56 protein-coding genes, 1 tRNA gene and 1 pseudogene (1 of these 58 cut by a window edge) are annotated in these 57,671 nt (G+C 35.6%); 49 read left to right on the top strand and 9 right to left on the bottom strand.

All coding sequences use genetic code 11. The features are described from left to right. Positions 1 to 1,281, bottom strand: the 5' portion of a protein-coding gene (locus HCJ45_RS05605) for a sugar phosphorylase (RefSeq protein WP_185380427.1). Its footprint begins 420 nt before the window's first position; only the first 1,281 of its 1,701 coding nucleotides appear in the window; it begins with the start codon at positions 1,279 to 1,281; its stop codon lies beyond the left edge, outside the window. Between the two features lie 225 nt (positions 1,282 to 1,506). Here HCJ45_RS05605 and HCJ45_RS05610 point away from each other — a divergent pair, with 225 nt between their 5' ends. Together HCJ45_RS05610 and HCJ45_RS05615 are read left to right on the top strand one after the other, a co-directional pair. Continuing rightward, entirely contained in the window at positions 1,507 to 2,532 is a 1,026-nt protein-coding gene (locus tag HCJ45_RS05610; protein WP_185380491.1) for a LacI family DNA-binding transcriptional regulator, read from the top strand. 24 nt (positions 2,533 to 2,556) lie between these two features. After that, positions 2,557 to 2,629: transfer RNA gene (locus tag HCJ45_RS05615), tRNA-Val, on the top strand. Between the two features lie 55 nt (positions 2,630 to 2,684). On the opposite strand, the gene HCJ45_RS05620 is transcribed toward HCJ45_RS05615, so the two are convergent. The 8 genes and pseudogenes from HCJ45_RS05620 to HCJ45_RS05655 all read right to left on the bottom strand — a co-directional run bounded on the left by HCJ45_RS05620 (position 2,685) and on the right by HCJ45_RS05655 (position 8,741). Then, the gene (locus HCJ45_RS05620; RefSeq protein ID WP_185380428.1) at positions 2,685 to 4,679 is read right to left on the bottom strand and encodes a transglutaminase family protein; all 1,995 of its coding nucleotides are present in this window, start codon (positions 4,677 to 4,679) and stop codon (positions 2,685 to 2,687) included. Between the two features lie 182 nt (positions 4,680 to 4,861). Next, positions 4,862 to 5,397, bottom strand: a pseudogene (locus HCJ45_RS05625) (GNAT family N-acetyltransferase). Between the two features lie 77 nt (positions 5,398 to 5,474). Beyond that, positions 5,475 to 5,936 (bottom strand): ASCH domain-containing protein, encoded by a 462-nt coding sequence (locus HCJ45_RS05630; RefSeq protein WP_185344296.1) that lies wholly within the window; start codon positions 5,934 to 5,936, stop codon positions 5,475 to 5,477. Positions 5,937 to 5,990: 54 nt separating this feature from the next. Further along, the gene (gene jag, locus HCJ45_RS05635) at positions 5,991 to 6,611 is read right to left on the bottom strand and encodes an RNA-binding cell elongation regulator Jag/EloR (RefSeq protein WP_185344298.1); all 621 of its coding nucleotides are present in this window, start codon (positions 6,609 to 6,611) and stop codon (positions 5,991 to 5,993) included. Beyond that, the gene (gene yidC, locus HCJ45_RS05640) at positions 6,608 to 7,471 is read right to left on the bottom strand and encodes a membrane protein insertase YidC (RefSeq protein ID WP_185344300.1); all 864 of its coding nucleotides are present in this window, start codon (positions 7,469 to 7,471) and stop codon (positions 6,608 to 6,610) included. Before yidC ends, jag begins: the two co-directional genes overlap by 4 nt. Positions 7,472 to 7,511: 40 nt before the next feature. Further along, positions 7,512 to 7,871, bottom strand: a complete 360-nt coding sequence (gene rnpA, locus HCJ45_RS05645) for a ribonuclease P protein component (protein WP_185344302.1) — start codon at positions 7,869 to 7,871, stop codon at positions 7,512 to 7,514. Between the two features lie 97 nt (positions 7,872 to 7,968). Next, positions 7,969 to 8,103: a 50S ribosomal protein L34 gene (rpmH, locus tag HCJ45_RS05650; RefSeq protein WP_003718062.1), complete on the bottom strand. Its 135-nt coding sequence runs from the start codon at positions 8,101 to 8,103 to the stop codon at positions 7,969 to 7,971. A 167-nt stretch (positions 8,104 to 8,270) separates the two neighbouring features. Then, the gene (locus tag HCJ45_RS05655; RefSeq protein WP_185344304.1) at positions 8,271 to 8,741 is read right to left on the bottom strand and encodes a hypothetical protein; all 471 of its coding nucleotides are present in this window, start codon (positions 8,739 to 8,741) and stop codon (positions 8,271 to 8,273) included. A gap of 506 nt (positions 8,742 to 9,247) precedes the next feature. Here HCJ45_RS05655 and dnaA point away from each other — a divergent pair. From dnaA to dnaB, 47 genes are all read left to right on the top strand, one after another. Next, positions 9,248 to 10,603 (top strand): chromosomal replication initiator protein DnaA, encoded by a 1,356-nt coding sequence (gene dnaA / locus HCJ45_RS05660; protein WP_012984572.1) that lies wholly within the window; start codon positions 9,248 to 9,250, stop codon positions 10,601 to 10,603. Positions 10,604 to 10,796: 193 nt separating this feature from the next. Beyond that, on the top strand, positions 10,797 to 11,942 hold the full coding sequence (gene dnaN, locus HCJ45_RS05665) for a DNA polymerase III subunit beta (protein ID WP_185344306.1): 1,146 nt from the start codon (positions 10,797 to 10,799) through the stop codon (positions 11,940 to 11,942). Between the two features lie 107 nt (positions 11,943 to 12,049). Further along, positions 12,050 to 13,393: an MATE family efflux transporter gene (locus HCJ45_RS05670; RefSeq protein WP_185344308.1), complete on the top strand. Its 1,344-nt coding sequence runs from the start codon at positions 12,050 to 12,052 to the stop codon at positions 13,391 to 13,393. 179 nt (positions 13,394 to 13,572) lie between these two features. Further along, positions 13,573 to 13,794: a S4 domain-containing protein YaaA gene (yaaA, locus tag HCJ45_RS05675; protein WP_185380429.1), complete on the top strand. Its 222-nt coding sequence runs from the start codon at positions 13,573 to 13,575 to the stop codon at positions 13,792 to 13,794. Between the two features lie 3 nt (positions 13,795 to 13,797). Next, positions 13,798 to 14,910: a DNA replication/repair protein RecF gene (gene recF, locus HCJ45_RS05680; RefSeq protein ID WP_185344310.1), complete on the top strand. Its 1,113-nt coding sequence runs from the start codon at positions 13,798 to 13,800 to the stop codon at positions 14,908 to 14,910. A 48-nt stretch (positions 14,911 to 14,958) separates the two neighbouring features. Further along, the gene (gyrB, locus tag HCJ45_RS05685; RefSeq protein ID WP_185344312.1) at positions 14,959 to 16,899 is read left to right on the top strand and encodes a DNA topoisomerase (ATP-hydrolyzing) subunit B; all 1,941 of its coding nucleotides are present in this window, start codon (positions 14,959 to 14,961) and stop codon (positions 16,897 to 16,899) included. Positions 16,900 to 16,994: 95 nt separating this feature from the next. After that, positions 16,995 to 19,520, top strand: coding sequence for a DNA gyrase subunit A (gyrA, locus tag HCJ45_RS05690; RefSeq protein ID WP_185344314.1), 2,526 nt, complete (start codon positions 16,995 to 16,997; stop codon positions 19,518 to 19,520). Positions 19,521 to 19,652: 132 nt separating this feature from the next. Beyond that, positions 19,653 to 21,167: a cardiolipin synthase gene (gene cls, locus HCJ45_RS05695; RefSeq protein WP_185380430.1), complete on the top strand. Its 1,515-nt coding sequence runs from the start codon at positions 19,653 to 19,655 to the stop codon at positions 21,165 to 21,167. Between the two features lie 15 nt (positions 21,168 to 21,182). Next, a complete protein-coding gene (gene speG, locus HCJ45_RS05700) occupies positions 21,183 to 21,701 on the top strand; it encodes a spermidine N1-acetyltransferase (protein WP_185344318.1) in 519 nt (172 codons plus the stop codon). A 143-nt stretch (positions 21,702 to 21,844) separates the two neighbouring features. Further along, a complete protein-coding gene (gene mvk, locus HCJ45_RS05705; RefSeq protein WP_185380492.1) occupies positions 21,845 to 22,813 on the top strand; it encodes a mevalonate kinase in 969 nt (322 codons plus the stop codon). Then, complete coding sequence (mvaD, locus tag HCJ45_RS05710) at positions 22,770 to 23,741, top strand: diphosphomevalonate decarboxylase (protein ID WP_185344320.1); 972 nt, start codon at positions 22,770 to 22,772, stop codon at positions 23,739 to 23,741. Before mvk ends, mvaD begins: the two co-directional genes overlap by 44 nt. Next, on the top strand, positions 23,722 to 24,801 hold the full coding sequence (locus HCJ45_RS05715) for a phosphomevalonate kinase (RefSeq protein ID WP_185380431.1): 1,080 nt from the start codon (positions 23,722 to 23,724) through the stop codon (positions 24,799 to 24,801). Before mvaD ends, HCJ45_RS05715 begins: the two co-directional genes overlap by 20 nt. 342 nt (positions 24,802 to 25,143) lie before the next feature. After that, on the top strand, positions 25,144 to 26,250 hold the full coding sequence (gene qoxA / locus HCJ45_RS05720) for a cytochrome aa3 quinol oxidase subunit II (RefSeq protein WP_185344324.1): 1,107 nt from the start codon (positions 25,144 to 25,146) through the stop codon (positions 26,248 to 26,250). Positions 26,251 to 26,267: 17 nt separating this feature from the next. Further along, positions 26,268 to 28,247, top strand: a complete 1,980-nt coding sequence (gene qoxB / locus HCJ45_RS05725) for a cytochrome aa3 quinol oxidase subunit I (RefSeq protein ID WP_185380432.1) — start codon at positions 26,268 to 26,270, stop codon at positions 28,245 to 28,247. Then, positions 28,235 to 28,846 carry a cytochrome aa3 quinol oxidase subunit III gene (gene qoxC, locus HCJ45_RS05730; protein WP_185344328.1) on the top strand — a complete coding sequence of 204 codons (612 nt, stop codon included), beginning with the start codon at positions 28,235 to 28,237 and terminating at the stop codon, positions 28,844 to 28,846. Before qoxB ends, qoxC begins: the two co-directional genes overlap by 13 nt. Before the next feature lies 1 nt (position 28,847). Beyond that, positions 28,848 to 29,180, top strand: a complete 333-nt coding sequence (gene qoxD, locus HCJ45_RS05735) for a cytochrome aa3 quinol oxidase subunit IV (protein ID WP_014091592.1) — start codon at positions 28,848 to 28,850, stop codon at positions 29,178 to 29,180. A gap of 87 nt (positions 29,181 to 29,267) precedes the next feature. After that, on the top strand, positions 29,268 to 29,648 hold the full coding sequence (locus HCJ45_RS15125; RefSeq protein ID WP_425489895.1) for a helix-turn-helix domain-containing protein: 381 nt from the start codon (positions 29,268 to 29,270) through the stop codon (positions 29,646 to 29,648). Positions 29,649 to 29,666: 18 nt separating this feature from the next. After that, complete coding sequence (locus HCJ45_RS15130; protein ID WP_425489896.1) at positions 29,667 to 29,822, top strand: hypothetical protein; 156 nt, start codon at positions 29,667 to 29,669, stop codon at positions 29,820 to 29,822. 41 nt (positions 29,823 to 29,863) lie between these two features. Next, positions 29,864 to 30,118, top strand: a complete 255-nt coding sequence (locus tag HCJ45_RS15135) for an IS3 family transposase (protein ID WP_425489897.1) — start codon at positions 29,864 to 29,866, stop codon at positions 30,116 to 30,118. A 333-nt stretch (positions 30,119 to 30,451) separates the two neighbouring features. Next, positions 30,452 to 30,661, top strand: coding sequence for an IS3 family transposase (locus HCJ45_RS15140; RefSeq protein ID WP_176941761.1), 210 nt, complete (start codon positions 30,452 to 30,454; stop codon positions 30,659 to 30,661). 136 nt (positions 30,662 to 30,797) lie between these two features. Beyond that, complete coding sequence (locus HCJ45_RS15145) at positions 30,798 to 30,908, top strand: LPXTG cell wall anchor domain-containing protein (RefSeq protein ID WP_143211484.1); 111 nt, start codon at positions 30,798 to 30,800, stop codon at positions 30,906 to 30,908. A 580-nt stretch (positions 30,909 to 31,488) separates the two neighbouring features. Then, a complete protein-coding gene (locus HCJ45_RS05750) occupies positions 31,489 to 32,154 on the top strand; it encodes a CPBP family intramembrane glutamic endopeptidase (protein ID WP_185380433.1) in 666 nt (221 codons plus the stop codon). 40 nt (positions 32,155 to 32,194) lie between these two features. Next, complete coding sequence (locus tag HCJ45_RS05755) at positions 32,195 to 32,680, top strand: LMxysn_1693 family intestinal colonization protein (protein ID WP_185380434.1); 486 nt, start codon at positions 32,195 to 32,197, stop codon at positions 32,678 to 32,680. 740 nt (positions 32,681 to 33,420) lie between these two features. After that, complete coding sequence (locus HCJ45_RS05760; protein WP_143211483.1) at positions 33,421 to 33,819, top strand: hypothetical protein; 399 nt, start codon at positions 33,421 to 33,423, stop codon at positions 33,817 to 33,819. Positions 33,820 to 34,082: 263 nt separating this feature from the next. Next, positions 34,083 to 35,516 (top strand): 6-phospho-beta-glucosidase, encoded by a 1,434-nt coding sequence (locus tag HCJ45_RS05765; protein WP_185380435.1) that lies wholly within the window; start codon positions 34,083 to 34,085, stop codon positions 35,514 to 35,516. 401 nt (positions 35,517 to 35,917) lie between these two features. Next, positions 35,918 to 37,822 (top strand): beta-glucoside-specific PTS transporter subunit IIABC, encoded by a 1,905-nt coding sequence (locus HCJ45_RS05770; RefSeq protein ID WP_185380436.1) that lies wholly within the window; start codon positions 35,918 to 35,920, stop codon positions 37,820 to 37,822. A gap of 81 nt (positions 37,823 to 37,903) precedes the next feature. Next, entirely contained in the window at positions 37,904 to 38,779 is an 876-nt protein-coding gene (locus HCJ45_RS05775) for a S66 family peptidase (RefSeq protein WP_185380437.1), read from the top strand. A gap of 232 nt (positions 38,780 to 39,011) precedes the next feature. Next, a complete protein-coding gene (locus HCJ45_RS05780; protein ID WP_185344336.1) occupies positions 39,012 to 39,350 on the top strand; it encodes a DUF4064 domain-containing protein in 339 nt (112 codons plus the stop codon). Between the two features lie 376 nt (positions 39,351 to 39,726). After that, entirely contained in the window at positions 39,727 to 40,752 is a 1,026-nt protein-coding gene (ptcA, locus tag HCJ45_RS05785; RefSeq protein ID WP_038406361.1) for a putrescine carbamoyltransferase, read from the top strand. Between the two features lie 69 nt (positions 40,753 to 40,821). Further along, complete coding sequence (locus HCJ45_RS05790) at positions 40,822 to 42,207, top strand: APC family permease (RefSeq protein ID WP_185380493.1); 1,386 nt, start codon at positions 40,822 to 40,824, stop codon at positions 42,205 to 42,207. After that, a complete protein-coding gene (gene aguA, locus HCJ45_RS05795) occupies positions 42,194 to 43,288 on the top strand; it encodes an agmatine deiminase (RefSeq protein ID WP_185344338.1) in 1,095 nt (364 codons plus the stop codon). Before HCJ45_RS05790 ends, aguA (HCJ45_RS05795) begins: the two co-directional genes overlap by 14 nt. 13 nt (positions 43,289 to 43,301) lie before the next feature. Beyond that, complete coding sequence (arcC, locus tag HCJ45_RS05800) at positions 43,302 to 44,243, top strand: carbamate kinase (protein ID WP_187124222.1); 942 nt, start codon at positions 43,302 to 43,304, stop codon at positions 44,241 to 44,243. 102 nt (positions 44,244 to 44,345) lie between these two features. Beyond that, positions 44,346 to 45,455 carry an agmatine deiminase gene (gene aguA, locus HCJ45_RS05805; RefSeq protein WP_187124223.1) on the top strand — a complete coding sequence of 370 codons (1,110 nt, stop codon included), beginning with the start codon at positions 44,346 to 44,348 and terminating at the stop codon, positions 45,453 to 45,455. A gap of 17 nt (positions 45,456 to 45,472) precedes the next feature. Beyond that, complete coding sequence (locus tag HCJ45_RS05810; RefSeq protein ID WP_187124224.1) at positions 45,473 to 46,252, top strand: MurR/RpiR family transcriptional regulator; 780 nt, start codon at positions 45,473 to 45,475, stop codon at positions 46,250 to 46,252. A gap of 100 nt (positions 46,253 to 46,352) precedes the next feature. Beyond that, positions 46,353 to 47,012 carry a DedA family protein gene (locus HCJ45_RS05815; RefSeq protein ID WP_185344346.1) on the top strand — a complete coding sequence of 220 codons (660 nt, stop codon included), beginning with the start codon at positions 46,353 to 46,355 and terminating at the stop codon, positions 47,010 to 47,012. A gap of 77 nt (positions 47,013 to 47,089) precedes the next feature. Continuing rightward, complete coding sequence (gene arcA / locus HCJ45_RS05820) at positions 47,090 to 48,319, top strand: arginine deiminase (RefSeq protein ID WP_187124278.1); 1,230 nt, start codon at positions 47,090 to 47,092, stop codon at positions 48,317 to 48,319. 282 nt (positions 48,320 to 48,601) lie between these two features. Next, a complete protein-coding gene (gene rpsF, locus HCJ45_RS05825; protein ID WP_003718123.1) occupies positions 48,602 to 48,895 on the top strand; it encodes a 30S ribosomal protein S6 in 294 nt (97 codons plus the stop codon). A 56-nt stretch (positions 48,896 to 48,951) separates the two neighbouring features. Beyond that, positions 48,952 to 49,491 (top strand): single-stranded DNA-binding protein, encoded by a 540-nt coding sequence (ssb, locus tag HCJ45_RS05830; RefSeq protein ID WP_185344350.1) that lies wholly within the window; start codon positions 48,952 to 48,954, stop codon positions 49,489 to 49,491. A 43-nt stretch (positions 49,492 to 49,534) separates the two neighbouring features. After that, positions 49,535 to 49,774 (top strand): 30S ribosomal protein S18, encoded by a 240-nt coding sequence (gene rpsR, locus HCJ45_RS05835; protein ID WP_003721669.1) that lies wholly within the window; start codon positions 49,535 to 49,537, stop codon positions 49,772 to 49,774. Between the two features lie 154 nt (positions 49,775 to 49,928). Next, positions 49,929 to 50,543 carry a PepSY domain-containing protein gene (locus HCJ45_RS05840; protein WP_185395699.1) on the top strand — a complete coding sequence of 205 codons (615 nt, stop codon included), beginning with the start codon at positions 49,929 to 49,931 and terminating at the stop codon, positions 50,541 to 50,543. 254 nt (positions 50,544 to 50,797) lie between these two features. Beyond that, the gene (locus HCJ45_RS05845) at positions 50,798 to 51,412 is read left to right on the top strand and encodes an accessory gene regulator ArgB-like protein (RefSeq protein ID WP_185344354.1); all 615 of its coding nucleotides are present in this window, start codon (positions 50,798 to 50,800) and stop codon (positions 51,410 to 51,412) included. Next, positions 51,396 to 51,557 (top strand): cyclic lactone autoinducer peptide, encoded by a 162-nt coding sequence (locus tag HCJ45_RS05850; protein WP_185344355.1) that lies wholly within the window; start codon positions 51,396 to 51,398, stop codon positions 51,555 to 51,557. Before HCJ45_RS05845 ends, HCJ45_RS05850 begins: the two co-directional genes overlap by 17 nt. Positions 51,558 to 51,652: 95 nt before the next feature. Then, entirely contained in the window at positions 51,653 to 52,948 is a 1,296-nt protein-coding gene (locus HCJ45_RS05855; RefSeq protein ID WP_185344357.1) for a sensor histidine kinase, read from the top strand. 18 nt (positions 52,949 to 52,966) lie between these two features. Then, complete coding sequence (locus HCJ45_RS05860) at positions 52,967 to 53,695, top strand: LytR/AlgR family response regulator transcription factor (protein ID WP_185380441.1); 729 nt, start codon at positions 52,967 to 52,969, stop codon at positions 53,693 to 53,695. A gap of 166 nt (positions 53,696 to 53,861) precedes the next feature. Next, entirely contained in the window at positions 53,862 to 55,835 is a 1,974-nt protein-coding gene (gene pdeA, locus HCJ45_RS05865) for a cyclic-di-AMP phosphodiesterase PdeA (RefSeq protein ID WP_185344361.1), read from the top strand. Between the two features lie 2 nt (positions 55,836 to 55,837). Further along, complete coding sequence (gene rplI, locus HCJ45_RS05870) at positions 55,838 to 56,284, top strand: 50S ribosomal protein L9 (RefSeq protein WP_185344363.1); 447 nt, start codon at positions 55,838 to 55,840, stop codon at positions 56,282 to 56,284. A gap of 25 nt (positions 56,285 to 56,309) precedes the next feature. Beyond that, a complete protein-coding gene (gene dnaB / locus HCJ45_RS05875; protein WP_185344365.1) occupies positions 56,310 to 57,662 on the top strand; it encodes a replicative DNA helicase in 1,353 nt (450 codons plus the stop codon). Positions 57,663 to 57,671: the final 9 nt, after the last annotated feature.

Raw genomic sequence — 57,671 nt, forward strand, 5'->3', positions numbered from 1 at the left:
ACTACCTAAAATACTTTGAATATAAACAGCTGGAACACCTGGTATTGCCATTAATATTGCATGTGCCACTACAAAACGATGTAATCTAGTTGCATCACTATCAGTTTGTTTACTTAGCGCATCCATATATGTCACATTTATTTCATAAGGACTTTTAGAACCATCCGGATTCTGTTTATATGAAACTAATGCACCTTCTTGTTCAAGATCATTCACTAATGCCAAAATTTCTGCTTCTGGTATAATTCCGCGAACTGGATTTAGACCAATACCATCATGAGAAGCAAGGAAATTAAAGAATGTTCGCTTACCCTCTGGCAATTCCAATTCTCTAGCCCAATTACTTAAAAATTCTGCATTGCCATGATGAATCCCATGTAATACTAGTGGCGGAAGTGGAAATTGGTAAACCATGTGCGCTTCTTTTTCTTCGTTTCCAAAATAGCTAATATTATCTACATGTGGCACATTGGTTTCCGTAATAATAATTGTCCCGGGAGCCGCCATATCTACCAAATCTCTAAATAATTTCACAATTTCATGCGTTTCTTCTAAATGAATCGAGCTAGTTCCAGGCACTTTCCACATAAAACCAACTGCATCAAGCCGCACATATTCTGCTCCCTGCTCCAAATAAAACAACAACACATCAACCATCTTATAAAGTACTTCTGGATTTGCAAAATTTAAATCAATCTGATCTTCACTAAAAGTCGTCCAAATGTACTTCTCTTCCCCAGATGCAAACTTAAATGGAGTAAGTACAGGCGTGGCACGTGGCCGAGTTACCGAACTAAGGTCTGTTTTTGGATCCATCTCCACGAAAAAGTTCGCAAATTCAGGATCATCTGCCAAATATCGCTTAAACCAGTCGCTTTTCGCTGACATGTGATTACAAACAAAATCAAACATTAATCGCGCTGATTTTTCCATTTCACGAATATCCGACCAATCACCAAGTTTAGGATTTACCTGCTTATAATCAATCACTGAAAATCCATCATCCGACGAGTATGGGTAAAATGGCAAAAAATGAACTAACTCAAAAACAGATTTTAAATAACCATCATACATTTTCTTAAAACTTGTTAATGTTTTTTTTGATTCTTCCTGAAACTGGTCTCCATATGTAATTAAAACAATATCTTTCTCATCCCACTTGTTTTTACGTGTTAACTTTTGTTCTTTCGTTTCATTTACTCGCGCTTCGATTCTTACTGCTAAACTGTCCACCACATCTTCCGGATATAATCGCGAAAGGCGTTTTCTTAAATTTGTCATTATATACCTCCTAACCGGGAGCGCTCCCACAAAAAGAATTATAGTATGGAAAGCGCTTTCTGTCAAACACAATTTTAAATTGTTTTTTTGATATGTTGATATAGAAGTGTTTTGAAAGCACTATAGCCTCTAGTTGGACTTTTTCTTAAAAATTGAGTAAGATAAACAGGGATAATAATGACCGGAACCGATACCGGAACGATAAATAGAGAAAGGAAGATGACCTTGGCAGCAACCATTTATGATATAGCAAAACACGCGGGAGTTTCAAAATCAACGGTATCAAGAGTACTAAATAATCAAGCGAACATTTCCAAAGAATCACGAAGAAAAGTACTAGAAGCTATTGATGAACTTAATTATCAACCAAGTAAATTGGCACGTGCCCTTACTTCTTCTGGATTTGATGCTATTATGGTTATTTCAAATCGCTCTACTACTACAACTACTGGGAATCCTTTCTTTTCAGAAATAATTCAATCCATTTCCACTCAAGCTGAGTTGGAAAATTTTGATTTAATCCTTCAAACAGCTAAAAATAGCGAAGATGAACTTAAAAAATGCCTTTCTAAAATCCAAGAAAAAATGATTAAAGGTATCATAATGCTTAGTTCCCCCGCTGACGAAGATTTTTTTCATCAATTAGATCCTTATAACATTCCTATCGTTGTTACTGGAAAAGTAGAAGGGAGTTATAAAAATATCTACTCTGTTGATACCGACAATTTTGGTGACAGCTATGCACTAACCAAACATTTAATTAATCAAGGACATAAAAAAATTGCTTGTATTCATGCACCGCTCAACTATCATGTTTCTATTGATCGCCTTGCTGGTTTCCGCAGTTGTCTTTTTGATCATCAATTAGATCTTCGTAATGACTGGATTATTGATAGTGGTTATAGTATTGAAGACAGTTACAGCGCCGCACTACGCTTAATGGAAGGGTCTGATAAACCAACCGCCGTTTTTGCAACAGATGATTTAAAAGTGCTTAGTATTTACAAAATGGCTGCAGACAGAGACTTACAAATTCCTACAAATCTCTCTGTTATCGGTTATAATGATAAAGTAGCGTCATCATTTCTATCACCGCCACTTACATCAATTGATATACCCATAAATAAATTAGGAAAAAAAGCGACTACATTACTATTCCGCCTTATTCATCAGGATAAAAACGTACCAAAAACAACGATTATTAAAACAGAAATGATAGAACGTGACTCTATTCAGAAAATAAATAGCTAATGTTATTTTCTGAATTTACTTTGTGGTCCTGTAGCTCAGTTGGGAGAGTATCACCTTGACATGGTGGGGGTCGCTGGTTCGAGACCAGTCGGGACCATTTTATAACAGCAAAAAACCCGCATGATAAAAATTCAATTATCATGCGGGTTTTTTTATTTAAATAACTTACCAATTTTCTTAAAAATGCTATCCTCAATAATATCAATTCCAATACCCCAATTGCTATTAAGAATCTCTTTATTCACTTTCACATAGTCTTTCAAAACTTCTCCTGAAATAGTGAGGTTATGATATGGTTTATACTCCAAATAAGTAGAAGCACCATTTTTCATGATTTTCTTCGTAACGCGATGTTGCAGATACTTAGAATTAATATCACATTCTTGCCGCGTAAATGATTCTTGCTGATCAATAGACTTATCTGTTGTCAAATGAATCTCCATTTTAATAACATTGCGATCCACCCAGTACGGGAAATCTTTGTGGAAATGTTTTTCAGCTCCATCATCAATGAAATTACCCCAATTCCAGTAGTGTAAGAAACGGTTTTTATTTTCTACAATATAAGGATCAGAAATAGTCGCTTTATATATGATTGAAAGCTCATTTAATTCTTTATTATCTTCCACTATTTTAATTGATTCATCGCTAAAATATTTATCAATCTCATTTTCTTCATATTTTTTGTATAAAGTCATATTGCTATATGTGGCAAAATTATAACGATTGATAATATCTTTAATTGAGTCATTTTTAAACATTTCACGCGAGCCATTAGCCATTCTGCCGCGTAACTTTCTTTCAAAAGTAACATACCCTTTGTTTTCTTTGACATCACATCGAACAATTTCTTCCACAGATGGCACTTGATCTTGAAATGGCTCTTGTTTTTGTAATTCCGTACCTTCTTTAATTTCTAAATAATACATAAAGCTATTTTTCTGACGGTTTTCTAAAAATCCCTGGTCATTATTGATTGTCGCATCCACAAAATAAACTTGATTTTCATAATTAATTTTTAAAATCGCGTGGTTAAAATTGAACGGGGACGGCGCATAGACAGGTAAAAAGATATCTCTATCATAACTAACCAAAATAAACTCTGAATCTACTCCCAAATAATCTAATAATACTTTTAATAAGAGGGTTTTCGCCTTACAATCACCTTGTTTCGTATTGTAAGTAACTTCTGCCGGTTGAGGTTCATGCCCATCCATTTCCGCTTCATTATATAAATAGTAAACTTCCTTTTGAACAAAATCGATAGCATGTCGGATTTTATGTTGTAAAGAAGGTAATTCATCTAATTCAGCAATGAAATCAGCTGCAAAATCAGTTACATCCACTTGATAGAATTTTTGATATAAATCACTAACAGTTTTCGTTATTTCTGGATACGTTTTTTGTGTCGTAAAATCAATAAATGGTAAAAGTTCCAATTCATTTGGATCTTTTCCAATATAAGAATTTTTTTCAATAACATATGACTTTTGATTTTCAACTATTTCTCGCTCTTTTTCTATAATTTTTCCTTCATCATCACGGAAATAATTGTAATTTACCTCTAATTGTTGCCCAGTTTCATTTTTTAACTCAAAACGGTATTTCCCATACGCCCAGTACGAGTTTGGATACGTATAAATCCAACGGAAAAATTGATTACGAATGCTATCTTCTTGATATTTCAGCTCGGTTGATGTTTCAATAATAAAAATATCATTTAAATGCAAATCGCGAATTAAAACGGTCACTTTCTTTTCATCATTAAAACTAGCTTGATTTTCATCGCGTACATAATCTAACACTTTCACATTTATATCATTTAATTTATCAATTACTTTCCCATCACGAACAACAGATAAAGTATGAATATAAAGCACTTCATCTTCCGCTAAAATAAAATTAGATTTTGCTGCCGAATTTAACATATTGGGATCATTTAAAGTATAAGCCATTGATGTATAGCTAGTTCGTGAATTTGGTTTTGCTGTTTCCACCATATCACACCAAAAACAATAATCTCGTTCTTGTGCAATTTGAGCTTGATAAAAATCTGTTTGTTGCGTCTTTAACCAAGCATCAATATTTTCTTGTTTGGTTTTATCAGAACTTAAATCCGAATTCACAAAATAATAATTTTTTTCCATAGTAGGACTCCTCATATGATATTTTTTCTTTTGACCTTCTTATTTTAACAATAATTAAGGGGCATAAACAAGGACATAACGACAAATTTATAGTTTTCTTACTTGAATTATTGATATTTTAGTGAATATTTCGCCACATTTTAAAAAAGCAATCCCTTTCAACTAGGATTACTTTTTTCAGGCTATTTATTTAACCAAGAAAATAATTTTACATCTTGGTATTCAGTCCCAATTTTCTCATAATCTTGAAGTAGCCCTTCTTCTTGAAAACCCAGTTTTTCAAGCAAACTAATGGATGCTTCATTTCGGGGGTCCACTTTTGCTTCCATTCGATGCAAATTAAATGATTCTATTCCCCATTTCATCAAGGATTGTACCGCTTCTGTTGCATAACCATGCTTCCAAAAACGCATTCCCAAATCATAAGCAATTTCTGCACGCTGGTTCTCATGATCAATATAATTAAAACCACAAGTACCAATAATTTCTCCCGTTGCTTGTAAAATAATAAACAACGGAGTGCTTTACCTTCTATTTCTAACTGTCTAAGCATCCGTATCATTTCTTCCACTGGCTGTAAACTTTGGAAAGGCTCAATATTCATATATCTAGTCACTGAATCATCGGACCAATAACCAAATAAAATTTCCGTATCTGCTAAAGTCATTTCACTTAAAAAAAGTCGTTCTGTTTTTACCATTTGCTTTCGATTTTCCATAGGATAACCTCCGACCAATTAATAAAAAGAGCTTATCAAATCCCATCGCTAAAGTAAAATGTTTCACGTGAAACATTTTATTTATAAACAACCTCAAACTCTTCACAAACAACAAGAACATCTTCGTTAAAATCTATTCCAAGTTCAACCGACTCATTTGTGAAAAAATCAGTATGTACTTTTCGCCAATATTCAAGTGTTCTGTCCCCTTCACCTTCTAAATAAGCAAATCTCTCAGAAACTTCATTAAATGGCATAATTGTTACATCCACTAGTTTTATTATCCCCATCGCCTCTTCTTCGCCATCTAAAATAACAACATAAGAACCAACAGATGGCATTGTTTCTCCACCTTGGTCATACCAATAAAACAAGCTGCTAGTTCCTGTTTTTGTGCCCGCCATTACAAGTTCCCCAAGTTCATTTGCCATTTCAGCTGAATCTCCAAATGCCCATGCCTCAAATTTATTTGAAACTTCCCGATTTTTTGCTCGATAGTCTTGCCACATTTTATTTACTGAATCTTTATACTTTTCCACCTAAATTTCCTCCTAAAAAAAGACCGAGGTTCCTGAAAACCCCAGTCTAAAACTTTATTTTCTTACGGGTTTAATCACAATATAACGATAAGGATCTCGACCTTCAGAATGTGTTTCAATTTGTTCATTTTCACTTAAAATAGCATGAATTATTTTTCTTTCAAAAGAAGGCATTGGCTCCAAATGAACCGCACGCTTCGTTTTAACAGCTTTATCTGCCATTTTATTAGCTAAAAGTGCTAAAGTTTCATGACGTCGTTCTCGGTAATCACCAACATTAACAATAATATTTTTGTATTGACTAGTAGTTTTATTTGCAATTAATTGGGTTAAATATTGAAGCGCATTAAGTGTTTGACCGTGTTTCCCAATCAACATACCTAAGCTTTCTCCTTTAATTTGTAACTTCACATCTTTACCAGCTTCTTCTACATCAATGGTAATTTCAGCGCCCATTTTTGTTGCAACATCTAAAAGATAATCAATTGCTACTTGAATTCCATCTTCTTTTTCAATTACTTTTACCATGGCTAATCTGGAGCCAATTCCGAAAATACCTTTTTTACCTTCATCAAGAATCTCTACTTCCACTTTATCACGTGTCGTTTCTAGACTAGTAAGGGCATTTTGAATGGCTTCTTCGACCGTTGAACCTTGTGCTGTTAAATCTCTCACTTTCTTTTCTTACCTCCTTTTTTGGAAGCTTTCATGTTCGCCGCTTTTTTCTTTAAACGTTCTTCTTCTAGTTGAGCAGCAGCAAGTGCCTCCTGTTCGCGTTTATTTTTAAAAGGATTATTAATTAAAAGTGTTTGGAATACGGTGAATATGTTACCGATAATCCAGTAAAGTGCAAGTGCAGATGGTAAAGTGATACCCATAAATAGAATCATTACTGGCATAATGTAAATAATCATTGCCATTGATTTATTTTGCTGTGTTTGTCCCATCATTGAAATTTTTGATGATGCAAAGGTTGTTAATGCTGCGATAATTGGTAAAATATAGTACGGATCCGGGCTACCTAATTGCATCCATAAGAAGGTATCTGTCTTAATTTCTGCTGTTCTACTAATTGCTTGATAAAAACCTAATAAAATAGGCATTTGAATTAGTAATGGTAAACAACCCATCATTGGATTTACGCTATTTTCTTGATATAGACGCATTGTTTCTTGTTGTAATTTTTGTTTTGTTTCATTATCTTTAGATGCATATTTCGTTTGTAACTCTTTGATTTTTGGTTGTAAGTTGGTCATGGCTTTTTGGCTCTTCAGTTGTTTCACCATTAAAGGCATGATTAGTAGTCGAATTAAAATCGTAACAACGATAATTCCGACAGCATAACTTCCCCCAAATAAATCAGAGAACCAAGTAATAACCCAAGATAATGGAAAGACAATATAATGACTCCAAAATCCTGTTGAATCTTTTGTAATAGGATCCGTTGAATAGCCACAACCCGAAAGTACAGCCATTAATCCAATTACCAGACTTGCGATGAGCAATTTCTGTTTGAATCGCTTTTTCTTCTTCAAATTGATGTAACCTCCCATTTCGCCTTTTTCAAATTTCCACTCATTTTGAATTGTTTGTTTTTTGTTTTAAAACACGTCCTACTTTTAAAACATGTATCAAACTTTTCTTTACTTCATGAAAATCCATATTGGCCGCCGGTTTTCTGGCGATGATAATATATTCATTTTCAGGGTTAATCTGCTCTTCTAGTTCATGAAAAGATTGTCTTATGTAACGTTTTATTCTATTGCGACAGACAGCGTTTCCAATTTTTTTACTAACCGATAGACCAATCCGAAAATGATCCTTGCCTTCTTGCTTTAAAGTATAAACAACAAATTGACGGTTAGCAAAAGATTTTCCTCTTCGGAATACTTTTTGAAAATCGTCATTTTTTTTAATTCTATATTTTTTTTTCATATATTCTCCATCTTCTAACATATCTTAATATCAGGCTGTTTGACTCAGTCGTTTCTTACTATCTCAAAAAAAAAACCACTGAGTCGTTTTCAGTGGTCTACGCAGATAAAACTTTTCTTCCTTTACGACGACGACTTGCTAAAACTCTACGTCCGTTTTTAGTACTCATACGCGTACGGAAACCATGTACTTTTTTTCTTTTACGTTTACTTGGTTGATATGTTCTTTTCATTAATTACACCTCCCATAAAAGGGTCCAATCGAATTTATCTATTAGACAGTCTTAGATATTGTACGTGAACTAGTCTTTTTTGTCAATACTACTTAGACGAATTGCTATTTAGACTCCGCTCATTATCATATCATATTTTTAAAGCGAGAAACACTATTTTTCAAAATTTATTGTGTTAAATAAAGATATTTTTCTCTACTAGTATCCGGAATAACAATTTTTCTTCCGGAAACCTCTACTAAATACCTTGCAAACTCCCCTATTTTCTCAAACTCAGCTGGATATTCAAATTTTAACTTTTTATCAATTAAATAGTTATCTACATAATGACTTGTTTCTGGTTGAAAAGATAATAACCCTTCTATAAAACGAATTACTTTGGTGAATTTCGGAATCTCACTTTCTTCTTCCAGATCTGTAAAATGAAAAAACATTGTATGAATATGATTTTTCTTAATATTTACTGCAAAAGCTTCTTTATCAATATTACTTCTTGCAAATACTGTAAAATCATCAATTTTGGCTGGCCCGCGTTTATCATAAATTAACAAATAACCAAATACATCTTCAATATTGTCGTTTTGAATGACACGATAAAATTCTATATCTCTTGTTTTCAAAAGTCGTTGAAATATCATTTTACACAACCTCATCTTTTTCTCATTTTTTTCTTTTCTGTTACATAGTTTAACACATTGTCACAATGAAATCTTTTCCTAGAAGGTGTGGATAACTACCTGTTTTAGGCTTTTTATTGTGGATAACACTATATTTGAGTGCTACTTTATACACAATAAGTGGTAACTTACACACAATGACTTGTGGATAATTAAATCTAACAATTTCGTTACAGTTTTCTTTACACACAAGTTATACACAAGTTAACTGGCTGTGGACAACCGTTTTTCACATCTGGACAATTTTGTGGATAAATTTGGTAAGTCCTTGCTATCAGAGTGATTTTCTGATATTATAATTCCTGTCGAATAGAAATTTAGCTGGGGAAAAATAAAGTTATCCACAATACATTTTCGCTTTGTGGATAATTTTTTAACAGTCATTGGATAACCTTATCCACGGCTTTTTCTATCTGTGGATAACTTTAAAACATCCATTTACATTACATAACAAAGGGGGGATACTGGTGCAATCAATTGAAGACATCTGGCAGGAAACACTGCAAATTGTCAAAAAAAATATGAGTAAACCAAGTTACGATACATGGATGAAATCAACAACGGCTCATTCATTAGAAGGTAACACGTTTATTATTTCAGCGCCCAATAATTTTGTTCGCGATTGGCTAGAAAAAAGCTATACACAATTTATCGCTAACATTTTACAAGAAATAACTGGTCGCTTATTTGATGTCCGCTTTATTGATGGGGAGCAGGAAGAGAACTTTGAATACACTGTGATAAAACCGAGTCCAGCACTTGATGAAGATGGTATTGAAATTGGTAAACATATGCTTAATCCGCGTTATGTTTTTGATACTTTTGTCATTGGTTCTGGAAATAGGTTTGCACATGCAGCATCACTTGCCGTAGCCGAAGCACCAGCAAAAGCATATAATCCACTCTTCATTTATGGAGGAGTAGGTCTTGGAAAAACACATTTAATGCACGCAGTTGGTCACTATGTTCAACAACATAAAGATAATGCTAAAGTAATGTACCTTTCTAGTGAAAAATTTACCAATGAGTTTATTAGCTCAATTCGAGATAATAAAACCGAAGAATTTCGTACAAAATATCGTAATGTCGATGTTTTACTTATTGATGATATTCAATTTTTAGCTGGTAAAGAAGGAACACAGGAAGAATTTTTCCATACTTTTAATACACTTTATGATGAACAAAAACAAATTATTATCTCCAGTGATCGACCACCAAAAGAAATTCCAACATTGGAAGATCGACTTAGATCTCGCTTTGAATGGGGCTTAATCACTGATATTACGCCACCAGACTTAGAAACGCGGATTGCTATTTTGCGTAAAAAAGCAAAAGCAGATGGCCTTGATATTCCAAATGAAGTCATGCTTTACATTGCAAACCAAATTGATTCAAATATTCGCGAGCTAGAAGGCGCACTTATTCGAGTAGTTGCTTATTCTTCACTTGTTAATAAAGACATCACTGCTGGTCTTGCAGCGGAAGCACTAAAAGATATTATTCCCTCTTCTAAATCACAAGTTATTACAATTAGTGGTATACAAGAAACAGTGGGCGAATATTTCCATGTTCGTTTGGAAGATTTTAAAGCAAAAAAACGGACGAAAAGTATTGCTTTCCCGCGCCAAATTGCTATGTATCTTTCCAGAGAGCTTACCGATGCTTCTTTACCAAAAATTGGTGATGAATTTGGAGGGCGCGATCATACAACCGTCATCCATGCACACGAAAAAATATCACAACTACTAAAAACCGACCAAGTGTTGAAAAATGACCTTGCTGAAATTGAAAAAAATTTAAGAAAAGCACAAAATATGTTTTAATAGACCTGTGTACAATGTGGATAACTGAAACATACTTACCCACAAGTTATCAACATGTGGAAAACTTTATGTTGCATGGCTTAAAACCTACTTATCCACAAATCCACAGCGCCTATTACTATTACTACGATTTTTTATTAATTAATTAAAGGTTTTTGAGGATTTACAAAATATATAAAAATGGGGGATACTCATGAAATTTGTTATTGAGCGTGATCGTCTTGTCCAAGCAGTCAATGAAGTTACTCGTGCCATCTCTGCAAGAACAACGATTCCAATTCTAACGGGGATAAAAATAGTTGTAAATGATGAAGGAGTTACATTAACAGGTAGTGATTCCGATATTTCCATCGAAGCATTTATTCCATTAATTGAAAATGATGAAGTAATTGTAGAAGTAGAAAGTTTTGGAGGAATTGTTCTTCAATCCAAATACTTTGGTGATATTGTTCGTCGTTTGCCAGAAGAAAATGTAGAAATTGAAGTTACAACAAATTATCAAACCAACATTAGTTCTGGTCAAGCATCCTTTACACTAAATGGTTTGGATCCAATGGAATATCCTAAGTTACCAGAAGTAACAGATGGTAAAAATATTAAAATTCCAATTAATGTACTTAAAAATATTATTAGACAAACTGTATTTGCAGTTTCTGCTATTGAAGTTCGCCCTGTTCTTACTGGTGTGAACTGGATTATTAAAGAAAATAAACTTAGTGCAGTTGCAACAGATAGTCACCGCCTTGCATTACGTGAAATTCCTCTAGAAACAGACATTGATGAAGAATATAACATTGTTATTCCAGGAAAAAGCTTAGCAGAACTAAATAAAATTTTAGATGATGCAAGTGAATCTATTGAAATGACACTAGCTAATAATCAAATCCTTTTTAAATTAAAAGATTTATTATTCTATTCTCGTTTACTTGAAGGTAGTTATCCAGATACATCGCGTTTAATTCCTACAGATACGAAATCTGAATTAGTTATTAATTCCAAAGCATTTTTACAAGCGATTGATCGTGCTTCCCTACTTGCTCGCGAAAATCGTAATAATGTAATCAAATTAATGACCCTTGAAAATGGTCAAGTGGAAGTTTCTTCTAATTCCCCTGAAGTTGGAAATGTTTCAGAAAATGTTTTCAGTCAAAGTTTCACAGGAGAAGAAATTAAAATATCTTTTAACGGTAAATATATGATGGATGCTTTACGTGCTTTCGAAGGTGATGATATTCAAATTTCCTTCTCAGGTACAATGAGACCATTTGTACTTCGACCGAAAGATGCTACTAATCCAAATGAAATTTTACAACTAATCACGCCGGTTAGAACTTACTAATCTTGCAAAAAGAAGCAAATCCGTCTTGGTTTCAAGGCGGATTTTTTTGTTATAGTACAGGTTTTGAATAACAATGTATATTTATGCAAATGGAGGTAGTACTTAACATGATGAAGGATATGACAACAGGTAATCCAACAAAATTAATCTTTTTATTTGCGATGCCCATGTTGATTGGAAACTTATTCCAACAATTTTATACGATGATTGATGCGGTTATTGTTGGTAAATTTGTTAGTGTTGATGCACTAGCAGCTGTTGGAGCGACAAACTCAGTCAATTTTTTTATGGTTTCTTTGATAATTGGACTTATGAGCGGAATTTCTGTTGTAGTTGCTCAATATTTTGGTTTTAAAGATTACAATCGCTTAAAAGATGTTATAGCTACTGCAACCTATGCGGTGGTTTTTTCGGCAATTATTTTAACGATTGCGGGTGTTTTTTTAGCAAAACCACTACTTATTTTACTTAGAACACCAGCAAATATTTTGGATGATTCTTCTATATTTTTGACTACATTATTTATCGGCATTTTACCAATGAGCTTATATAACGGAATGGCAGCAATTCTTCGGGCACTTGGAAATTCGATTACCCCACTGCTTTTTTTGATTTTATCTTCTTTAATGAATATTGCACTTGATTTTCTTTTTGTAGTACATATGCATATGGGTGTTCAGGGAGCTGCTATTGCTACTGTTCTATCCCAATCCGTTGCCGCAGTTTTAGTTATTTATTACGCCTATCGTCATGTGCCGTTTATGCGAATAGAACGAGAAAAATTCAAACTTTCTCCGCCACTTTTAAAAGAGATGGTTCGAATTGGACTTCCTTCTGGCTTGCAAGGATCATTTATATCTATTGGAAATATGGCACTTCAAAGCTTAATTAATGGTTTTGGTTCTTCTGTTGTAGCAGCCTATACTGCAGCAAGTCGAATTGATTCTCTTACATATCAACCTGGAATTGCTTTTGGCGCGGCTTCCTCTACTTTTGCTGGTCAAAATATTGGAGCAGGAAAAATAGACCGAGTTCGTGAAGGTTTTTGGTCAGGAATTAAGGTTGTAACGATAATTAGTGTGGTAATTACTATTTTAGTTCAACTTTTTGCACGGCAGTTTTTATTGTTGTTTGTGGATGCAGGAGAAACAGAAGTAATTGATATTGGTGTGAGTTATCTGTTAATAGTCTCCCTTTTCTATGTGGTTGTGGGTGTATTATTTGTTGTGCGGGAAACTTTACGCGGTACTGGAGATGCTATGGTTCCTTTAGCCATGGGGATTTTTGAACTTGTTTCTAGATTGGTCATTGGTTTTATATTATCCCTTTATATTGGTTATATTGGTCTTTGGTGGGCTACACCAGTTGCGTGGATTACAGCAACAATGCTTGGTGTTTGGAGATATAGAACAGGTGCTTGGAAGAAAAAAGCAGTTATTCGGCGAAAATAGCTGATTTTAGTCAAAAACGTCTCAGAAGCTCATATTTTATTTTTTTTAATAAATAATATCCCCCTATTAGTTTTATTAAAAAAAGCTGAAAAACGAATATATGAAAATATTCTTTGTATTATTGGCAAAACTTTAGTAAAATAAAAGGTAGTGATAAAAAAAGATTGGGCGTGAAATTTTTGGCTGAAACAGTAAAGATAAATAGTGAGTTCGTAACGCTTGGTCAACTTTTACAAATGATTGATGTAGTTTCAACTGGCGGAATGGCGAAAGTGTACCTAAGTGAAAATACAATTTATGTCAATGGAGAGCAAGATAATCGTCGGGGGAAAAAGCTTCGTAATGGCGATGTAGTCCTGGTTCCTGGAATTGGCAAAGTAAAAATTGAACAAGGGAAATAGCTGATGCATTTAGAAAGCATTGTTTTAAGAAATTTCCGTAATTATGAAAACTTAGAACTAGAATTTTCCCCATCTGTAAATGTTTTTCTTGGAGAGAATGCACAAGGTAAGACGAACCTTTTAGAAGCTGTGTTAATGTTAGCTCTTGCAAAATCACATCGGACAACTAATGATAAAGACTTTATTATGTGGGAAAAAGAAGAAGCTAAGATGGAAGGTCGGATAGTGAAACGCGGACAGACAGTGCCACTAGAACTTGCCATTACTCAAAAAGGTAAGCGAGCAAAAGTAAATCATTTGGAACAAAAGAAACTTAGCCAGTATGTTGGTAATTTAAATGTGGTTATTTTCGCTCCAGAAGATTTATCTCTTGTAAAAGGTGCTCCAGGAGTCAGACGACGTTTTTTGAATATGGAAATAGGGCAAATGCAGCCAATTTATTTGCATAATCTAAGTGAATATCAGCGGATTTTACAACAACGAAATCAATATTTAAAGATGTTACAAATGAAACGTAAAGTAGATCCAATTTTGCTTGATATTTTAACGGAGCAATTTGCGGATGTTGCTATTAATTTAACAAAAAGAAGAGCTGATTTCATTAAAAAATTAGAAGCTTATGCGGCACCTATTCATACCAAAATTTCGCGAGGATTAGAAACACTTAAAATCGAGTATAAAGCTTCCGTTTCGCTTAATGGTGATGATCCTGAAGTATGGAAAGCTGACCTACTCCAAAAAATGGAATCAATTAAACAAAGAGAAATCGACCGTGGTGTCACGCTTATTGGACCACATCGGGATGATTCTCTGTTTTATATTAATGGACAAAATGTGCAAGATTTCGGTTCACAAGGACAGCAGCGTACGACAGCTCTTTCAATAAAATTAGCTGAAATTGATCTTATTCATGAAGAAACTGGTGAATATCCAGTCTTACTTCTTGATGATGTCTTAAGTGAACTAGATGATTATCGTCAATCGCATTTACTTGGAGCAATCGAAGGAAAAGTACAAACCTTTGTAACAACAACAAGTATCAGCGGAATTGATCATGATACGCTTAAACAAGCAACCACTTTTCAGGTGGAAAAAGGTACAGTAAAAAAATCCTAAACTAGGTTAATATAATTTGATGAAAAAGAAAGTGCGGTGGAATAATTAATGTCAGAAGAAAATATTACGAATGTACATGAAAATGCTTCAGATTATAACGAAGATCAAATCCAAGTACTCGAAGGCTTAGAGGCTGTTAGAAAAAGACCTGGTATGTACATTGGTTCTACTAGTCAACGTGGACTCCATCACCTTGTATGGGAAATTGTAGATAATGCAATTGATGAAGCGCTTGCTGGTTTTTGTACAGAAATTGAAATTACTATTGAAGCTGATAACAGCATTACCGTTCGCGATAACGGACGCGGAATTCCAACTGGGATTAATGAAAAAATTGGTCGTCCAACTGTTGAAGTTATTTTTACAGTTTTACACGCTGGTGGTAAATTTGGTGGCGGCGGATATAAAGTATCTGGTGGGCTTCACGGGGTTGGTGCATCAGTAGTTAATGCCCTTTCAACATCGCTTGAAGTATATGTTCACCGTGAAGGTCAAAAATATTACCAACGTTTTGAACGTGGTGATGTTGCTATGGATATGGAAGAACAAGGTGAAACAGACTACCGTGGAACAATAGTGCATTTTACTCCTGATCCACAAATTTTCACAGAAACAACGGAATTCGATTTTGATACACTTCGCACGCGGACTAGAGAACTTGCTTTTCTAAATCGTGGTTTAACTATTTCAATTGAGGACAAACGTGAAGAACACAAAGTTCGTAAAGAATTTCATTATGAAGGCGGAATTCGTTCATACGTCGAGCATTTAAATAAAGCAAAAGATGTTATTCATGAGCCACCTATTTATTTGGAAGGTGAACGTGATGACATTATGGTTGAAATTTCAATGCAATATAACACTGGATTCTCAAGCAATATCATTTCATTTGCTAACAATATTCACACCTATGAAGGTGGAACACATGAATCTGGCTTTAAAACAGCATTGACTCGAGTTATCAATGATTATGCACGTCGTAATAAAGTATTTAAAGATAGTGATGATAATCTTTCAGGTGAAGATGTTCGTGAAGGACTAACAGCAATTATTTCGATTAAACATCCAGATCCACAGTTTGAAGGACAAACAAAAACAAAACTTGGAAATTCAGAAGCTCGTTCTATCACAGATAAGCTATTTTCTGAGGCTTTAAATAAATTTATGATGGAAAACCCAGATGTTGCTAGAAAAATCGTTGAGAAAGGCGTGGTGGCTTCTCGTGCGCGTCTAGCTGCTAAGCGTGCCCGTGAAGTTGCTCGTAAAAGTAGTGGCCTTGAAATTTCTAGTTTACCTGGTAAGTTAGCAGATTGTTCATCACGTAATCCTGAAATTAGTGAACTTTACATTGTTGAGGGTGACTCAGCCGGTGGTTCTGCTAAACAAGGTCGTGATCGTTTATTCCAAGCGATTTTGCCGATTCGTGGTAAGATTTTAAATGTGGAAAAAGCACGTTTAGACCGTATTTTAGCTAACGAAGAAATTCGAACTATTTTTACTGCTATGGGTACTGGTTTTGGTGGAGATTTTGATGTTTCAAAAGCACGTTATCACAAACTAATTATTATGACAGATGCTGATGTTGATGGTGCGCATATTCGTACATTGCTGTTAACATTATTTTATCGGTATATGCGTCCACTTCTTGATGCTGGTTATATTTACATTGCTCAACCACCACTTTATCAAATTAAACATGGTAAACAAGTGGAGTATGTCTATAGTGATGGACAGCTAGAAGATTATCTTGCATCGCTTGATAAAGACACTAAATTCAGCATTCAACGTTATAAAGGTCTTGGAGAAATGAATCCAGAACAACTTTGGGATACAACAATGAATCCAGAGCATCGGACATTGCTTCAGGTAAACATTAAAGACGCTATTGATGCCGATGAAACTTTTGAAATGTTGATGGGTGACCGCGTGGAACCTCGTCGTAAGTTCATTGAAGAAAATGCGCAATATGTTAAAAACTTGGATGTTTAATAAATATTTCCCGGGTAATAAATTTAGTTATTGATTGTTTTTAAAAGGTTTGAACTAGCTTCAGCCTTACTTTTGAAAGGGAGGTTTCTCTAACAATGGCAGAAACACCAAATCAACGAATAACAGAGATAAACTTAAATAAAGAAATGCGGACTTCATTTTTAGACTATGCGATGAGTGTAATTGTTGCCCGTGCTCTACCAGATGTTCGTGACGGATTAAAACCAGTTCATCGTCGTATTTTATATGCGATGAATGACTTAGGTATGACTTCTGATAAAGCGTATAAGAAATCAGCACGTATTGTAGGGGAAGTTATTGGTAAGTATCACCCCCACGGCGATACAGCTGTTTATTTTACAATGGTACGGATGGCACAAGATTTTAGTTATCGGAATATGCTTGTTGACGGACATGGTAACTTTGGTTCGGTCGATGGCGATATGGCAGCAGCAATGCGTTATACAGAAGCACGGATGTCTAAAATTTCAATGGAACTACTTCGTGATATTAATAAAGATACAATTGACTATGCGGATAACTATGACGGTTCAGAACGTGAGCCAATTATTTTACCAGCACGTTTCCCAAACTTACTTGTCAATGGATCTTCAGGTATTGCAGTTGGTATGGCAACAAACATCCCTACCCATCATCTTGGTGAAGTAATTGACGGTGTTTTGGCACTTAGTAATGATCCAGATATAAGCATTCGTGAATTAATGGAGTATATTCCAGGACCTGATTTCCCTACTGCTGGAATGATTATGGGACGTAGCGGAATTCGTCGAGCTTATGAAAGCGGACGTGGTTCCATTACAGTTCGTGGTCGTGTGGATATTGAAGAAAAGAAAAATGGTAAAGAAACAATTGTTATTACAGAAATCCCCTATCAAGTAAATAAAGCACGTCTAGTTGAGCGTATTGCAGAACTTGCACGTGAGAAAAAAATTGATGGAATTACATCTTTAAATGACGAGTCTGACCGTTCGGGAATGCGTATTGCTATCGAAGTTCGACGTGATATTAGTGCTAGTGTTATCGTCAATAATTTATTTAAAATGACTGCACTACAAACAACTTTTGGGATTAATATGCTTGCACTAGTAGATAATCATCCAAAAGTGCTGAATTTAAAAGAAATTCTTTATTATTATTTAGAACATCAAAAAGTAGTTATACGTCGCCGTACGGAATTTGAACTTCGTAAAGCAGAAGCGCGTGCTCATATCCTGGAAGGGTTACGAATTGCGCTTGACAACATTGATGCGATTATTAAATTAATTCGTGGATCAAAAACATCAGATATTGCAAAAGAAGGTTTGATGACACAATTTAAGCTTTCAGATAAACAAGCTCAAGCTATTTTAGATATGCGTTTGCAACGTTTAACTGGTTTAGAACGCGAAAAAATTGAAGAAGAATATCAAAACTTAGTAGCATTAATTAATGATTTAAAAGCTATTTTGGCTGATGATGAACGTATTCTTGAAATTATTCGTGAAGAGTTAGAAGAAATTAAACTTAAATATGCGGATAAACGTCGTACAGAAATTTTAGCTGGAGATTTAGTCAGCTTGGAAGACGAAGATTTAATCCCAGAAGAAGAAGTAGCGATTACTTTGACAAAACGTGGTTATATCAAGCGTTTACCATTATCAACTTATCGTAGTCAACGTCGTGGTGGTCGTGGTATTCAAGGTATGTCTACACATGAAGATGATTTTGTAGAACATCTTGTTGCAACGAGCACACATGATACACTACTATTCTTTACAAATACAGGGAAAGTTTACCGTTCGAAAGGTTATGAAGTACCTGAATATGGACGTACAGCGAAAGGTATTCCAATCATTAACTTACTTGGAATAGAAAGTCAAGAACAAGTAAATGCAGTTATTAACCTATCTGAATTCACAGATGATAGCTACCTTTTCTTTACAACGAAACATGGTGTCGTGAAACGTACAACCCTTTCTCAATTTGCGAAAATTCGTCAAAGTGGTCTGCGTGCTGTAGAACTCCGTGAAAATGACGAATTGATTTCTGTTCAAATGACTGATGGCTCTAAAAACATGATTATCGCAACGAAACATGGCCAATCAATCTATTTCTCAGAAGAAAACATTCGTGTAATGGGTCGTACAGCTGCCGGAGTACGTGGTATTAGACTTCGTGAAGACGATGAAGTTATCGGTATGGAAGTACTAGAAGATAATGAAAAAGTGTTAGTTGTAACTGAAAAAGGTTACGGAAAACAAACACCAGCTTCTCAGTATCCGCTTCGTAATCGTGGTGGTATGGGTGTTAAAACCGTTACAATCACAGAGAAAAACGGAAACCTTGTAGCAATGAAGACAGTTACAGGTGAAGAAGATTTAATGCTGATGACAGTAAGTGGTGTATTAATTCGTTTTGAAATTGATACCGTATCACAAACTGGCCGTAGCGCAATGGGCGTAAAACTAATTCGTTTGGATGAAAATGAAAAAGTTGCTACTGTAGCGAAAGTACCAAAAGAAGAAGAATTAGAACATGAGGAAGAAATCGACGAAACACTTATCACACAAGTACCTGATGAAAGTTTTGAAGATGCTCCTGGAAGTGACATAGAAGAATAGAAATAAGGCTGGAAAACAATCTAATTTTTGAATTAGAATGATTTTCCAGCTTTTTTAGTGGTTAAAAGCGCAATTTAATTATAAATTATGTATAATATCTGTATTACGTCTAAAAAAGGAAGAGTTGTAACTATGCGCAAACTGATTCAATTTCTTGTTATAGTAGTTGTTTTAACATTAGTGGAATATCTTTTAATTACTCAAGCGGCTACTCTATTTTTAATTTCGAGTATACTTATTCAATTGTGTGGGGTTGTTATTGCTATTAGATTGTTGTTATTTGACCAACGAAATACTAGCTCAAAAGTTGCTTGGATAGCTGTTATTTTTGTATTGCCAGTGCTTGGAACGATTAGTTATCTAGTATTTGGTCGAAATCCTGCGACACGAATATTTACCACAGCTCAAATAACAGAAACAGAAAAACTAATTGAAGCGATTCATGCAATTCCAAATAATATCGATGAGAAATTACCGAGATTATCAAAAAGAATTGCACATTTAACATCTATTGAACCAATCAAAGGAAATAAAATAGAAATCTTAACAAATGGTGAAGAAACTTTTCCCGTGCTTTTAGATGCACTAAAAAAAGCAGAAGATCATATTCATATTCAATACTATATTTTTAAAACAGATGAGATTTCTACAGAGATTCGTGATATTTTAGTAGAAAGAGCAAAAGCCGGCGTTGAAGTTCGGTTTATGTTTGATGGGCTGGGCTCAAGCAAACTGAAAAAAGATTTTTTAAAACCCTTAGTAGATGCAGGTGTTGAGATACATCCATTTGATCCAGTTACTTCACCATGGATTGTACGGACAGCGAATTTAAGAAATCACCGAAAAATTGTTGTGATTGATGGACAAATTGGTTTTACAGGTGGTCTTAACATTGGAGAAGAATATCGCTCCAATACACCAGATTTTCGCGTTTGGCGTGATACACATATTAAAATTACAGGACAAGCAGTTATTGAATTACAAGAGTCTTTCCTTAATGACTGGGTTTATATGGAAAATAAAAAAGCTGCAGCAGATAAATTTATTAGTGAAACAGGATTAAAGCAATATTTTTCACCAGTTGATATGGGAGATGATTGGGCTCAGGTTATTTATGGTGGTCCTTATGACAAAGAAAAATGGGTTCGTGATTCCATGCTTGATTTAATTGACTCTGCAAAAGAATATGTTTGGATAGTATCGCCTTATTTTGTACCAGACGAGGAGTCGCTAGCAGTTATTCGTAGAGTTGCAATGAGTGGTGTTGATGTACGAGTAATTATCCCAGGAAAAGGTGATCGAGGAATATCTTTTCACGGGAGTAATGCATATGTGAAAACAATGATTGAAGCAGGGGCAAAAATGTATGCTTATCAAGATGACTCTTTTGTTCATGCAAAAGCAATGTTAGTAGATGGAACACATGCAGCAGTCGGAACAGCCAATTTTGATGTACGGAGTTTTAGATTAAACCATGAATTAATGGTTTTCTTATATGATGAAAGTGAAGCAATTCATCATTTAAAACGTGATTTTAAGAAAGATTTTGATGATAGTAGATTATTTACAATGAAAGATATGGAAGAAAAAACATTAAAAACTCGAATAAAAGAAGTGCTTTCCAGTTTATTATCGCCAATTTTATAATTTAGGAGTGGAAAAATGAGTGGAGATTTAAAACTTAGGCCGCTTGAACGCGAAGATTTAAAATTTGTTCATCGGTTAAATAATGATGCGAAAATAATGTCTTACTGGTTTGAAGAGCCATATGAAGCATTTGTCGAACTTCAAGAGCTATATGATAAGCACATTCACGATCAATCAGAGCGCCGTTTTATTTTAGAATTAGATGGTCAAATGGTTGGATTAGTCGAATTGATGGAAATTGATTATATTCACCGAAGAACGGAATTTCAAATTATTATTGATCCTAAGTTTCAAGGTCATGGTTATGCAGTATCCGCCACAAAGCTTGCAATGAAATATGCTTTTTATGTATTAAATATGCATAAATTATATTTAGTTGTCGATAAAGTAAATGAAAAAGCAATTCATGTTTACGAAAAAGTTGGTTTTATTCGTGAGGGCGAATTAATTGATGAATTTTTTGTTGATGGAACTTACCATGATGCAATTCGGATGTGTCTGTTTCAGCACCAATATAAAGAAATGGATAAGTAAATTATTGATTGGCACTGGAAAAGTTAGTGCCAGTCATTGTTTTGGCTTTAAAAAAGTTCTATAATAAGGTTTTAGTGAAAAAATTATGGTATCATGAAGTATTAAAAGTAGTATTATTTAGATGGAGAAAGGATTGGCGCACATTGGCTACAGGCATTGGGACAGCTAAAATGATATTATGCGGAGAACATGCAGTTGTATACGGAGAACCGGCGATTTCAGTCCCATTTACACAAGCAGTAGTAACTACAAATGTGGAAGCTTCTATAAAAACTAAATTTTCTTCGGCATTTTTTTCAGGGGATTTAGAAGATATGCCTGATTTTTTATTGGGAATTAAAGCACTAGTTGTGGATGTTCTAAAAGAAATAGGTCAAGGCGAAAATGTATCTATTCATGTGACTTCGGGAGTTCCAATTGGTCGAGGTTTAGGTTCGAGTGCAGCAGTAGCAACAAGTATTGCACGTGGCCTATATAAATATTTCAAAAGAGAGTTAGAAAGTAAAAAACTACTTTCCATTGTTAACACAGCGGAAAAAATTGCACACGGGAATGCAAGTGGTGTAGATGCAATTACTGTTGTTAGTGAAAAGCCAGTTTGGTATGAACGCGATAGAAAATTAGAAATTATGCACTTTTCTAAAAAAATTACCTTTGTAGTAGCTGATACAGGAGTTCCAAGTGAAACAAGAGCTGCTGTTGCAGATGTCCAGAAACTATATCAAAAAAATCAAGCTGAGATTGGCCAAATAATTCGTGCACTCGGAAATATTTCCCGGGAAATAAAGACTTATTTAGAAGGAAATGCGGATACTATAAAAATTGGTGATGCAATGAATCGAGCACAAAATTATTTGGAGACTTTAACAGTTAGTGATAGTAGTTTAGAAAATTTAATTAAAGTTGCTAGAAATAATGGAGCTGATGGAGCTAAACTTACTGGCGGTGGCAGAGGTGGTTGTATTATTGCTGTAGCCAAAAACCAAGAAATCGCTGAAAAAATAACAAAAGCACTTCATAAAGCTGGTGCTGCACAAGAATGGATTTTTACGATAGGAGAAGGTAGTTATGAGAGCGACAGCCATTGCACACACGAATGTGGCGCTAATTAAATACTGGGGAAAACGCGATGAACAGCTGATTCTACCTGCAAATAGTAGTTTATCCTTCACTGTAGACAAATTTTATACAAAAACAACAGTAGAATGGGACGAAAATTTAAAACAAGATAGATTTATTTTAAATGGAGAACAAAAAACGGACGCGAAAGTAACCCGTTTTATTGATAAAATGCGTGAAGAATTTGGTTTGACAGCAAAAGCATTGATAACCTCTGAAAATCATGTTCCAACTGCAGCAGGTCTTGCATCATCAGCTTCAGCATTTGCCGCTTTAGCGCTTGCTGGTTCGAGTGCTGCGGGCAGAAATGACACACAACAATATATTTCAAAATTAGCCCGTTTCGGCTCTGGATCAGCTTCTCGCTCCGTTTATGGCGATTTTGTTATTTGGGAAAAAGGCGAACTAGCAGATGGTAGTGATTCTTTTGCCGTTCCTTTTACAAAAAAATTAAGTGATAAAATGTCCATGGTTATCGCTGTAGTTTCTGACAAAGAGAAGAAAGTTTCTAGTCGTGACGGAATGCGCTTAACTGTTGAGACTTCTCCTTTCTTTAATGATTGGGTTGCCGCTGCTGAGACAGATTTGAAAGAAATGAAACAAGCTATTTTAGACGAAGACTTCATCAAAGTAGGCGAAATTACCGAGCGCAATGGGATGAAAATGCATGCGACAACACTTGGAGCAGAACCACCATTCACTTATTTTCAGCCGTCTTCGCTTAACGTAATGGATGCTGTTAGAGAACTTCGAGCAGAAGGTATACCAGCCTATTTTACTATGGATGCTGGGCCGAATGTTAAGGTTATTTGTGAGCGTCAAAATGAGAAAATCGTTGCAGAAAAGTTGTCGGGACTAGCCAAAAACATTCTAATTTGTCATGCCGGTAAGGAAGCGAGTGGTGTATCAGATGAAAACTAAACTACAAGTTAAAATACCTGGAAAATTATATGTTGCTGGCGAATATGCCGTTGTGGAATCGGGGCATACGGCTATTTTGACTGCTGTTAATCGTTATATAACATTAACTTTAGAGGACAGTGAGCGAAATGAATTATGGATTCCGCATTATGAAAATCCTGTTTCTTGGCCAGTTGGCGGGGAACTTAAACCAGACGGAGAACATTGGACTTTTACAGCGGAAGCCATCAATATTGCAACTACTTTTCTAAAATCAGAAGGAATAGAATTAACACCAGTCAAAATGGTGATTGAAACAGAATTAATAGATAAGTCAGGCGCTAAATATGGATTAGGTTCAAGTGCAGCAGCAACCGTGGCGGTAATCAATGCACTAATGAAAAAATTCCACCCAGAAATATCCATGCTAAAAAAATTCAAATTAGCTGCCTTATCACATTTAGTTGTTCAAGGTAATGGTTCTTGTGGTGATATTGCTTCCTGTATGTATGGTGGATGGATTGCTTATACAACTTTTGATCAAGAATGGGTGAAACATCGGTTAGCTTATAAATCACTTGAATGGTTTATGAAAGAACCTTGGCCGCTTCTTGAAATTGAAACTTTAGAAGAACCAATACCTACTTTTTCAGTTGGTTGGACTGGAACACCTGTAAGCACAGGAAAATTAGTATCACAAATTCATGCATTTAAACAAGAAGATAACAAAAACTATCAGCAATTTTTAACAAGAAACAACCAAATTATGAAACAAATTATTCAAGCTTTTCATACAAAAGATGAGGAACTGCTTTATTCCGCTATAAAGGAAAATCGCCGTATCCTTCAAGATTTGGGAACAAAAGCAGGAGTCAATATTGAAACAAGCTTATTAGAACAATTAGCCGATTCAGCTGAAAAAAATGGCGGAGCTGGAAAATCTTCTGGTTCAGGTGGCGGAGATTGCGGAATAGCTTTTTCAAAAACACCAGAATTAGCAGAAAAACTCGTTCATAACTGGGAAAAACTAGGTATTAAGCATTTACCTTTCCATACAGGCAAAGTGCAAATAACGGAATAAATGAAGACAGTAGACAAAGATATTTTGTTTACTGTTTTTTTGTTTTAAATTTCACAATCAAGGGAATAGAGAATAGAATAAAAGTTTGTGAAATATTTAATATATCAAGTTTTTGAACTAAGGTATTAAATCAGATATAATGAGTTAGAGTATGAACATAGTGATTCTAAAAATGCTAACCAATTTTAAAAAAGTTTGTGAGTTTTTTTAAGAAACAATAAAATAACAGCATTTTTTCAGTTACATAGGAGTTGTAAAAAAGCTTCTTTCAGCACTCCAGGAATGGTATTTTTGCGCAAAAATACACATTAGAAAACATCAAAAGGAAAAGAGGGGATTCGAGTGTCAAAGTTACTTAAATCTTTGCTACTCACAGCAATGCTTGGGGTTACCGGCTTGATAAGTGGTTGTGGCGATTTGACAGTACTTAATCCAAAGGGACCAGTTGCAAAAGGTCAGTCGGACTTAATTATTTATTCGATTATATTTATGCTGGTTATTGTACTAACGATTTTTGTATTGTTTACGATTATGCTAGTTAAATATCGTGAACGAAAAGACATTTCAAACTATGAGCCGGATATGCATGGTAGTAAAAAACTGGAAATTTTTTGGACATTAATTCCAGTTGCTATCGTTATTGCACTGGCTATTCCGACTGTAAAAACAATTTATGCAGGGGAAGAAGCGCCAAAAGTGACTTCGCATAAAGATCCAATTGTTATTTATGCAACAAGTGCAGACTGGAAATGGATTTTTAGTTATCCAGATGAGTCCATCGAAACGGTTAACTACGTAAATATTCCAACAGATCGTCCAGTACTGTTCAAATTAACTTCCGCAGATACAATGACAAGTTTTTGGGTGCCTCAATTGGGTGGTCAAAAATATGCAATGTCTGGAATGACGATGAATTTATATTTACAAGCGGATGAAGTTGGTACATACAAAGGGCGTAATGCCAATTTCAATGGTGAAGGTTTTGCAGATCAGCGCTTTGATGTAGTGGCGCAATCTGAATCAGACTTTAAAAAATGGGCAAAAGAAACAAAAGCAAATTCACCAGTTATCACACAAGACATCTATGACCGTCTTTTAATGCCTGAAAGCTCTAAGAAAAAAACTTATTCTGGCACGCATTTAGCATTTGTTGATGTTGCTGCTGATCCAGAGTACGTTTTCTATGCTTATAAACGTTTTGGATATGAAATGACAAATCCACATAATCCAAATACAAAATCAACCATTTCTGATGAGCCGCTTCTACCTGTTCGTCCTGTTACCGTGACTAATCCTCAATTTGAGCGCCACGATATGGAGCCACAAATTATTAAAAATGGTGAGGGTTACCACGAGGATAAACACCGTGAGGACGAAATGAAGAAAATGGAAGAAGACATCCAAACAAATGAATTCAATAAAAAAGAATCGGATGACGCAGGGAACTAAAAGGGGGGACATAAGGCATGAAATGGAATGAGTTTATCGTAACCGGCGACCCGATGATCCTAGGTGCACAGATATCTATTGTGCTTGCTAGTGTTGGTATCGTTGTGTTACTAACTTACACTAAAAAATGGAAATGGCTCATGAAAGAGTGGATTTCCTCTGTTGATCATAAAAAAATTGGTATTATGTATTTACTTGCTGCGGTTTTAATGTTTTTCCGCGGTGGTGTGGATGCGCTGATGATGCGTACCCAGCTCGCTTTACCGGATATGAAATTTTTAGATGCACAGCATTACAATGAAGTGTTTTCTACGCACGGAACTATTATGATTTTATTTATGGCAATGCCGTTTATTATTGGTCTTATGAACATTGCAGTACCACTTCAAATTGGTGCACGTGATGTGGCATTTCCGTTTTTAAATAACTTAAGTTTTTGGACATTCTTTATGGGTGCGATGCTATTTAACTTATCATTTGTAATTGGTGGTTCGCCAGACGCTGGTTGGACAAACTATGCGCCACTAGCCACAGATTTTAGTGCTGGATATGGAATTAACTTCTACCTTCTAGGGGTTCAAATCGCGGGTATTGGGACACTAATGACGGGGATTAACTTTTTCGTTACGATTTTACGAATGCGTACAAAAGGTATGACTTTAATGAAAATGCCAATGTTTACTTGGTCTTCATTAATTACAAGTTTAATTATTATTTTCGCTTTCCCAGTTTTAACAGTGGCACTTGCATTAATGTCATTTGACCGATTGTTTGGGACTGCATTCTTCACACTCACGAACGGAGGGCTCCCGATGATGTGGGCCAATTTATTCTGGGTTTGGGGGCATCCAGAAGTGTATATCGTAATTTTACCGGCATTTGGTATTTTTTCCGAAATCATTTCTACGTTCTCCAGGAAAAAACTATTTGGTTATCCGGCGATGGTTGCTGCGATGGCTGTTATTTCTTTACTAAGTTTCCTGGTTTGGGTCCATCACTTCTTCACGATGGGATCAGGAGCGCTTGTTAACTCCTTCTTCTCTATTACCACGATGATGATTGCGATACCAACCGGGATTAAGATATTCAACTGGTTATTTACGATGTATAAAGGACGAATAACCTTCACAACCCCAATGCTTTGGTCGCTTGCTTTTATCCCTAACTTTGTTGTTGGTGGGGTAACTGGGGTTATGCTTGCGATGGCTGCGGCCGACTATCAATATCACAATACGTATTTCTTAGTTTCGCATTTCCATTATGTATTAATTGCTGGAACCGTGTTCTCCTGTTTTGCTGGGCTTACATACTGGTATCCAAAAATGGTCGGTTACAGATTAAATGAAAAAATTGGTAAATGGTTCTTCTGGATTTTCGTTGTTGGATTTAATGTTTGTTTCTTCCCGCAATATTTCCTAGGACTTGATGGTATGCCTCGTCGTATCTACACTTACGTACAAGGTGATGGCTGGACAACACTTAACTTTATTTCCACAGTCGGTGGCTTCTTAATGGGTGTAGCATTCTTGGTTCTTTGTTATAACATTTATTACAGTTATAAAAATTCGAAACGAGAAGTTACTGGTGACCCTTGGAATGCACGTACACTTGAATGGGCTACAAGTTCTGCTGTTCCGCCAAAATATAACTTCGCTGTTTTACCAGAATGGAATGATTTGGATGATTTCTGGAATAGAAAACAAAAAGGCGATCCATATGTGAATGATAAAAATTATAAACCAATTCATATGCCGAGCAACACAATGGTCGGGTTTGTAATGTCCGTCTTCTTCTTCATTGCTGGCTTTGGTTTAGTATTCTACTGGTATTGGTTAGCAATTATTGGTCTGATTGGAATTTTAGGTTGTATGGTTTATCGTTCATTCCAAAATAATGATGGTTACCACGTTGAAGTGGATGAAATTAAAGCAACAGAAGAACATAATGCGCGCGAACTTGCGACTGGTGTAAAGGAGGGTAATCCATGGAATCTGTAGAAACAAATAAAAATCTGCCCATTGAATATAGGTCAGAACAAGGTCGATTAAATATTCTTGGTTTCTGGATTTTCCTTGGCGCCGAAATTGCTTTGTTTGCCACTCTTTTTGCTACTTACTTTGTTATGAGAAAAGCTGGTTCTAATGCGGGTCATCCGCCAGCTGAAATGTTTGAGCTGTGGTTAGTATTAATTATGACATTTTTACTTTTAACAAGTAGTTTTACTTGTGGTCTCGCGATTGGTGAGATGCGTAAAGGCAATGTGAAAATGTTGACGATTTACTCAATTATTACGCTGATTCTAGGTGCAGGCTTTGTTGGTTTTGAACTTTATGAATTTGCACACTATGTAACGGAAGGCGTAACAATGCAAATCGGTTCTTACTGGTCAGCATTTTTCGTTCTACTAGGGACACACGGACTTCACGTAACTGTTGGGATTTTCTGGATTAGTTTTATTTTAATTCAAATTAAAATGCATGGTTTGACGCCAAAAACAGCATCAAAAGTATTTATTTCCAGTTTATACTGGCATTTCCTTGATGTTGTGTGGATTTTCATTTTCACCGGTGTCTACTTGTTTGGGATGGTGAATTAATATGGCGCAAAATAATAAATCAAATGCAGCTCATGCTGAAGGTGGCATTCCGTGGAAACACATTGTTGGCTTTGCGTTATCAATTATTTTAACGCTACTAGCTGTCTGGGTAGCTCTTTACTCTACACTAACCACCAATGTAAAGGTAGTAATCATTTTCATCTTTGCGTTCATTCAGGCCGCTCTACAGCTCCTAATGTTCATGCATATGACAGAAGGCCGCGATGGAAAAATTCAAATTGGAAATATTTTATTCGCAGCATTTATTGCAATTGTCGTTGTTATTGGTTCTTATTGGGTAATGGAAATTGGTCATATGAATCATTTAATGTAGGAAAATTAAATAAGAGGAAAAAACCAAGTCCATGTAGTGCGCCCCTAAAGTTAGACCAAAAAATCTAACTTTAGAGGCGTATTTTAATTGGCTAAATATGATGATGGATTTAAGAGGAAAGTAGTGGAAGCTTACCAAAACGGCGAAGGTGGTTATGGCACATTCGCTCAACGCTTTGGTATATCACATTTTTCTCTGGTTAGAAAATGGGTGAAGATTGTAGAGGCATGGGGGTTTGAAGCATTACAAAGGCGAAGAACCAAACAACATTACACTTCCCAATTCAAGCAAAATATCCTACACTATTACTTAAATAGCGGTGACTCTTACCTAGATGTTGCCTTGCAGTATGGTTTGCCTTCAGGGGATTTACTTCAAAGTTGGCACCAAAAATTTCTGCGAGAAGGCATCGAAGGTCTTTCACCAAAACAGAAAGGACGACCTTCGATGTCCAAGAAAAAGAAATAAATTCAGCCCAAGAAACCCATGACACGGGAACAAGCATTAGAACGAGAAAACGAATTATTACGTGCAGAACTTGCTTTTATAAAAAAGCTCCGTGCTTTAGGAATGGATATCCCAGAACGACTCAAGAACGAGATGACCGAATCATCCACGAACTCCGAAGTGAGTTCCGATTAACGACTCTTCTGCAAGCCACAAAATTTCCTAAAGCGACCTACATGTATTGGCAAAAACGATTAGAACAGAAAAATCCAAATGCATCATTAGAGAAAAAGATTCAAGAAATTTTTGATGAGCATCACGGAAACTATGGCTATCGCCGGATTCAACTAGCGTTGAAGGCACAAGGAATAAAGGTCAATCAGAAAAAAGTTCGACGAATTATGGGTAAACTTGGGCTAAAAGGCTCCAAGTTTATTCGGAAATCTCGCAGATATAATTCTTGCAAAGGAACTATTGGACGAGTGGCATAAAACCGTATTCGTCGACGTTTTTATATATCCATTCCTCATCAAAAAGTGACCACGGATACATCGGAATTCAAATATTACGAGCGTGATAAAAACAAGCAGCTAGTTATCAAAAAATTGTATTTAGATCCTTTCCTTGATATGTTTAACGGAGAAATTTTATCGTATCGAATTTCTGAGCGTCCCAACGCTAAAGCCATTATGGATGCCCAAAAAGAAGCGATGGACCGTACCGATGATTGCCCCTATCGTCGTACGTTCCACTCTGACCAAGGATAGGCTTACCAAATGAAAGCATACAAAAAGCAGTTAACCAAGCAAAACATCTTTCAAAGTATGTCACGAAAAGGGAATTGTTTTGACAATTCTCCGATGGAGAATTTCTTTGGACTGTTAAAGCAAGAAATGTATTACGGGGTAATTTATGCCAGCTTTAAACAATTGAAGCAAGCAATAGAAGATTGGATACATTACTACAATCATCATCGAATTAAAACGAAACTTGGTTGTAGTCCTATTCAGTACCGCGAACAGATGACCGCATAAAAAATACCAACCAGATTTCTCTGGTCGGCATTTGGTCTAACTTTTGAAGTGTACCCGAAAGATGATACGAATGAAAATGGGAAAGATAACGGACAGGCCTCAGAAAATAATCAAGTAAAGGTAACCGAAAATAAAGTTGCCAAAAACAGGTGATAACAATCATATGTTGCTCGGAATGTTACTGATTTTAATAGCATTATTTGTTATTAAAATTCCAAAGAAAAGATATAAAGAAGATACCGAATAAAGTAGGAACTGACCTATCAAAATGAGATAGTAAAAACCTTCAGAAATCTATTACAGATTTTCTGCGGGTTTTGTAATGTTTTAAGAATAGAATTTTAGTAGAAATGTTAAACAATTCAATTGATAGAGCTGGGAATTATTTTTAGTAGTTTGGGTTGTGATTGATTGAGCTGCAATACTTACTATGATAGAAAGAGATGTAAACTTTTGCAGTCAGTAAAATAGTTTTTTTCTTCTTTGGGGTGAAAAAATATAACATGGTATGCAGCGAAAAAAACGATTTTCACTTTTAAATGTGAATTACTTAGCTTTTAATGTTCTGTAATTTAGTTAAAATTGAAATCTTTGTGACTATTTGATTTAAAGATGAATAAAATTGTGTATAACTACTGGGAAAGAACTCTTCAAGAACTTTTTGTTGTAAAACCATGCAAACTGAGTTGCGAATTACTCCTAAATTAGCCTGTATTTGCTCATTCATGACAAGAATCGGACATTTCATTACATTTTTGGTTATACATGGGTTTCTTATGATAAAGTAGAACTAGCTTCTAATAACAATAAATCTCAAAGGATGGATTATGAAAAAATATAAATATTTAGCATTTCTAATAGCTCCTCTCCAAATCATACTCCAGTTTGTAATTGTGAATTGGAATGAAACTCACAAAAATTTGTATTGGTTAACTTATTTAGGTATATTCTTACCAATATTACTATGTTTTCTTATTTCTATTTATTTATTTAAAGATGTTTTAAAAAAAGATAGGAAAGACTTAAAAACTAAATGGTGGAAAATGCTCCTTATTGGCGTTATTGGAACTATTATTCTACAGATGATTTTAATTTTCGGAAGTTTAGCTGTTGGAGAAACAACTAATTTTAATGCAGAAACTGCAACTCTAATGCAATTAATTTTTATACTTATATGTTCTATGTATGGGTTGCTTACAGCAGTGACAGAAGAATTATATTTTCGTTATTTGTTCTTTAGTATTTCAAATAAAAAATCAGCTAAAGTTGTACTTTTGTTTATTTCAAGTTTATTATTTGGATTTGCACATTACTGGAGTACAAATAGTTTTGAACAATTAATACCTTATTTTTTTGCTGGATTGTTTTTGGGTTGTATCTACTTAGTCACTAAAAACATATGGTATACAATAATTATCCATTTGATAAATAATTTTTATGCAATTGTTTTACCTGCTATAATGCTATTGGTAAAATATCTTACTTCTGCATAGAATTATCTATAAATTCAATGAGAGAAAGAGGGAGAAAAGAATGAAAAAAATTGTTGGAAAGTTCGTTTTGCCAGTATTAGTTGGAAGTTTTATTGTTTTAGGAGTACCATCGTTAGTATCAGCTCATGAAGAAGATTCTTTTCAAGAAAAAGGAATAATTTTAGATGAAAATCTACTACCAGTATCACTAGATGACTCGATGAATAATACAACTAAAAGTGAACAAATGATAGTGAAAAGTGCAACAGGGTTTCACTATAAAACAATTTCTCACAGTATTAAAAAAATCAGTACAAAAAAGATAAAGATTGAGAATCATAATAAGTCTTATAATATTGGGATACCAGTTGGACCTTTAAGTCTTGGTGTATCAACGGTTCCGATAGGACGTTGTCAATTATCTCAAGTGAAAGCTAATGTAACCGTAAAAGTTAAAAAATACGAAAATGGATCAGGAAAATATGTTGGAACTTACACATATAAAAGTAATGGAGCATCATATAAAGAACATAAAAAAATTAAGTGAAACTAGAACATAAGGACTTTTAAAGATGAGAGTCATATGCATTAGTAAAGTTGTAGGTAGAAAATAATATTAATGAGTAGTTACTGAAGAATGATATAAATTAACTTTTAACCTAAAAATGATAGGAAAGAACATACGTTTACGTTATATGAGCGAGCATATGTTCTTTTTGTTTGGTGGAAATCATTGTACATCTTGATTTGGTAAGCATAGAATAACCAGAGTGTAATCTTATTAAGATTTAGGAGTTACAGATGATAATAAAAGTAGACATTTTGGATAGAATTATTGATAGTGAACTTCATGGATAAAGTTTATTAAATTCGTTGTTTCTAAGATAATACCAATTTAGGTACTATTATAGAATATTCATATATGAAAAAATATGAGCAAATAATTACTGATGACTGTTAGATTTTAATTCATCTAATAGCTAAGTATTACGCTAAAATGATTTTGGATAGATAAGAAGTTTTGAATGAAGTTAGACTATTATGGAATATGTGAATCTGTTAGTTAAAACAATTTAGGAACGAATTTGATTATTATAGGATGTGGAAAGAGATATAGAATTTTATAATTTATTTTTATTTCGTGTTATAACTTAAAAATATACAAAAGAAAAATATGTAGTGAGGGAAGATAACGGAGTATTTTGTTCGAAGTTTTACAAGTGAAAGGGAAGTAAAACCAGAAGGTGATAATAAAAAAATTTATAATCTTAACCAAAGATAATTGGGATGATTATGGTTATAAGACATCTTTTTTTTATTGATTTATTTACGAATGATAAGTTTGAGGAAATAGGAACAATACGAATATTACATAAAGATAAACATAGAACTGGTTCTGTAATTCCAAACCAATTTACTAGATTAAATGATGAATTTATTTCGCTAGGAATGAACAAAGAATTTTATAGTGAAATAATTAATGTTTTAGGAAAAACAAGGGCGCTCTCAGTATTAGAAGAACTACATGATATTTCTATTATTGGGCTGGATAATAATCCTTATTTTGAAATTAACAATCAAGGAATTCAAGATTCTTTTTTTCGAAGTTCAGATGCTAGATACTTATATGAGGAGGTATTGAAGGTTTATTTTACACTCCCTCAGAACAACTTAAAGAAATGGTAATTAGTAAAAAAGAAAAAGAGTTTCTTTTTGCAATCTCAAAAATCAGACTAGATTTATACTTAAAGTGGGAGTCTCTAGAAACTCATTTCTTCTTTATTTCACAAAGGATACAATGATTTTAAAACTCGAATCGATAATAAACCTTATTTTAAACAAAATTTTTAGCTCTTCGAAAAAATTAAAAAAATATTCCTTGCTCTGTAATGCATTACATATTCTATAGTTAAGAAGTAAATTATAAATGTGAGAGGAGATACACAAAAATGACAGAATCAAAATTTCCTAAAGATTTTTTATGGGGTGGAGCAGTTGCTGCAAACCAATGTGAAGGAGCTTATCTTGAAGATGGCAAAGGACTTTCACTTGTAGATATCCTTCCAACAGTAGAGGACGGACGTTGGGAAGCTTTATTCAATCCATCGAAAGCGCTTGCTACAGATTATGGTTTTTACCCAAGTCACGAATCCATTGATTTTTATCATCGTTATAAAGAAGACATTAAATTAATGGCGGATATGGGATTCAAATGTTTCCGGATGTCCATCAGCTGGCCACGTATTTTCCCAAATGGTGATGAAGCGAAACCAAATGAAAAAGGATTAGCATTTTATGATGCAGTTTTTGACGAATGTCATAAATACGGCATCGAACCTATTGTTACAATTAACCATTTTGATACACCACTTGAAGTTTTCAAAAAATATGGTGGGTGGAAAAACCGTAAATGTATTGATTTTTACTTAAATTTCTGTGAAGCGATTTTCACACGTTATAAAGATAAAGTAAAATATTGGATGACATTTAACGAAATTAACATGATTCTTCATCTTCCATACATTGGTGGCGGTTTAGATGTTACTAAGGAAGAAAATCCGGAAGAAGTGAAATATCAAGCGGCGCATCACCAACTAGTTGCATCAGCTCTTGCAACAAAACTTGGTCATGAAATCAACCCAGAAAATCAAATCGGTTGTATGCTTGCTGCGGGAAACACGTACCCAATGACATGTAATCCAGAAGATGTTTGGAAATCAATTGGTGCTGATCGTGAAGGATACTTCTTCATTGATGTTCAATCACGCGGTTACTACCCAAGCTATACAAAACGCTTCTTTAAAGAAAACAACATCAACATCAAAATGGAAGATGGCGATGTAGAAGCTTTACGTGATCACACAGTAGACTATATAGCATTCAGTTACTATTCTTCCCGTCTAACTAGTGCAGATCCTGAGAAAAACAAAGAAACAGAAGGCAACGTATTCGCAACACTAAAAAACCCATACCTAAAAGCAAGCGAATGGGGTTGGCAAATTGATCCACTAGGTCTACGTATTACAATGAATACCATTTATGACCGCTATCAAAAACCACTTTTCATCGTGGAAAATGGCTTAGGTGCAGTGGACACAGTAGAAGAAGACGGTTCAATTAATGATGATTACCGTATCGACTACATGCGCGAACACGTACGCGAAATGGGTGAAGCAATTGAAGACGGCGTAGAACTTCTTGGATACACACCATGGGGCTGCATCGACCTTGTCAGCGCAGGCTCTGGCGAAATGAAAAAACGTTATGGCTTTATCTATGTTGATCGTGATAACAAAGGTAACGGAACACTTGACCGCTCGAAGAAAAAATCATTCGACTGGTATAAAAAAGTAATTGAAACAAATGGTAAAGAAATCGATTAATAATTAAAAAACCCCCATCTTCTAGCGTGAAGGTGGGGGTTTTAAGTGATATTATTTATTGGCATTTTCTTCTTTTTCAATTTTAAATCCAGACTTAAATAATAGGATATTCAGCAGAAAACAAAGGTAAAACAGCCGGATTATAAAAAAACGGAGAATGCGAAATCTTAGGTTTTAACTTATCTCGAGGACATTAATTCTTCCCAAATAAAATTATTTTAAAAAAAGGCTTGCAACCGTTTTCTTTATATGATATATTTATCTCATCACAAAGGATTGTTACCAATTCATTGGGCAAAACCTAAGCTGATTTGTAGGACACGTGTATGCGTGAAGTCCTCGAATGAGCTTAGGTTTTTCTTTTTGCCCAAAAAACCAAAAAGAGGAAGGAAGTCGTCAAAATGAAATACGAACAGTTAGCAAAAGACATTTTGAAAAATGTTGGCGGTAAAGAAAATATCAACAGTGTTTTCCATTGTATTACCAGACTTCGGTTTAAACTGAAAGATGAGAGTATTGCAAACACTAAAGAAATCGAAAAACTTGATGGAGTAATTTCCGTAATTAAAAGTGGTGGTCAATACCAAGTTGTTATTGGTAACCATGTACCAGATGTATTTAGTGCAGTATTAGCCGTTAGTGGTATCTCTGCTGAAGGCGCTGAAGATAGTAGTTCAGAATCAGGTGGAAATATTTTTAACCGATTTATTGATATGATTTCCGGTGTATTCACTCCAGTTTTAGGTGTGTTAGCTGCAACCGGTATGATTAAAGGTTTCACAGCGATGTTCTTAGCATTTGGTTGGCTAACCGAAACATCAGGGACTTATATTTTGCTTTATGCAATTGGGGATTGTTTGTTCTACTTCTTCCCAATATTCCTAGGTTACACAGCAATGAAAAAATTTGGTGGGAATATATTTATTGGGATGGCTATTGGTGCATCGTTAGTTTATCCGACACTTGCTGGCGTTTCTGCAGGTGATCCAATTTATACTCTTTTCGGAGGTACTATTTTTGAATCTCCAATTCATATAACTTTCTTAGGAATTCCAGTTATCTTGATGTCTTATGCATCTTCTGTTATTCCGATTATCATAGCAGCATACTTTGGTTCTAAAGTTGAAAAAGGTTTCAAAAAAATCGTTCCAGATGTAGTAAAAACATTCGTAGTTCCATTCTGTACATTATTAGTAGTAGTCCCACTAACTTTCCTAGTTATTGGTCCAATTGCTACATGGGCAGGTCAGTTACTTGGAGCAGGTACCATTTGGGTTTATCATTTAAGTCCAGTTGTTGCTGGTTTACTATTAGGTGGTTTCTGGCAAGTGTTCGTTATTTTTGGACTTCACTGGGGTCTTGTACCAGTGGCAATCAACAACCTCACAGTACTTGGACACGATCCGATTTTAGCAATGACATTCGGAGCATCTTTCGCACAAATCGGTGCGGTACTCGCAGTATTCTTTAAAACTAAAAATACAAAAATTAAATCTCTTAGTATCCCAGCATTTATTTCCGGTATCTTTGGTGTTACTGAGCCAGCGATTTACGGGGTTACTTTACCACTGAAAAAACCATTTATCATGAGCTGTATCGCTGGTGGTATTGGTGGAGGAATTATTGGGTTTGCAGGAGCTCAAAGTTATATTATTGGTGGTCTTGGAATTTTCGGTATTCCGAGTTTCATTAAACCAGGTGCGGGAATTGACAGCTCACTTTGGTGGGTGTTCATCGCAATCGCTATCAGCTTTATCCTTGGTTTCATCCTAACTTATGTACTTGGATTCAAAGACCCAGCGGAAGCAGTAGTGGAAGAATCTAACACAGTTGAAGGTGAAACTTTAATCGAACGTGAAACAATTCCAGCTCCAGTAGTTGGCGAAATCGTTACTTTAGCAGACGTAAAAGACGAAGCATTTTCATCCGGCGCACTTGGTAAAGGTGTTGCAATTATCCCTTCTGTAGGACGGGTAGTCGCTCCAGCAGCAGGAACAGTAACAACCATTTTCCCAACAGGTCATGCAGTTGGTATTACAACAAATGACGGTGCAGAAGTACTGATTCACATTGGTATGGACACAGTTCAATTAGAGGGTAAATTCTTCACAGCACATGTTAAACAAGGTGATACGATTGAAAAAGGTCAATTATTAGTTGAATTTGATATTGAAGGCATTAAAGAAGCTGGATATGATGTAACAACTCCAGTAGTCATCACAAACTCAGGTTCCTATCTAGATGTAATGATTACTGATTCTAAAGAAGCTAAATTAGAAGATCGTTTAATCACACTAGTAATTTAATCATACTAATTAAGCAGCTTGGGCGGAAATTGCTCAAGCTGTTTTTTATGTTATACTGAGAAAAAACTAGGTGGTGGAGTTATGTTGAAAACGGGAGATAGTATTGGGATTATTTGTTGCTCTGATGGTAGGAGAGTTGCGGATAAAGAGAGAATTACTGATTTAGTGCGTATTTTAGACGCCGAATTGGAATTGAAAACTCTTTTTGCTAAAACTATTTTTCAAATGGATGACTCGCCGTATAGTGGGACTGCGGAAGAACGGGCGACGGAATTAATGCGATTGTATACGAACCCTGAAATTAAAGCTATTTTTGATATTTCTGGTGGGGATGCTGCGAATCAAATTTTACCTTATCTCGATTTTGATATTATTCGTGAATCTGGAAAGCCTTTCATTGGTTATAGTGATTTAACAGTAATCCTGAATGCTATTTATACAAAAACAAAACAGATGGGATATAATTATTTACTGTTAAACTTAGTTGGAAGCGAGAGCGTATTACAGTTGGAGCAATTCAGACAAGTGTTTTTTGAAAATAGACTAATGATTACTGGAGAATCCATTACTAATTTTGAATGGAGTCATGCAGAGGTAATTGGTGGGAATATTCGTTGTTTTTTAAAGTTAGCTGGGACAGAATTTATGCCAGATTTTTCAGGCAAACTTATTTTATTAGAAAGCCTAGGAGGAAGAGAGGCCAAAATAGCATCGTATCTGGCCCAATTAGAGCAACTAGGAGCTTTTTCTAAGTGTTCAGGTCTGATTATCGGTGAATATTCAGAAGCCGAAAAGAATGGAGAATACGGCAAAATAGGCCACTTATATCAAGAACTAGGTCTAAAATATAAATTGCCTATTTTTCGCACAGCTGAAATTGGACATAGCGCGGCAGCAAAACCATGCTTAATTGGAGCAAAAGTTAATGTTTCACGTGAAACATTAACAAATTTTTAATAAAATCATCGTTAAATGTTCATATTTAATCGGTAATATAGTATTTGTAAGCAAGGAATGCAATTAGTTTTACTCCCTTTTTGCTAATTGTAAAATTCCTTAAAATCCTAAACTCCCTTTTTGTGGCCGGCGTAATTGCCGGTCTTTTTTTGTTTTCTAAGCTGATAACTACCCATTTTTTTGTTAAAATGATAACATAAAAGAAAATGCGTAATTAAAAGGAGTTTTTGTCATGAAAGTTGAAGGATTGCTGGGATTTTTAGGGGCGGCACTTGGTATTGGTTTTAGTTTGATGGTACTGGTTATTCCTGATATTTCACAAGCTTTAGAAGAGGAATCGTTTTTCTTCTATATGTTAACGATTGGTTCGCTTGTGCTTTCAGGTGTTGGGCTTGCTGGTTCGTTTGTAGTGTCGAATAAACCGCGTCTTGGTGGCGCAATGATGGTTGCTGCGGCAATTGGCTGCACAATGTCCATTTCCATAATGTTCTTACTACCAATCGTGCTACTTGCTGTTGGTGGACTAATTGCATTAATCAATTATGAAGAAGCTGCTTCCGTAGAGGAATAAAATTGAAACGCCGTCTGGGCTTACCAGGCGGCGTTTTTTAGTGATTTATTAGGAGGACGAAAAATGAATGGGAAATGAAATTCGCTAATAAATATCAGACATCTTTTCGTAGGATTATTCTTTTCAATTGCTCGCATATTATTATCATATATAGGCTGGAGAAGACCTTTTGATAGCAGGGGTTTTGCCAGTCTCCTTTTTTGCCCATGTCACATGTTACGCAGAATGTAACGAGTTACAGGGTGATTCCGCCTGTTCTTAAAACCTGAAAACGTATTCAAAAATAAGTTTATTTGTACTATGATGAGCATGTGGCAAGGAATTACTCGAGTATGCCCAGATAATATGTAGAAAATAAACTGTTGAGGTGACAAAAATGAACAAAAAAAGAGACTTTATCGATACGAAAGATTTTTCTAAAGAAGAAATACTATTTATGATAGAAATTGGTCGTAAAATGAAAGAATCTATTAAAAATGGTCATTATCCACAACTTTTAAAACATAAAACACTAGGTATGATTTTCGAACAATCATCGACGAGAACACGGGTATCTTTTGAAACAGCGATGACACAACTTGGCGGACATGCTCAGTACTTAGCGCCAGGACAAATTCAACTTGGCGGGCACGAATCAGTAGGTGATACAGCGAAAGTTCTTTCCAGATTGGTAGATATTTTGATGGCACGTGTAGAACGGCATCAAACAGTAGAGGAACTTGCGAATACTGCAGCAATTCCAGTAATCAACGGGATGAGCGATTACAATCACCCAACACAAGAGCTAGGTGATGCGATTACTATGTTTGAACATCTTCCAGCAGGCAAGAAAATTGAGGATTGCAAAATTGTTTTTGTTGGGGATGCTACCCAAGTTTGTGCATCGACCATGTTTATGGCGACTAAATTAGGAATGGATTTTGTTCAATTTGGCCCTAAAGGATTCCAACTAAGAGAAGAACATTTGAAAATTGCCGAAGAAAATTGCAAAGTATCTGGCGGAAGTTATTTAATTACAGAAGATGCGGATATTGCACTTAAAGATGCGGACTTTATTTATACAGATGTATGGTATGGCTTATATGAAGCAGAACTTTCTGAAGAAGAAAGATTGAAAACTTTCTATCCTAAATATCAAGTGAATAAAGAGCTAATTAGTAAAGCGGCCCCACATGTGAAATTTATGCACTGCTTGCCAGCTACTCGTGGCGAAGAAGTGACAGATGAAGTTCTGGATGCGCCTTATTCTGTTGTCATCGATGAAGCAGAAAATAGATTGACTGCGATGAGAGCGCTACTTGTATATTTCATGAATCCATATGTGAAGGAAGCTGGTTTTGCGGTAGCAGAAAAATATGATGCAGAGCTAGAACTATTGCTTAGAAATGGCGCTGGTTTATAAGATACCAAAATAAGGAGGAGAAGAAAGTCTTAATAGCTTTCTTCCCCCCACTTAAAAAAAGGAGTGGGCATTTTGGAAAAAAAGAAATTCAGGTTATTTGATGCAGTTCTTATGGCTGTCTGCGTTGTCTTAGTTGTGGAATCAGCCGCACCGGCAGCAGCGATCGGGTCGTCTCAGTTTTTCTGGTGGATTGCACTCTTAATATTATTTTTCTTACCATATGGGCTTGTCTCAGCAGAACTTGGGACAACCTATGATGATGAGGGCGGGATTTATGATTGGGTGAAACGAGCATTTGGACGAAAATGGGGTGCCAGAGTTGCTTGGCTTTACTGGATTAATTATCCAATTTGGATGGCAAGTTTAGCGGTGTTATTTGTAGAAGTAATTACTCAAATTTTTCCAATATCATTTGGGACGCCGGTTTCGATATTGATTCAACTCGTTTTTGTTTGGATTGTTGTTATTATTAGTTGCTATCCAGTGAGTGATAGTAAATGGATACTTAATATTGCAGCGTTTTGTAAAGTAGCGATCATGCTATCTCTTGGTGTGCTTGGAATTTATTTTGCGGTTACAAAAGGGCTTGCAAATGACTTTTCTGGAAAAGCATTGCTTCCTACTTTTGATTTAGAAAGTCTATCTTTTATTTCCGTTATTTTATTTAACTTCTTAGGTTTTGAAGTTGTTACAACGCTTGCAAGTGATATGGAAAATCCGAAAAAACAAATTCCACAAGCAATTATTTATGGTGGGATTTTGATAGCTTTCTTCTATTTATTAGCAGCATTCGGGATGGGGGCAGCAATTCCGACTTCTGAACTTTCCACATCAGGAGGCTTAATTGACAGCTTTATCATGCTGATTGGTGGAGTTAACCCGTTTGTTATTATTATTGGGATTATGTTTATGTATACACTGGTCGCAAACTTAGTATCATGGGCACTCGGCGTGAACTATGTGGCTATGTATGCATCGAAAAACAAAGATTTACCAGCTGTTTTTGGGAAAACAAATCCGAAAAATGATATGCCAACGGGGACTAGTATTTTAAATGGTGTCGTTGCTTCAGTGTTAATCGTTGCAGCACCTCTTATTCCAAATGAAAATATTTTCTGGGCATTCTTTGCTTTGAATGTCGTTGCTTTACTAGGTTCATACATCTTGATGTTCCCAGCTTTCTTGAAATTACGCAAGATTGATCCAAATCGCGAACGTCCATTTAAAGTTCCTGGTGGAAAAATTTTACTTTACTTAATGACATTTGTACCAATGATTTTACTTATTATTACGTTAATTTTCTCGGCGGTTCCTTTAAACGGGTCTAGTGCAGAATTAAATGAAAAGATACCAATCTTGATAGGAACAGTTGTAGCAGTTATTGTAGGTGAAGTTTGTATTTGGCTTGCTGGTAAAAGAATAGATAAAGGAGAGATAAAAAATGAAAACGATTGATAGTTCATCTAAAAAAGATGGTTTCAGAATGCCAGGTGAATTTGAAAAACATACTGGTTGCTATATTATTTGGCCAGAACGACCTGATAATTGGCGTTTAGGTGCCAAACCAGCCCAAAAAGCATTTGTGGATGTAGCAACAGCCATTTCAAAATTCGAGCCTGTCACAGTAGTTGCAAGTTCTAGCCAATATGTAAATGCTAGATATATGATTCCTGATGAAATTCGTGTAGTAGAGATGGATAATGATGATGCTTGGGTACGCGACTGTGGTCCAACATTTGTTATTAATGATTCTGGAGATGTTCGTGGTGTGGACTGGTCTTTTAATTCATGGGGCGGTTTAGTGGATGGTTTATACTTCCCGTGGGATAAAGACGACCAAGTGGCTCAAAAAATATGTGAACTCGAACGAAAAGATCGTTATCGTTTAGCGGACTTTGTACTTGAAGGAGGTTCGATTCATGTGGACGGTGAAGGGACACTTGTTACAACAGAAGAATGCCTGCTATCAGAAGGACGTAATCCCCAACTATCGAAAAAACAAATTGAAATGGTACTTAAAGAATATTTAAACTTAGAAAAAATTATTTGGCTAAAAAGAGGTATTTATTTAGATGAAACAAACGGACATGTAGATAATATTTTTAATTATGTTCGTCCAGGTGTTGTTGCGCTTGCGTGGACAGATGATGAATCTGATCCACAATATGAAATTTCCAAAGAGTGTTTTGATATTTTATCTAATGAAACGGATGCAAAAGGGCGCAAATTGGAAGTCCATAAAATTCATGTGCCAAAACCAATTTTAATTACGGATGAAGAAAGCAAGGGTGTGGATGCGGTAGAAGGAACATTACCGCGTGAGGAAGGCGATCGTTTGGCTGCTAGTTATATTAACTACTATACTGCAAATGGTGGCGTAGTTTTCCCATTATTTGATGATCCAAATGACGAATTAGCACGTGAAAAACTGCAACAGCTTTATCCAGACCGTGAAGTTGTTGGTGTTAAGGCGAGAGAAATTTTACTTGGCGGCGGAAATATTCATTGCATTACGCAACAAGTGCCAAGAGGATAAGGAGAGAGCCATAATGAAGCGAAAAATAGTCGTGGCACTTGGCGGAAATGCAATTTTGTCTAGTGATGCCAGCTCAAAAGCACAACAAAAAGCCTTGGAAGAAACGGCGGAATATTTAGTTCAATTTATTGAAAACGGGGATGACTTAATTATTTCGCATGGGAATGGTCCTCAGGTGGGGAATTTGATGTTGCAACAACACGCGGGTGCATCAGAAAAAAATCCGGCAATGCCACTCGATACTTGTGTAGCAATGACGCAAGGGAGTATCGGATACTGGATGCAAAACGCACTTGATAAAGCTTTCTTAAAACATGGTATTGATAAAGTGGCGGTTTCTTTAATTACACAAGTTGTTGTTGATAAGAATGATGCTGCTTTTGAAAACCCAACCAAACCAATTGGACCGTTTTTAAGTAAAGCAGAGGCTGAAAAAGAAATGACGGAAACAGGTGCCATTTTTCTGGAAGATGCTGGTCGTGGTTACCGTAAAGTTGTACCTTCGCCGCGCCCGCTTAGTATTAAAGAGTATAAAGTTATTAAGCAACTCGTAGATAGTGGAGTCGTAACAATCTCTGCAGGTGGCGGTGGCGTTTCGGTGGTAGAAGAGGGACTGGATTTAACAGGGGTTGAAACGGTTATTGATAAAGACTTTGCATCTGAAAAATTAGCTGAATTAATCGGCGCAGATTTGTTGGTCATTTTAACAGGGGTAGAGAATGTTTATATCAATTACAATCAGCCCAATCAGAAAAAACTCGAAAAAGTAACTGTTTCGGAATTAGAAAAATATATCAGCGAAAAACAATTTGCTGCAGGAAGCATGTTGCCGAAAATCGAGGCAGCTATAGCGTTTGTCAAAGAAAGACCAGATGCTAGAGCTATCATTACTTCGCTTGAAAACATTGGCGCGATGCTTGAACATGAGGCGGGAACGGTAATTGTTGCAGGATAGTAGAATAGAGGCGGAAATCCGGGTAATTTTTACTCGGTTTTTGTCTTGTACAATTTTATTTCATGTATAATATGGTTAAGATGTTTTAGGAGGAGAATAAGGATGGGACAACGGAATGGGTTGCCAATAGAGGATGGGTTTAGAATGCCTGGAGAATACGAACCTCATGTTGGATGTTTCATGATTTGGCCAGAACGACCTGATAATTGGCGACTTGGGGGGAAACCGGCACAACAAAATTATAAAGATGTGGCCATTGCAATTTCAAAATACGAGCCGGTCACGATGTTTGTATCAGGCAATCAGTATAAAAATGCTCGTAATGCACTACCAGATACTATTCGCGTTATTGAAATGAGCAATGATGACGCATGGATCCGCGATTATGGACCAAGTTTTTTAATTAATGACAAAGGTGCTATGCGGGGTGTAAACTGGGGATTTAACGCATGGGGAGGGCTTCTCGATGGTCTCTATTTTCCGTGGGATAAAGATAACCAAATGGCAAAAAAAATATGTGATTTAGAAAGAATGGATTATTATTCACCAGAAAATTTTATTTTAGAAGGTTGTTCTATTCATGTAGACGGCGAAGGAACGCTCGTAACAACGGAAGAATGTCTTTTATCAGAGGGGCGCAATCCGCAATTAACTAAAGTTGAAATTGAAGCAACCTTAAAAAAATACTTTAATGTAGAAAAAGTTATCTGGTTAAAACATGGTTTTTATTTAGATGAAACAAATGGACATATTGATAATATTTTTAATTTTGTTGCGCCTGGCGAGGTTGTGCTATCATGGACTGACAACAAAAGCGATCCACAATATGTAATTTCCCGCGAATGTTATGAAATTTTGACTAATGAAACCGATGCAAAAGGAAGAAAAATCAAAATTCATAAATTGTATTGTCCAGATCCAGTATTAATTACACAGGCGGAAAGTGAAGGAGTAGAAGCAATAAATGGAACGTTTCCAAGGCAAGCGGGAGATAGGTTAGCTGCTAGCTATGTGAACTATTACACAGCGAATGGCGCAATTATTTTCCCGCTTTTCGACGACCCAAAAGATAAAGATGCTTCGGAACTACTTGGAAAACTATACCCAGATAGAGAAATTATTGGGATTAAAGCACGTGAGATTTTGTTAGGCGGCGGAAATATTCACTGTATCACACAACATATCCCTGATAAAACCGCGATGCGTGGATAAAAAGGAGACCTGAAAGTATGGACTTTTTCGAAATTTCCAGCAAGACTGTAGCTTCTCTTACTCGAAATGAACGAATTTTGTTTGATTATGTAGTAAAAAATATGAATTTAATTAAAAACCAAAGTATTCGTGAGGTTTCTGCAGAATGCTTTGTTTCAACAACCACTTTTTTACGTTTTGTACGAAAATTAGGGTTTACCGGATATAGCGAGTTTACAACCGTTCTTAAATTTACTTTACTAGGAAATACGGAACTAAAACCATCTCCGTTTGTTGTGGAACAATCCGATTACCGAGAAGAATACCTAAAAAACATTATGGAATCAGTCCGAGTTTTAGAACCAAGTAAAATCAAGCAAATCACGAAAAAATTAGCAAATAAGCCGAGAATTTATATTTTTGCTAAAGGGTTAAGTAAACACGCAGCAAAATATATCAAATATCTTTATACAATGAGTGGTTTTTTAGTAGAATTTCCAGAAGACTATCAGTACCGACAAGCGGTTCTTCCTCATATTGGCAGTGATGATTTAGTTTTTATCCTTACATACGGCGGACATGATATTGAATTAATACAAACCGCCCAAAAATTGAAAAATCGCAGTTTGACCCCAATGTTAATTTCTATTACAGGTGCAGATAATAATATTATTCAAAATATGAGTGACATTAATTTATATATCTTCACAGATGAAATTGAAATGAACAATTTAGATATTACTTCGCGAATTTCGACCATTGCTATCATGGAACTTGTTTTATATCAGTTTATGGAGGACGAAACTAATACAAAATAATTTTTGAAAATAGATAAATACATCACAAGTCTGATACACGCTGGGCTATTTTGTGGTAAAATGAACTTTGACTAAAAAAAGAAGAGGAAGTGAGCGCCTGGTGGATTTTATTACCTTCATCATTGATTTTATTTTGCACATTGACGAACATTTAGTGGAGATTATAAATAATTTTGGAATTTGGACTTACATCATTTTATTTTTGATTGTATTTATAGAAACTGGATTAGTAGTATTTCCATTTTTACCAGGGGATTCATTACTTTTTGCTGCAGGAGCTTTATCTGTTTTAGATGGTTCAATTTTACATATTGTCCCACTAATAATCACACTTTGGTTAGCAGCGGTTCTTGGAGATACAGTAAACTATCACATTGGTAAGAAAATCGGAACATCCATACCCGAAGATAGTTGGTTTGGAAAATTAATTAATAAAGAGAAAATGGAAAAAGCAGAGGCATTCTTCAATAAACATGGTGGAAAAACTATTTTTATTGCTAGATTTATGCCATTTATCCGTACTTTCGCGCCATTTGTTGCCGGGGCAAGTCGGATGAATTATCGCTATTTCTTAAATTACAATATTTTAGGAGCAACAGTATGGGTGCTAATTTGTACGTTAGCTGGTTACTTCTTTGGGAATTTCCCAATCGTGAAAGAAAATTTCTCATTAGTAGTTATCGGAATTATCGTTGTATCAGTCATTCCTATGGTTGTATCATATATTAGAAGTAAAATTGGCAAGAAAAGCGCGGAGTAATTTCCGTGTTTTTTTATTTCCCGGGAAATGCACTGAGTAAAAAAATCATTTTTGGGGTAAGTGGATAGGAAGAGGTGATGGAAGTGGAAAATATATTAAATATTACATCTGAAATTGGCCGACTGAAGACAGTTCTTGTAAAAAGACCAGGATCTGAGCTGGAAAATATCACACCAGAATATTTGCAATCTTTACTGTTTGACGATATTCCTTATTTAAAAATGATGCAAAAAGAACATGATTATTTTGTGAAAACAATGCAAGATGCTCAAATCGAAGTTCTATATTTAGAAAAACTAGCTGCTGAAGCTTTACGGGAATCTGGAAATAAAGAAGCATTTCTTACAAAGATGATTCAAGAGTCCTACCAAATGGATGCGAGCGCACTTTATGTTCGAGATTATTTAATGTCTTTTAATGAAGCTGAGATGATCAATAAGCTTATGTCTGGTCTGAAAAAATCAGAAATTCCTGAACGGAAAAAGAAACACCTAAATGAAATGATGGAAAAGCAATATCCATTTTTCCTAGATCCACTTCCAAATCTATATTTTACGCGAGATCCTGCTGCAGTGATTGGAAGCGGCGTGACAATCAATAAGATGTTCCAACCAGCTAGAAGAAGAGAGTCAATGTTTATTGAACTGATTTTGCAACATCACCCAAGATTTAATAAACAAGAAATTCCAATTTGGATTAATAGAGAGGCGCAGTTTCCAATGGAGGGCGGCGATGAATTAATCCTTAATAACGAGACTATCCTTATTGGAGTATCCGAGCGGACTGATGCACGTGCGGTGGAGCAACTGGCAGAAAATTTATTTAGTCGAGGGGCAGAAATCAAGCGTGTTCTAGCTGTTGAAATCCCTGAAACAAGATCATTTATGCATTTAGATACCGTTTTTACAATGGTGAATTTTGATCAATTTACCATCCATCCAGCCATTCAAAATAAGCAAGGTGAACTCAATGTCTATATTTTGGAAAAGAGCGAAAATGGACTAGAAATTACCCCCCGTAAAGACTTTCAACAGGTTATTGCTGAAGTGCTACAGGTACCAGAAGTCGATTTTATTCCTTGTGGTGGAGAAGATGTCATCGTATCGGCAAGAGAACAATGGAACGATGGGGCTAATACACTTGCAATTGCCCCGGGAGAAGTAGTTACATATGATAGAAATCAAGTATCGAATGACCTCTTAAGAAGTGCGGGAATTAATGTCCATGAAGTAATTAGTTCAGAACTTTCTAGAGGTCGTGGTGGTCCTAGATGTATGTCAATGCCAATTGTTCGAGAAAATTTATAAACTGCCACTAAAACATAGAAATACCAACCAAAAAACAACTTTCACAAAAATGATTGTCGTCTGTTTTTTGATATGCTATAGTATTTTCAAACCAGAAATTTTCGAGAAATATCTTGCTGGTTAGTTAGTGCTATGATATAATATTTTATTGTGAGTAATTATAAATTATTCCTTGCTCGCTCTTGATTTGAAGGCTTGCTAAAGGCAGTCAACATTTCAAGGATATGGTATGTTTTCATATCTTATCAGAGCCGCTTAAGACCACAAGGAGGTGTAGAGTAGATGGCTAGAAAGTACGAAATTATGTACATTATTCGCCCTAATATTGAAGAAGATGAGAAAAAAGCTGTTGTTGAACGCTTTGACGGAATCTTAACTGAAAATGGCGCGGAGATCATCGAATCAAAAGAATGGGGTAAACGTCGATTAGCATATGAAATCAATGACTATCGTGACGGTTTTTACCACATCGTGAAATTAAATGCTGATAAAGCAGATTCTATCAACGAATTTGACCGTTTAGCAAAAATTTCTGATGATATCGTTCGTCACATGGTAATTAAAGAAGAAGCTTAAGAATTTATTCAAGGTTTGAGGCCTTGATTTACTAAACGAGAGGAGGTTGGTTTTGCATGATGAATCGTGTTGTACTTGTAGGACGTTTAACGAAAGATCCTGAATTACGTTATACTCCGGCTGGCGTGGCTGTTGCGACTTTTACATTAGCTGTAAATCGTACGTTCACTAACCAACAGGGGGAACGAGAAGCTGACTTTATTAATTGTGTTGTTTGGCGTAAACCAGCAGAAAACGTTGCTAATTTCCTGAAGAAGGGAAGCATGGCAGGTGTTGATGGCCGCGTTCAAACTCGTAATTACGAAGGAAACGACGGCAAACGTGTTTATGTAACAGAAATTGTAGCTGAGAGTGTACAATTCCTTGAACCGCGTAATTCTAATGGCGGTGGCGGAAATAACTATCAAGGCGGCAATAATAACAACAATAATTATAATAACGGCGGAAATAACTTCGGGCAAGCGACTACTAATAACGGTGGATTCGGACAGGACCAGCAACAATCTCAAAATCAAAATTATCAATCCACTAATAATGATCCTTTTGCAAGTGATGGTAAGCCAATCGACATTTCTGATGACGATTTACCATTCTAAAATCATTTTAGCGGTTTGAACTTTAAGATAGGAGGAATTTTCAATGGCTGGAGGACGCAGAGGCGGACGCCGTCGGAAAAAAGTATGTTACTTTACTTCCAATGGTATTACGCATATCGACTATAAAGATGTAGAACTTCTTAAAAAATTCGTTTCCGAACGTGGTAAAATTTTACCTCGTCGTGTAACTGGAACAAGCGCTAAATATCAACGTAAACTTACTGTTGCTATTAAACGCTCACGCCAAATGGCTTTATTACCATTTGTTGCTGAAGAAAAATAAGTTAAATTTAACAGTCTAGAACTCGTTTCTAGGCTATTTTCTTATAAAAATAGACCTTAAGACAATTAAATTTAAGACTTAAGAAGGACGTTTGTGACAAAAGTTCATGTTATTCTTGTTATAGAAATTATAAAACGCACAGGGGGAAACAAATATGTATAAAAAATTAGCAACAGTAGGAGTAGCAGTATTATTAGTAGGGGCCTTGTCAGCATGTAGTTTTAATGATGATAAAGGTACATCTTCAAATAATAGCAATAGTAGCGGAGAGACAAGTAAAAGTAGCAGTAATGATAGTAGTTCAACAGAAAACTTGCAAAACAAAGATTTTGATATGAGTTATGAAGATGCAGTAAATGCTTTTAAAGAAAAACATAGTGATGCAGAAATTTCTAGTATAGAATTAGAAAAAAATCTAGGAAAATATGTGTACACAGTGGACGGTATTTCAGATGATAATGAATACGAAATGAAATTTAACGCAGAAACAAAAGAGCAGCTAAGTGACGAAACGGATCGTCTTGATGGGGAAGATGCCGGTGGAGTTGAAAAAGCTAATGAAAAACTTGACTTAGATGGTATTAAAACGCCAAAAGAAGCAATGGACAAAGCGGTTAGTGAGCAAGCTGGCGAAGTAACAAGTTGGACTATTGAAAGAGAATTAGATACAACTTATTATGAAGTAACAGTAAGACAAGACAACAATAAATATGAAATCAAACTAAATGCAAAAACATTAGATGTTCTTCAAACAGAACAAGACGACTAATAGATATGAAAACAGCCTGTAATTATTATTTTACAGGCTGTTTTTTTGTAAAAATCGACACTAAAATTATATATTAATATAGGAGATTAAGCCCTGATACTATATCTTTTTACTCATTTGAAAATTCTGAATTGTATTCTAAAAAATGCTGATTTTGCCATTTTTTAGTCGTTCATGACAAGAATCGGACATTTCATTACATTTTTGGTTATTATGAGTAAATTCGTTGTAAAATATTAGTGGAGGTGAATTAGTTGAGTAATTTTACTGCAAAAGTACCTTTGTCCGAACGTATAGCAGATGTTTTGATTTCGAAAGATCGCTGGAAAGACGATGAAGAAGGGTATTTAAAAGTAAAATATGGGCTGGAAATAATTTTAATTAATGTCATGAAGTTTGCTATCGTATACGGTATGGCTCTACTTACAGGGGTTTTACTGCAAACAATGACAGTGCATTTGTCGTATTTATGGCTTAGACGGTATTCATTTGGACTGCATGCGACCAAAACATTGAATTGTACAATAATGAGCTTAGCAATGTTTGTGCTCACACCATTGGTTTTTCAAAATATACTTTCTAATAATTGGATTGTTTTAGGCACATTCGCGTTTATACTACTCAACATGTTTTTATTCGCTCCGGCAGACACCGAGAGTTTGCCGTTAATCGGTAAAGAACACCGAAAAAAATTAAAAAGAAAAGCGATGATAGGAACACTGATCTTAACGGGAATCACGTTACTTATACCATTCGCAGAGATGAAAACATTAATCATGATAGGCTCTATGTATCAGGTAGTTAGTATTAATCCAATAACTTACAAACTATTGAGAAGGAGGTATCGGAACTATGAAAAATATGAATAAAACAGTTGGAAGATTCCTTTCTAAAAAGTTAGAAGAACAATCCATGAAAGTTGCGGATTCTTCTATGAGTAAAGCATGTTTTATGTTTGTATATGAACCAAAAAGTCCATTCGTAAAAATGCAAGAAAAAAACGAAAATAAATAAATTTAGAACTGTATAACATCAAAATTCATGCTAAAATAAAAAGAGAGCAAATTACATATTTAAACATAAGATTTATAAGACAGTGGAGGACCAATATGTTTAGTATTTTGATGGCATTTATACAGATAGCGGGTATTTTTATAGCTATACAGATTTTAACGAACAAAGTATTTTCAATGAAAGAGGGATTGGTTACCGTGGCAATTGCTATGCTAGCCTTCCCTTTATTTACATTAGTTCAATATTGGTCGATGATCTTCGTGGCGCTAATTTTTGTAAGTGCATTGTATTGGAAAAATAAGAACATTGTTTCTTCTGCCTCCATCACGCTTATTGTTATTATATTGCTTACCATTAGTGATTCCATCGTTGGTTTTGTTTTAGTGCCTGGTTTGAACTTTAAATACGAAGACATATTCAATGAATTACTACCAACATTAATATATTGTGTAGGGATGCTTGCTAATTTGTTGGTGCTTTCATATATACTAAGAAAACTAATTGGTAAAATTAACATTACAAGATTTGCAGAACATCGGAAATATGCCTATATCATTTTGGCGATTGTAGCACTTACCGTGTTAGCGTTTTATATGAATATATATGCTGGTTCTATAGCTGGATACGATAGCACTATTTTGAAAACGAATACCTTGATTTTTACGGGATATACTATTTTGCTAATTGTTATTGTGGCAGTTGTGATTAAAACAGCGACTAATGAATTAAAAGTACAAAACCAAAAAGAGCAGCTTGAACAGTTGCAGGATTACGTTTCAACACTGGAATCCTTGCATAGGGAAATGAGAGTTTTTCGGCATGATTATGTAAATATTCTTTCAACACTTGTAGGATATATTGATAATAATGATATGCAAGGCTTGAAGTTTTACTTTGAAAATAATATTGTACCTATAAATAAAACCATTGAATCAAATAACTATAAGATTTCTTTGCTTCAAAATATTCATGTTATGGAACTTAAAGGGCTTTTAGCGGTTAAACTGATTCGAGCGCAAGAGTTGAAAATTGATGCGATTTTGGAAGTTGTGGAACCAATAAATAAAATTGCGATGGACAGCATTGATTTGTGTAAAGCAGTCGGAATTTTGTTAGATAACGCCGTTGAAGCAGCATTAACCTGTGAAAATCCAGTAATTCGAATTGCATTTGTTAAAAAAGATGAAAGCATGTTAATCGTGTTTGCTAACAGTTTGCCAAACAATATGCCACCCATTTATAAAATATTTGAAGAGGGTTTCTCCACCAAAGGAGAAGGTCGTGGTTTGGGACTTGCTAGTTTGCGTGAAATTATGCAGAAATATTCACACGTTACTTTAGATACGAGAGTGACAAATAGAGAAGTTATTCAAGAACTAGAAATTATGTAGAAGAATGGGGATGATTTTATGCTACCGATTTTTATTTGTGAAGATAACAGAATGCAAAGAGAAAGGCTAACGAAATATATTGAAGACTATATTATGGTTGAACATTTTGATATGAAGTTGGAACTTTCAACAGGAGATCCGTTTGAGTTAGTATCACGAATGCCTAGTCACCAAGGGATGGGGCTATATTTCTTAGATATTGATTTAGGGCAACCAGATATGAATGGCTTCGAACTAGCGCAAGAAATCCGAAAATTTGATCCGCGTGGTTTTATTATTTTTATTACAACCCATGCAGAACTTAGCTATATGACATTCACATATAAAGTAGAAGCGCTTGATTATATAATAAAAGATGATATTGATACACTACATGAACGCGTCTTGGCTTGTATGAAACAGGCTGGGGAGCGCATCTCAAACAATCAAGATATGAAAAAGTATTTTACATTTAAAGTTTCGGATAAAAAGATTATTCATGAACTATTAGATGATATTTTGTTTTTTGAGACAGCACCTACGATTCATAAAGTAATTTTACATGGCAAAAATCGTCAAGTAGAGTTTTACGGGAAGCTGAAAAGTATTGAAAAAATGTTAGACGAGTCGTTTTATCGATGTCATCGTTCCTACATTGTAAATAAGAAAAATATTCATGAGTTAGATGCAACAAAAGGAGTCGTTAAGATGTCTAATGGCGAAAATTGTTATGCCTCATCTAAGTTGATTAAGAGCTTAAGTTTATAAAAGTGGCCTATTGGGTCGCTTTTTTTGTCTAAAAGTGTGCTTGGGTTTGAAGAAATAGGAATTTATAGGTAAAATAATAGTGGTGAATTGTTAGTAAGGTTTATGTTATGATATAGATACTTAAATTCAGACAAAAGGTATGTAAAAAAATGGGGAGCTGGATGAAATGTCAGGCTATTTTCAAAAAAGAATGCTTAAATATCCTTTATACGGTCTGATTGCGGCGACAGTTATTTTGAGCATAATCACGTTCTTTTTTTCCTGGTGGTTATCTGCTTTAATTATAGTTGGTGGAATTATTCTCACAGTGGCGATGTTTTACTTTGAATATCGGCTGAATGAGGATGTTCAAAAGTATGTTTCTAACCTAACGTACCGGATTAAACGCAGTGAAGAAGAAGCGCTTGTAGAAATGCCAATGGGGATATTGCTGTATGATGAACATTACAGAATTGAATGGGTAAATCCGTTTATGTCTAAATACTTCGATAAGACCGAATTAATTGGGGAGTCTTTGGAAGAAGTAGGGCCAGAATTTTTAGACGTAATTACTGGAAATGATGATGATGGTATTATGTCGATAGCTTGGCGTGAACATAGGTTCGACACAATCGTGAAGCGTAAAGAGCGAATTTTATATTTATATGATCGAACAGAATATTATGAGCTGAATAAAAAATTCCAAGCGAATAAATCGGTGTTTGCTGTTATTTTCCTTGATAACTATGATGAATGGGCGCAAGGAATGGATGATAGACGTCGCAGTGCACTCAATAATTTGGTGACATCAATGCTGACAAACTGGGCTCGTGAACATCGGATTTATTTAAAACGAATTTCTACAGACCGTTTTATGGCCTTTTTAACAGAAGAAATGTTAAAAAAGTTGGAGGAAGAGAAATTTCAAATTTTAGACCGAATTCGGGAACGTACCTCGAAACAAAATATTCCACTGACGTTAAGTATTGGGATTGGTTATAAAGAAGAAGATTTGATTAAACTTGCTGATTTAGCGCAGTCTAGCTTGGATCTTGCTTTAGGGCGTGGCGGAGATCAAGTGGTTATTAAGCAGCCAGAAGGGAAAGTGCGCTTCTATGGAGGCAAAACAAACCCGATGGAAAAACGGACTCGTGTTCGTGCGCGTGTTATTTCACAGGCGTTACAAGAACTAATCAATCAAAGCGATCAAGTTTTTGTTATGGGGCATCGCTATCCGGATATGGATGTAATCGGATCAAGTCTAGGTGTAATGCGAATTGCAGAGATGAACGATCGGAATGCTTATGTGGTCGTTGAACCTGGCAAAATGAGTCCAGATGTGAAACGACTTATGAATGAAATTGAGGAATATCCCAATGTAATTAAAAATATTGTTACACCACAAGTTGCGCTTGAAAATATTACCGAGAAGAGCTTGCTTGTTGTAGTAGATACGCATAAGCCTTCAATGGTCATTAATAAAGAGTTGCTTGATTCCGCAACGAATGTAGTTGTAGTTGACCATCATCGTCGTTCGGAAGAGTTTGTTGGTAATCCGGTGCTTGTGTACATTGAACCGTATGCTTCGTCTACAGCAGAACTGATTACAGAGCTATTTGAGTATCAACCTGATTTAGAGCAAGTTGGGAAAATCGAGGCAACTGCGCTATTATCTGGAATTGTTGTTGATACGAAGAACTTTACGCTACGAACGGGATCAAGAACGTTTGATGCGGCAAGTTATTTACGGTCACTTGGGGCGGATACGATTTTAGTGCAGCAATTTTTAAAAGAAGATATTACGACGTTCACGCAGCGTAGCCGTTTGGTAGAGTCGCTAAAGGTTTATCATGATGGTATGGCGATTGCGGCTGGACATGAAGAGGAAGAATTTGGCACGGTGATTGCAGCACAGGCAGCAGACACGATGCTTTCAATGGAAGGTGTACAAGCATCTTTTGTTATTACACTACGTCCAGATAAATTAATCGGTATTAGTGCAAGGTCGCTTGGACAAATCAATGTGCAAGTCATTATGGAAAAACTCGGCGGTGGCGGTCATTTATCCAATGCAGCCACACAGCTAAAAGATGTTACAATTGCAGAAGCAGAAAAACAATTAATCAGCGCCATTGATGCGTATTGGAAGGGAGAAACATAATTATGAAAGTTATTTTCTTGAAAGACGTAAAAGGTAAAGGTAAAAAAGGAGAAACAAAAAATGTTGCTGATGGTTATGCAAACAATTTTTTAATTAAAAATGGCTATGCTGTCGAGGCGAGCGCAGGAGCTTTAAGTACACTTTCTGCTCAAAAGAAAAAAGAAGATAAATTAGCGGCAGAGGAACTAGCTGAAGCAAAAGCGTTAAAAGAAAAAATGGAAAAATTAACAGTGGAATTAAAAGCGAAATCCGGTGAAGGTGGCAGATTGTTTGGTTCCATTACATCGAAACAAATTGCTCAAGCGCTTGAAAAAACACATGGTATTAAAATAGATAAACGTAAGATGGACTTGCCGGAAGCTATTCGCGCTTTAGGACATACGAAAGTCCCTGTAAAACTACACCATGAAGTAACAGCAACACTTGATGTACACGTTGGTGAAGAATAATTTTTTCTTAAGGGAGCGTAAGACAGTGGATAATAATTTCCAGGACAGAACACCACCACAAAATATTGAAGCTGAACAAGCTGTACTGGGCGCGATATTTCTTGAGCCTAATGCACTGATTACTGCTTCTGAAATTTTAATGCCGGATGATTTTTATCGAACTGGTCATCAATTGATTTTTGAAACGATGCTTGATTTGAATGACCATGGGAAGGCTGTCGACGTATTAACCGTTTATGAGGCACTTGCTGCGAAGGGTAATTTGGAAGATGTAGGTGGTTTACCTTATTTGACCGAGTTATCCGGAGCTGTGCCAACCGCGGCAAACTTGGAATACTATGCGCATATAATCGAGGACAAGGCGCTTTTGAGGCGTTTAATTCGAACGGCGACCCAAATTGCTACAGACGGCTATTCACGCGAAGACGAGCTGGATATGCTGATGGACGAGGCGGAAAAGAGTATCTTGGAAGTGTCACAACGAAAAAATGTCGGCGCCTTCAAGAATATTAAAGATGTCTTGGTTAAAACCTATGATGACATTGAAATTCTGCATAATCGTAAAGGAGACATTACTGGAATTCCAACTGGATTTAACGAGCTTGATAAAATGACAGCAGGATTCCAGCGCAATGACTTAATCATCGTAGCAGCGCGTCCCTCTGTAGGTAAAACAGCCTTTGCGTTAAATATTGCTCAAAATGTGGCGACCAAAACAGATGAGAATGTGGCGATTTTCAGTCTCGAAATGGGTGCGGAACAACTTGTTATGCGGATGCTCTGTGCAGAAGGGAATATTAATGCACAGAACTTGCGGACAGGAGCTTTGACTAGTGAAGATTGGCAGAAGCTGACCATTGCAATGGGAACCCTTTCTAATTCGGGAATTTATATTGATGATACCCCGGGTGTTCGTGTAAATGAGATACGTTCCAAATGTCGTCGTTTAAAACAAGAGGCGGGTCTTGGCATGATCGTCATTGACTACTTGCAGCTAATTGCCGGAAGTGGTCGTGGCGGAGAAAATAGACAACAAGAAGTTTCTGAGATTTCACGGTCGCTAAAAGCATTAGCTCGGGAACTCGAAGTACCAGTTATTGCACTTTCGCAGTTATCTCGTAGCGTAGAGCAACGCCAAGATAAACGACCAATGATGTCAGATATTCGTGAATCTGGTTCGATTGAGCAAGATGCTGATATTGTTGCCTTTTTATACCGGGAAGATTATTATGACCGGGAAGGCGAAAATGATGGCACTATTGAGATTATTATTGCAAAACAGCGTAATGGTCCAGTTGGTGATGTGAAGTTAGCCTTTGTAAAAGAATATAATAAGTTTGTGAATTTAGAAGTGCGGTATGATGACGCCATGGCTTAATACAAAAAC

Origin of the sequence: Listeria immobilis (genome assembly GCF_014322845.1) — a bacterium.
GTDB lineage: Bacteria > Bacillota > Bacilli > Lactobacillales > Listeriaceae > Listeria > Listeria immobilis.

Coding starts and splice junctions, on each gene's coding strand:
- HCJ45_RS05620 (WP_185380428.1), bottom strand. CDS start 4,679: ATGGAAAAAAATTATTATTTTGTGAATTCGGATTTAAGTTCTGATAAA.
- rnpA (WP_185344302.1), bottom strand. CDS start 7,871: ATGAAAAAAAAATATAGAATTAAAAAAAATGACGATTTTCAAAAAGTA.
- rpmH (WP_003718062.1), bottom strand. CDS start 8,103: ATGAAAAGAACATATCAACCAAGTAAACGTAAAAGAAAAAAAGTACAT.
- HCJ45_RS05655 (WP_185344304.1), bottom strand. CDS start 8,741: ATGATATTTCAACGACTTTTGAAAACAAGAGATATAGAATTTTATCGT.
- dnaN (WP_185344306.1), top strand. CDS start 10,797: ATGAAATTTGTTATTGAGCGTGATCGTCTTGTCCAAGCAGTCAATGAA.
- HCJ45_RS05670 (WP_185344308.1), top strand. CDS start 12,050: ATGATGAAGGATATGACAACAGGTAATCCAACAAAATTAATCTTTTTA.
- recF (WP_185344310.1), top strand. CDS start 13,798: ATGCATTTAGAAAGCATTGTTTTAAGAAATTTCCGTAATTATGAAAAC.
- gyrB (WP_185344312.1), top strand. CDS start 14,959: ATGTCAGAAGAAAATATTACGAATGTACATGAAAATGCTTCAGATTAT.
- gyrA (WP_185344314.1), top strand. CDS start 16,995: ATGGCAGAAACACCAAATCAACGAATAACAGAGATAAACTTAAATAAA.
- cls (WP_185380430.1), top strand. CDS start 19,653: ATGCGCAAACTGATTCAATTTCTTGTTATAGTAGTTGTTTTAACATTA.
- speG (WP_185344318.1), top strand. CDS start 21,183: ATGAGTGGAGATTTAAAACTTAGGCCGCTTGAACGCGAAGATTTAAAA.
- mvaD (WP_185344320.1), top strand. CDS start 22,770: ATGAGAGCGACAGCCATTGCACACACGAATGTGGCGCTAATTAAATAC.
- qoxB (WP_185380432.1), top strand. CDS start 26,268: ATGAAATGGAATGAGTTTATCGTAACCGGCGACCCGATGATCCTAGGT.
- qoxC (WP_185344328.1), top strand. CDS start 28,235: ATGGAATCTGTAGAAACAAATAAAAATCTGCCCATTGAATATAGGTCA.
- qoxD (WP_014091592.1), top strand. CDS start 28,848: ATGGCGCAAAATAATAAATCAAATGCAGCTCATGCTGAAGGTGGCATT.
- HCJ45_RS15130 (WP_425489896.1), top strand. CDS start 29,667: ATGACACGGGAACAAGCATTAGAACGAGAAAACGAATTATTACGTGCA.
- HCJ45_RS15135 (WP_425489897.1), top strand. CDS start 29,864: ATGTATTGGCAAAAACGATTAGAACAGAAAAATCCAAATGCATCATTA.
- HCJ45_RS15140 (WP_176941761.1), top strand. CDS start 30,452: ATGTCACGAAAAGGGAATTGTTTTGACAATTCTCCGATGGAGAATTTC.
- HCJ45_RS05750 (WP_185380433.1), top strand. CDS start 31,489: ATGAAAAAATATAAATATTTAGCATTTCTAATAGCTCCTCTCCAAATC.
- HCJ45_RS05755 (WP_185380434.1), top strand. CDS start 32,195: ATGAAAAAAATTGTTGGAAAGTTCGTTTTGCCAGTATTAGTTGGAAGT.
- HCJ45_RS05760 (WP_143211483.1), top strand. CDS start 33,421: ATGATTATGGTTATAAGACATCTTTTTTTTATTGATTTATTTACGAAT.
- HCJ45_RS05765 (WP_185380435.1), top strand. CDS start 34,083: ATGACAGAATCAAAATTTCCTAAAGATTTTTTATGGGGTGGAGCAGTT.
- HCJ45_RS05770 (WP_185380436.1), top strand. CDS start 35,918: ATGAAATACGAACAGTTAGCAAAAGACATTTTGAAAAATGTTGGCGGT.
- HCJ45_RS05775 (WP_185380437.1), top strand. CDS start 37,904: ATGTTGAAAACGGGAGATAGTATTGGGATTATTTGTTGCTCTGATGGT.
- HCJ45_RS05780 (WP_185344336.1), top strand. CDS start 39,012: ATGAAAGTTGAAGGATTGCTGGGATTTTTAGGGGCGGCACTTGGTATT.
- ptcA (WP_038406361.1), top strand. CDS start 39,727: ATGAACAAAAAAAGAGACTTTATCGATACGAAAGATTTTTCTAAAGAA.
- aguA (WP_185344338.1), top strand. CDS start 42,194: ATGAAAACGATTGATAGTTCATCTAAAAAAGATGGTTTCAGAATGCCA.
- arcC (WP_187124222.1), top strand. CDS start 43,302: ATGAAGCGAAAAATAGTCGTGGCACTTGGCGGAAATGCAATTTTGTCT.
- aguA (WP_187124223.1), top strand. CDS start 44,346: ATGGGACAACGGAATGGGTTGCCAATAGAGGATGGGTTTAGAATGCCT.
- HCJ45_RS05810 (WP_187124224.1), top strand. CDS start 45,473: ATGGACTTTTTCGAAATTTCCAGCAAGACTGTAGCTTCTCTTACTCGA.
- arcA (WP_187124278.1), top strand. CDS start 47,090: ATGGAAGTGGAAAATATATTAAATATTACATCTGAAATTGGCCGACTG.
- rpsF (WP_003718123.1), top strand. CDS start 48,602: ATGGCTAGAAAGTACGAAATTATGTACATTATTCGCCCTAATATTGAA.
- ssb (WP_185344350.1), top strand. CDS start 48,952: ATGATGAATCGTGTTGTACTTGTAGGACGTTTAACGAAAGATCCTGAA.
- rpsR (WP_003721669.1), top strand. CDS start 49,535: ATGGCTGGAGGACGCAGAGGCGGACGCCGTCGGAAAAAAGTATGTTAC.
- HCJ45_RS05840 (WP_185395699.1), top strand. CDS start 49,929: ATGTATAAAAAATTAGCAACAGTAGGAGTAGCAGTATTATTAGTAGGG.
- HCJ45_RS05850 (WP_185344355.1), top strand. CDS start 51,396: ATGAAAAATATGAATAAAACAGTTGGAAGATTCCTTTCTAAAAAGTTA.
- HCJ45_RS05855 (WP_185344357.1), top strand. CDS start 51,653: ATGTTTAGTATTTTGATGGCATTTATACAGATAGCGGGTATTTTTATA.
- HCJ45_RS05860 (WP_185380441.1), top strand. CDS start 52,967: ATGCTACCGATTTTTATTTGTGAAGATAACAGAATGCAAAGAGAAAGG.
- pdeA (WP_185344361.1), top strand. CDS start 53,862: ATGTCAGGCTATTTTCAAAAAAGAATGCTTAAATATCCTTTATACGGT.
- rplI (WP_185344363.1), top strand. CDS start 55,838: ATGAAAGTTATTTTCTTGAAAGACGTAAAAGGTAAAGGTAAAAAAGGA.